This window comes from Streptomyces sp. NPDC021562, from assembly GCF_040640875.1.
In the GTDB taxonomy this organism is placed as follows: Bacteria; Actinomycetota; Actinomycetes; order Streptomycetales; family Streptomycetaceae; genus Streptomyces.
The window spans coordinates 1-43354 of the sequence record NZ_JBFACN010000040.1; the positions used below are offsets into that span (position 1 = coordinate 1).

Sequence of the window (43354 nt, forward strand, 5' to 3'; positions counted from 1 at the left end):
TCCTTGATGAGTGCGGCGGGCCCGTGCTGTCCGTCGGTGTCCCCGCGCCCCTTAAAAGCAGGCGTCGGCGTGGGCGCCCCTTCAGGGGCGCGGGGAACTGCGCGACCAGCCTCCACGCACCCGCAGTCGGCGCACTACCCGCAGCCGCAGGAGCCGCGCACCACCAGTCGGGACGGGAACGTCTTCAGGCGCTCGCGCCGCGACCCCGCCACCCGCAACCCGTCGTCCAGCACCAGGTCCACCGCGGCACGCGCCATCGCCGGCCGGTCCGAGGCGATCGTGGTCAGCGGCGGGTCCGCCAGCCCCGCCTCCTTGATGTCGTCGAAGCCGGCCACCGCCAGCTCCCCGGGCACGTCGATCCGCAGCTCCCGCGCCGCCCGCAGCACGCCGAGCGCCTGGTCGTCGGTGGAGCAGAAGATCGCCGGCGGCCGCTCGGGCCCGGCGAGGACGTCCAGCGCCACCCGGTACGCGTCGTACCGGTTGTACGGCGCCTCGAACAACCGCCCCTCCGTGGCCAGCCCCGCCTCCGCCATCGCCCGCTTCCAGCCCTCGACGTGGTCGGAGACCGGGTCGCCGACGGCCGGGGTCTCGGCCGTACCGCCCATGCAGGCCACGTACTCGTACCCGTGCTCCAGCAGGTGCCGCACCGCGAGCTGGGCGCCTCCGAGGTCGTCCGTCACCACGGCCACGTCGTCGATCGCCTCCGGCCGCTCGTGCAGCAGCACCACCCGGGCGTCCCAGGCGTCGATCTCGGCGGCGGCCAGGTCGTTGAGGGCGTGGGAGACGAGGATGAGGCCGGAGACCCGCATCCCGAGGAACGCGCGCAGATAGTGGACCTCGCGCTCGGCGACGTAGTCGGTGTTGCCGACCAGCACCATCTTTCCGCGCTCGGACGCGGCCTGCTCGACCGCGTGCGCCATCTCGCCGAAGAACGGCTGGCGGGCGTCCGGGATGATCAGGCCTATGAGGTCGGTGCGCCGCGAGGCCATCGCCTGGGCGACCCGGTCGGGCCGGTACCCCAGTTCCTTGATCGCGGCGAGGACACGCTCGCGCGTGGCCGGTGCGACCGGCCGGGGTCCGTTGTTGATGACATAGCTGACCACGGCGGTGGAGGTCCCCGCCAGCCGCGCCACATCATCCCGAGTCACCTTGGCCACGCGCGGAGTCTACGCGGATGGACCCCCGCTGGGCAGGGCGTATCGGAGCTTCGCTTGCGGAAGCAATGCCCGTCCGGGCGACGGCACGCCGCGCCCGGACGGCGACTACGCCTCCGCGGGCACCTCGACCGCGCCCAGGTCCGCCGATGCGTCCGCATCCGCCGCCTTTGCGCGCTCGGCCCGCGCCTCCCGCGCCTTGGCCTCGTCACCGCTCCGCTCGCCCTTCTCAGGCGTAACGAATCGATAACCGACGTTCCGTACGGTGCCGATCAGGGACTCGTGCTCGACGCCGAGTTTGGCGCGCAGCCGTCGTACGTGCACGTCGACGGTCCGGGTGCCGCCGAAGTAGTCGTACCCCCAGACCTCCTGGAGCAGCTGTGCACGAGTGAACACCCGGCCGGGGTGCTGGGCCAGGTACTTGAGCAGCTCGAACTCCTTGAAGGTGAGGTCGAGGACCCGGCCCTTGAGCTTCGCGCTGTAGGTCGCCTCGTCGACCGAGAGGTCGCCGTTGCGGATCTCCATGGGGGAGTCGTCGGCGACGATCTGCTGACGGCCCATGGCGAGCCGCAGCCGCGCCTCGACCTCGGCGGGGCCCGCGGTGTCGAGGAGCACGTCGTCGATGCCCCAGTCGGCGGTGACGGCGGCGAGGCCGCCCTCGGTGACGACCAGGACCAGCGGACAGCCGGGGCCGGTGGACCGCAGGAGCTGGCAGAGGCTGCGCACCTGCGGCAGGTCGCGGCGGCCGTCGATCAGGATGACGTCAGCGCCCGGGGTGTCGACGAGGGCGGGGCCTTCGGCCGGGGCGACCCGCACGTTGTGCAGGAGCAGGCCGAGGGCCGGCAGCACCTCCGTCGACGGCTGGAGGGCGTTGGTCAGGAGCAGCAGAGAACTCATTTGTCTGGTTCCTCCTCGGTCCCTGCGAGGACTGTGTGCAATGACACTGCGCTGCGCTCCCGAACCTCCGTACGTCCGCGGTCACCTGGAGTTTCCCGCTTCGTATACAGCGCTTCCGAAAGCACAAAAGGACCCGGTGGCGGCGTCGCCCGAGTCCTCTGCCAGCAGAATAGCCCACATGAGCAACGGTCCGGCAGGTCATGTGGACAGTTCCACCGTTCGTCCGAACTGCGAGACAAGCAGAAGCACCCCTATCCGGACGTTTCTGCACACCGAAGACGGGATTGCGATCGATTCCGTATACGATCCCGCCTCCTTCGTATACGACAGCTCGCGGCCACCCTCCCGTGACCTGGTGTTCGTCATGGCCCACGGTTTCACGGGAGACGTGGACCGGCCACACGTACGACGGGTGGTGGCCGCGCTCGCCGCTCACGGGTCCGTGGTCAGCTTCTCCTTCCGGGGGCACGGCCGCTCCGGCGGCCGCACCACCGTCGGCGACCGCGAGGTCCTCGACCTGGCCGCGGCGGTGGCCTGGGCGCGCGGCTTCGGGCACGCGCGCGTGGTGACCGTCGGCTTCTCCATGGGCGGTTCGGTGGTGCTGCGGCACGCGGCGCTGTACGGCGGAGTGGACGCGGTGGTCTCGGTGTCGTCCCCGGCCCGCTGGTACTACCGGGGCACCGCCCCCATGCGCCGCCTGCACTGGCTGGTCACCCGCCCCGAGGGCCGCCTGGTCGGCCGCTACGGCTTCCGCACCCGCATCCACCACCGGGACTGGGACCCGGTGCCGCTGTCCCCGGTGGAGGCGGTGCCGAAGATCGCCCCCACCCCCCTGCTGATCGTGCACGGCGACAGCGACGGCTACTTCCCCGTCGACCACCCGCAGATGCTGGCCGCGGCCGCGGACGGCGCCGCCGACCTGTGGCTGGAGCCCGGCATGGGCCACGCCGAACACGCCGCCGACGACCGCCTGCTGGCCAGGATCGGCGACTGGGCGGTCGCGCGGGCGGGCTAGCCTGACCCTGTACACAGCCGAATCCGAAGGAATCCGATGCCCAAGGTCACGGTGCGCTACTGGGCCGCCGCGAAGGCCGCCGCAGGTGTCGCCGAGGAGCCGTACGACGCGGACACCCTCGCCGCGGCCCTGGACGCGGTGCGCACGCGACACCCGGGGGAACTCGCGCGCGTCCTGCGACGGTGCTCCTTCCTCATCGACGGTGACCCCGTGGGCATGCGCGAGCATGAGACGGTACGGCTGGCCGAGGGCGGCACGGTCGAGGTGCTCCCGCCGTTCGCAGGAGGGTGAGCGAGACCGATGAGCAACCAGCCGTACGAGGGCTACGACCCGTACCAGCAGCCCCAGCAGCAGCCGACGCCCCAGCAGTGGGGGTATGACGAGCAGCAGTACGCCACGCAGCAGTGGCAGGGGCAGACCTGGGAGACCCAGACGCACGCCCCGGTGCCGCCGGTGTCCCCCGCGCCGCCGGCCGCGGAGACGGCGTACCTGCAGCCGCAGTCGTACGAACGGCCGTACCCCGCGGAACAGCCGCAGCCTCAGCAACAGCCTCAGCAGGCGTACGCCGCTGCCCCGGCCCCCGCGCCCGCTGGGTCCGACCAGGGGTACGGTCCCGCCACCCTCGCCGGCAACGCGCGGATCACCGACGCGCAGCGGGCCCGGCTGGAGGGGCGCTCGCCGATCATCGAGCCGGGGATGCAGCCGGCGCTGCTCACGGCCCTGCTCGGCCTGCTGCTCTCGGTGACGGCGCAGGCCTCCACGTACGCGCTGGTGCTCCCCCTGGTGGCCCTCCAGGCGGTGACGGCCGCGGGCTGGTTCCGGCTGAACGGCATGTGGCCCGCCCGGCAGGGCATCGCGCTGGCCTTCCTCGGCGGGGTGACGGCGGACGTGGCGGTGCTCGTCGCGGGCCGCGACCAGGCGCCGGCGGCGATCCTGGGCCCCCTGGGCGTGTGGGTCCTGCTCACCCTGGTCCTCCAGCTCCGCTCGCACGCCGACCCCGACACCCGTATGTACGGCCTGATGGCCACCGTCGCCTCGTCCGCGCTGGCGATCATCGCGACCGGGTACCTCGGTGCGGACACCGACGCGGTGACGGTGGGCGCGGCGGCGGTGGCCGTGGCGGTCCTCGCGAGAGCGCTGCCGCTGCCCACCCCGGCGTCGTTGGTGGTCGCGCTGCTGGCGGCGACCGGGGCGGGGATCGCGGCGGGCGGGATGACGGGCGTGGGGACGCGCGGGGCGCTGATCGGGGTGGCGGCCGGGGTGTGCGCGCTCGTGGGCCACCGGGTGGCGAGCTACGACTACCCGTCGAGGTTCGTCCACTTCACCGCGGGCGTGGCCCTGCCCCTGGCAGCGGCGGCCCCGGTGATCTGGATCCTGCACTGACATCGGCGGCGGTTCGTCGGCTGCGGCCCGGCGGGGGCTGGTCGCGCAGTTCCCCGCGCCCCTGAAGGGGCGCTCACAGCGACGCCCTGCTTTCAGGGGCGCGGGGAACTGCGCGAGCAACCCCCACACACCCGCAGCCGAAACACGACGCGTCCGTGTTCGATAATTCCCCGTCCCCCCGTTCCCGCACGGCTAGCGTGGGCAGCCGGAAGGAAACCGTCGGATCCGTCGACCCTGGGGACCCCACCACATGCGCGCCCTGCGAATACTCCTGATCGTCGTCGTGGTCATCGGCATCCTCTTCGTGGTCGTCGACCGCGTCGCCGTGCACTTCGCCGAAAACGAGGCCGCCGGCAAGCTGAGGACGACGGAGAACCTGACCACCGACCCCGACGTCTCCATCAAGGGCTTCCCCTTCCTCACCCAGGTGGCCGACGGCACCCTGGACGACGTGGTGGTCGGTATCAAGGACTACGACGCCACCACCGGCACCGCCGGCAAGACCATCCGCATCGAGGACCTGAACGCCGACATGAAGGACGTCACCTTCACCGGCGACTACAGCTCTGCCACCGCCCGCACCGCCACCGGCAGCGCCCTCGTCCCGTACAGCGAGCTGCTGAAGAACGTGGACACCCAGCCCACCGACCTGGGCCTCGGTTTCACCGGCCGGGTCGTCGGTCTCGGCGACGGCGGCAACGGCAAGATCAAGGTCACCCTCGACATCACCGTCCCCGGCATCAAGGCCCACCAGAAGGTCCCCGTCCTCAGCACGGTCACCGTCAAGGACAACTCCGTACAGGTGCACGCCGACGGTCTGCCGAAGCTCGCCGGGGTCACCCTCGTGGAGAACCGCTTCCGGCAGGCCTCCGACTTCCAGCAGGCGATCGACCAGCTCCCCGGCGGCGTCCGGCTGGACAAGGTGGAGGCCGTGGCGGACGGTGTGAAGATCGCGGTGCGGGGTTCGAACGTCCGGCTGGCCGGGTAGGAAGCGCCACGGCGGTTGCCCACGGCCGAGGGACCACCGTGTCCATCAGGCGAGACGGTCACGTCCGCACCGCAGATGCGGTGCCGGACGCGGACGTCCCGCCGGCCGCCACGGCCACCCGAACGGCCCCGGTGTTCCGCAATTCGGACGATCGTGTCTCACCATGCGACATGCCGGTGACATGCCCGGTTATCCGTCCCTACGATCGAGCCTTATGAAGCGACAGGCGGACCTCACGAAGCGGCGGGCAGTCGACCTGTGCCGCGTCGCCGCCATGCTCTGTCGCACTTTCTGAGCGGAAGCACCGGCTTCCGCATCCCCGCCCTGCCCACGCTCAGGGCATCCGTGCGCCCCGCCGCGCACCCCCCGCACGCGCACCGCCCCGCCGCACCTGCCCCGGAGGAGAGAAGAGCATGAGCCGCAGCGACGTCCTGGTCGACGCCGACTGGGTCGAGGCCAACCTCGACGACCCGAACATCGCGATCGTGGAGGTGGACGAGGACACCTCCGCCTACGAGAAGAACCACATCAGGAACGCGATCCGCATCGACTGGACCAAGGACCTGCAGGACCCGGTCCGCCGCGACTTCATCGACCAGGAGGGCTTCGAGAAGCTCCTGTCGGCGAAGGGCATCGCCAACGACACGCTGGTGATCCTGTACGGCGGCAACAACAACTGGTTCGCGTCCTACGCCTACTGGTACTTCAAGCTGTACGGCCACGAGAACGTCAAGCTCCTCGACGGCGGCCGCAAGAAGTGGGAGCTGGACGCCCGCGAGCTGGTCGAGGAGGTCCCGGAGCGCACCGAGACCACCTACAAGGCCAAGCCGCAGAACACCGCGATCCGCGCCTTCCGCGACGACGTCGTGGCGGCCATCGGCTCGCAGAACCTCGTCGACGTGCGGTCCCCCGACGAGTTCTCCGGCAAGCTGCTCGCCCCGGCCCACCTGCCGCAGGAGCAGTCGCAGCGTCCGGGCCACGTCCCGACCGCCCGCAACATCCCGTGGTCGAAGAACGCCAACGACGACGGCACCTTCAAGTCGGACGACGAGCTCAAGGAGCTCTACGCCGCGGAGCAGGTGGACCTCGCCAAGGACACCATCGCCTACTGCCGTATCGGTGAGCGCTCGGCCCTGACCTGGTTCGTCCTGCACGAGCTGCTCGGTGTCGAGAACGTCAAGAACTACGACGGCTCCTGGACCGAGTACGGCAGCCTCGTCGGCGTCCCGATCGAGCTCGGCGCCAACAAGTAAGGCCGCGCGGCCCCCGTAAGCCCCCTCAGACCGACCTTTCAAGACCTCGACAGGAGTAACGCATGTGTGGAGCGAAGGCCGGCGGCCCGGACCCCTCGACGATCAAGCCCGGTGAGACCACGATCCAGGGTCAGGTGACCCGCGACGGCGAGCCGGTGGTGGGCTACGTCCGCCTCCTGGACTCGACCGGCGAGTTCACCGCGGAGGTCCCGACCTCCGCCACCGGACAGTTCCGCTTCTACGCGGCGGAGGGCACCTGGACCGTCCGCGCCCTCGTCCCCGGCGGTACCGCCGACCGCACGGTCGTCGCCCAGCAGGGCGGCCTCGCCGAGGTCGCGATCGCGGTCTGAGAGCAGCACCACGGCCAGGGGCCGTGTCTCCGGGGCGTTCCGGCCCGGGGACACGGCCCCTGCGCCGTGTCGGGGCACCGGACCTACTCTGGAGTCATGCTCGCTCGTCGGCGTCGTACCTACTTCGTCATGATGGGGATCTGCATCGGGCTCTTCGTCCTGGCGTGGGGAGTCGTGCGCATCTGGTCCGTCCCGGCCGCGGTGGGGATGTGCCTGGTGGCCATGGTCATCCCGCCGGTCGCCGCGATGGTCGCGAACCGTCGCGGCCCCGACGACCGCTGGTGGGACGACCCCTCCGGGGATCCCCAGTCCGACGAGTGGTGGGACGAACTGGACGGCAAGAAACGCCCTCGCCCCTGAGGCGTCCCGACCCCTAACGGAACGCCGCCGCGTTGCGCCGGGCCCACTCCGCGAAGGTCCTGGGCGGGCGGCCCAGCACCGCCGCCACGTCCGGGCTGAGCCGGAGCTCGGCCTCGGTGGGCTCGCCGAGCACCGCCAGCGTCGTCTCCACCACCGGCTCCGGCATGAACGCGGCCATCCGCGCCCGCGCCTCCGCCCGGCTCAGCTCCACGAACCGCACCGGCTCCCCGAGGACCGCCCCGATCGCCGCCGCCTGCTGCCGGGGCGTGATGACCGCGGGACCGTTCAGTTCGTAGACCCTGCCCGTGTGCTCGTCCTTGCGCAGGGCCACGGCGGCCACCTCCCCGACGTCCGCCGGATCGACGACGGGGAGCCCGACGTCCCCGAACGGCGCGGCCACGGTCCGCTCGGCGCGCACCGACTCCGCCCAGGCGTAGGCGTTGGAGGCGAAGCCGCCGGGGCGCAGGATCGTCCAGTCCAGCTCCGAGGCGCGCACCGCCTCCTCGACCGCCCGCATCACCCCGCCGTGCGAGGGCGAGTCCGGCCTCGTCACCACGCCCTGCGAGGAGAGCAGCACCACCCGCCGCACCCCGGCCCGCCGCGCCCGGTCCAGCACGGCCCGCGCGTCGAGCCCGTGCCCGCCCGTCCCGCCGTCGTGCAGGAACAGCGCCTCGGCGCCCTCGAAGGCGGCCCGCAGGGAGTCGGGCTCGCCCAGATCGCCGCGCAGGTGCCCGACCCCGTCCGGCAGCTCCACCGGGGCCGCGCCCCGCGACACCGCCGTCACCCGCTCCCCGGCCTCCGCCAGGGCCCGCACCAGCGACCGCCCGACGTTCCCGGTCGCACCCGTCACCACGATCATGCTCAACTCCCGTTCCGTTCCGGTGTCTTCAGCGATGACGGGGACGCTAACAGCGTCGATATAGTAGGTACCTAGAAGAAAGTGACTACCTCAGAGGGGTGCACCGGCCGATGGAGACCGATCCGGAGCTGGCCTGCCCGATCTCCCCGGTCGTGGACATCGTGTTCAGCCGCTGGACCACACCGATCCTCTGGTCGCTGCACGCCTTCGGCCGCCAGCGGTTCGTGGAGCTGGAACGGCGCATCAAGGGCATCACCCCGAAGGTGCTCACCCAGCGCCTGCGCCAGCTGGAGCGGGACGGCATGGTCGTGCGCACCTACCACCCCGAGGTGCCGCCCCGCGTCGAGTACGAGATCAGCGAACTCGGCGCCAGCCTCGCCCCGCTCTTCGCCCACCTCGCCGACTGGGCCGGCACCCACCTCGCCCACGTCGATGAGGCCCGGCAGCGCTACGACGACGCGGGCGGCCCCCGTTCCTAGCCCCCCGGCGCGCCCCCTAGTAGACGAGCGCCTGCGTGCCCTCGGCCATCGCCTCCTGCACGAACACCTGCGCGCCCGCGATCCGCACGCCCCCGATCACGTCCTTCTCCGTGATGTCCCGGCGGGCCGCGCACTGCGTGCACAGCGTGAGCGTGCCGCCCGCCAGGATCGAGTCGAGCAGGTCCGGCAGCGGCGCGGCGTGCGGCAGCTCGAACTCGGCCGCCCGCCCCGGCAGCGCGAACCACGCGGACTCCCCGGTCAGCCACATCGACACCTCGACGCCGCTGGCCACGGCCACCGCCGCCACCGTGAACGCCTGCGAACACCGCTCCGGGGCGTCCACCCCGGCCGTCACCTTGATCAGGAGCTTCTTGGCCATGCGAGCAGCTTAATCGGGGGCCGGGATCGGGGGGTTTTCCCCATCGTGGGCGGCGACGCGGCTGCGTAGAGTCCCCTCCATGCGTCTCTTACCGAACCGCGTCCTGGCCTCGGCGGCTCTGACCGCTCTCACCCTCGGCGGGCTCTCCGCCTGCTCCTTCGTCGACCAGAAGACCTTCGAGGACGACGCCAAGGTGCCCCAGAAGATCACCTCGATCCGTCTCGACAGCGGCAACGGCGGGATACGGGTGGAGGCCTCGGCGGACGTCTCGACGGCCTCCGTGCACCGCAAGGTCGACTACCGCGGGGACAAGCCGACCGGCACCTCGTTCAGCGTCGACCACGGCGTCCTGACGCTCTCCGGCTGCGGCCGGCACTGCGGCGTCGACTACGTCGTCAAGGTGCCCGTGCGTCTCCCGGTCGCCGGAGGCACCTCCGACGGCGACGTCACACTGACCGGCGTCGGCCCGGTCGACGTGCACACCGACAACGGCGAGATCGCCGTGGACGGGGCGAAGGGGCCGGTGAAGCTGCGCACCTCCAACGGCGATGTGCAGGTCAGGGGCGCCACAGGCGGTGACGTCGACGCCGAGACGACGAACGGCGAGGTGACGATCCGGACGGCCACCCCGCAGAACATCACGGCCCGCACGACCAGCGGCAGCCTCACGGTCACCGCGCCGCCCGCCGACTACCGGATCTCGGCGGCCGACTCCCACGGCGACCAGAAGGTGGGGCTCAGGAACGACCCGTCGGGCCGGTACCGCCTGGACCTGTCGACGACCAACGGTGACCTGACGGTGGAGCCGACGCACTGACGTCCTCCGCACGCCTCACGGCCGGTGCTCCGCGCGCTGGTGCTGGCGCAGCAGCACGTTCGCGTCGACGGCCGCGCTGTGGTCGTACCCGGCCAGCGCGGCCTCCCGCCGGTCACCCAGCTCCGCGCACGCGGCGCAGCCGGGTACCGGCCGGGGCGGCCGGCTGAGGTCCACCGGGTCCGGTGGTACGGACCGGGTACGGTCGTTCGCCGCGCGTACGCCGGCGCTGATCCGCTCTCTGTCGGTGGCGGGCCGCAGCGTCGCGGGATCCGCCTCCCACTCCCTGCCACCGCCGACGGGCCGCAGCATCGCGTACGGCCCCGAGCGGTCCCGATACTCGCCGACCTGGTCGGTGGCGGTGTCGTAGAACAGGGTTCCGGGCTCCATGGCATTTGCTCCTTTCGTCCAACATCTATACGAAATGCGAGAGTTGGACTACTCTGCGTGTCGAGGCTGCTACGAGCATGGCCCGGGAGCGGGGTAGGCACGCCGACGAGGTGCGGTTGTTCCCCGTCTGGCGGCGCTCATTCCACAAATTCCATTGGGCGCGGGAGGGACTGCGATGCCGCAGAGGCGGGTGGTGACGGGCCGAAGCCAGGAGCCCCGGCAACGGTTCGCGGAGGAACTGCGGCTGTTGCGGGCGGAACGGGGGGTGAGCCTGCGGGAGCTTGCCGGGGAGTTGGGCTGGGACGCGTCCAACTTCGGGAAGATGGAGAGCGGGCGGAGCCTGGGGAGCCCGGAGGTGGTGGAGGCGCTGGACCAGTACTACGGGACGCCGGGGTTGCTGCTGGCCTTGTGGGAGCTGGCGGTCGCCGACCCGTCGCAGTTCAAGGAGCGGTACCGGCGCTACATGACGCTGGAGGCCGAGGCGACGAGCTTGTGGCATTACTCGGTGACCATGCCGCCGGGGCTGCTCCAGGCGCCCGGGTATGTGCGGGAAGCGCTCGCGGCCGGTGGCCTCAAGGGCGACGAGCTGGAACAACAGGTCGAGGCACGTATCGGGCGCCAGAAGATGCTGGACGAGGAGGACGCGCCGCCGTTCCGCGTCATCCTTTTCGAAGCGGTACTGCGCAATTCGCTGCGTGATACCCGGGAATGGCGCATCCAGTTAGAGCACCTCGTGAAAGCCTCGGAGCGCCCGAACATCACGCTTCATGTGCTGCCGTTCGGCAGCGGACTTCACGGCCTGGTGAACACCAACGTGATGTTCCTCCGGCTGTCGGACGCCCGCACCGTGGCCTACGCTGAAAACGACGTATGGGGTGAACTGGTCGAAGAAACAAGCCGGGTTGAGCGCCTGCACCGCACTTATGATGCCGTACGTGACCTGGCGCTTAACCCTGCCACGTCACGCACGTTCATCTTGCGGATGTTGGAGGAAGTGCCGTGCGAGTCATCGACCTGAGCAACATCTCGTGGCGCAAGAGCAGTTACAGCAACACCGACGGCGGCGAATGCCTCGAAGTCGCCGTAGGCATCCCCGCCCACATCCCCGTCCGGGACAGCAAAGCCCCCTCCTACGGGACCCTTCTCTTCGCGGCGCCCGCCTGGGCCGCCTTCGTGGACGGGGTCAAGCAGGGGCGGTAGGCGGCTGCCGCCACCTGCGTGAACGACCGCAGCAGCGGATTCCCGTCGCCCGCGCGCCACGCGAGCACCACCCGGCTGGGCGCCATGTCGCGCACCGGCACCACCACGAGCCCGTCGCCGGGGTCGTGGTCGGCCAGGGTCATGCCGACCGTGCCGTTCCACAGCACCGCCTGCCTGCACTCCTGCACGGCCCGTACCACCGGCCCCTCCCGGACCGTCCCGCCGTTCCAGTACGACTGCCAGCGCCGGTCCGTGCCGTCCGGGAACCGGAACCACCGCCGGCCGGCCAGGTCGGCGAGCCGCAGGCTCTCCCGGTGGGCCGCCGGATCGTCGGCGCGCAGCAGCGCACCCACCGGGTCGGCCCGCAACTCCCGTACTGTCAGCCCGGTTTCGTCGAAGGGCGCCCGGGTCAGGGCGATGTCCACGGCGCCCGCGTGCAGCCCGCAGGTGGGATCCGTGAGGTCGGTCTCGCGGATGCGGATCTCGACGCCCGGGTGGCGGTCGCGGAAGGCGCGGGCCAGCCGGGCCACGCCCGGGTCCGTGCTGTCGCCGAGCAGCCCGACCGTGAGGACGGCGGTCCCGGCCGCCGCGGCGACGCGGACCCGCAGTGTCTCGGCCCGGTCGAGCAGGGCCCGCGCCTCGGTGAGGAGGACCGCCCCGACGGGGGTGAGGGCGACACCGGCCGACGAGCGTTCGAGGAGCACGGCCCCGGTCTCTGCCTCCAGTGCCCTGATCGCACGGCTCAGCGGGGGCTGGCTCATGTGGAGCCGCGCGGCGGCCCGGCCGAAGTGGAGTTCCTCGGCGACGGCCACGAAATAGCGCAGCGTCCGTAGCTCCATGCGGCCACGATACCGATCGGGTATCGAGGAGGCGGAACAGGTCCTGGACAGCCGCACCACCCCGGCCGTCGAATCGAGGCATGACGACTCACGACAACGTCCCCCCTGCCACCCCCGCGGTATCCGTAGTAGGCCCCGCCGACGGCGAGGTGCTGGCCCTCGGCGCCATCCGTATGCGGATCCTGGAGGACGGCCGCACCACCGGCCACCGCCTCGGTCTCGCCGAGTCCGTGCTCCCACCGCACACCCCGGGACCGCCGCAGCACCGCCACGCGCAGCACGACGAGGGCTTCTACGTCGTCTCCGGCTCGGTGCGCTTCACGGTCGGGGAAGACGAGTACGACGCCCCGGCCGGCACGCTCGTCATGGTCCCGCCCGGCGCCCCGCACACCTTCGCCAACGTCACCGACGCACCCGCCGTCATGCTCACCACGTTCACGCCCGACCTGTACGTGCAGTACTTCCGGGACCTGCGGGACATGTTCGCGGCCGGTACGCCGCCGACCGGGCAGGCGCACGCCGAGGTGATGAGCCGCTACGCCACCGAGCCCGTGACCTCATGAAGGCCGCGTACGGGATCCTGGCCGGTCCCCTCGCCCTCTTCTACCTCTACGGGGGCGGCCTGAAGACGGTGCGGAGCCGGGAGGCGCTGCGGCCGATGATGGCGTGGGTGGACGACCTGCCGATGGCGGCCGTGCGGGCGATCGGCGCGGTCGAGGTGCTCGGCGCGCTCGGCCTGGTCCTGCCGCCCCTGACCGGGATCGCCCCCTGGCTGGCCGCGGTCGCCGCGACCGGGTTCGTCCTCCTCCAACTGGGCGCGATCAGAGTTCACTTGCGGATGGGGGACCGACAACTCGGCCTGAACGTAGGCCTGCTGGTGGTAGCTGTGGCGATCATCCCGCTCGCGCCGGTGTCCTGATCGTGACCGATCGCTGTACAACTCAGTGATCCGGCCATGAGTCTCCTGTGCAGCGCGGATCAAGGAATCCGCGCCTCCGTTCGCACAGGGGGACCCCTTGGAGACACCAGAAGCACCACCTGAGGCACCGCCCGCGACCCGAAGACGGCGCCGCACCCCCGCCCTGATCGCCGGTGCCGCCGTGCTGGGCGTCGTCGCGGGCGGCTGCGTCGGCTACCTCGTCCAGGCCGACCGCGCGCCCACCGCCCTGCCGTCGCTCTCCCAGCCGTCCCTCGCGCAGGCCGAGGGCGCCGGTCCGGAGCCGTTGTCGGCCGCCCAGGACCGGAAGGTGAAGACCGACGGAGATCTGCGCAAGCTCCTGCTGCGCAAGCCCGCCGGGGCCCGCAAGCCGCTGATCGAGGTGGCCAACGACGGGTGGATGGACCTGGCCGCGTACGCGGAGGAGTTCCAGAGCCCGGACAACGCGTTCCGCAGGCTGGCCAGGGAGGACGAGCTCCGTCGGGTGGCCGTCGTCGACTGGCGTGAGGGCAGCACGTACACCGCGGAGATCCGGCTGGTCCAGTACCGGGAGACGGAGCGCGGCACGCAGGCCGCCGACGACGCGGGCGCCGGGAACGACAACGCCCAGCCGCCGGACGACCACACCACCGACGCCTGGCCGATACCCGGCACCGGCGACGGCATGGCGTACGTCCACCACAAGCCCGACACGACCTACGGCGTGGGCGTGTACTCGGCGGAGGCGCACGCGTGGCGCGGGGACATCGCCATGGAGATCTGGATCTACGACACGAAGCCGATCCCGAAGGCGAAGGTCATGGATCTGGCGAAGCGGCAGATGGAGCAGCTGTGAGCGAGAGCCCGGAATTCCCCGAGGCCGTCGGCACACCCCGTGACCGGCGCCGTGTCGCCGCTTTCGCCGGGGTAGGCGTGCTGGCGGCGGCCGTTCTCGCGGGGGCCGCGTACACCGTCGTCACCGTCCGCGACGCGGACCGCGACCCCGGCGCCCCCGCCTGGAGCCTGCCGAAGGACCCCAAGCAGACCAAGCCGGCCGCGGGCGGCGGGCTGCACGGGATGCTGCTGCCGTACGGCGACTCGTACGCGATCGGCCCGGACATGACCCGGTTCGGGTCGGACGCCGCGCTGTCCGGCCGGGACGCGGACCTGCTGCGCGCGGAGTCGATCAAGGACCTGCCGCGCACCCAGCAGCGGGCCATGCAGCGGCAGTTCGACCGGAACCCGGTCAAGGGCATGGCGATGCGCAGCTACGTGAACGCGGAGGTGCCGTACGCCAACACGTACACCATGCGGATCGTGCTGGCGGAGCTGGGCAGCCGCGGCACGGCCCGCTCCCTGGCGCAGCAGCAGAACGGGTACCTCGGCGCGCTGAAGGTGCTGCGCAAGGGCCCCGTGATCAAGGGGTACGAAAAGTCGACCGCGTGCTACCTGGTGGCGTCCGGCTCGACGGAGTCGCTCGACCTGATGTTCTGCTCCGGCTACGTGGGCGACGTCCTGGTCAGCGCCACGGCCACCGCGGCCAAGCCGCTGAACAAGGGGAGCGCCGCGGACATGCTCCGTGCCCAGCTCGACCGCATCAAGGACCCGGGAGCGTCGGTATGACCGTCAACGAGCCGGCGCAGGCCGCGCAGGCCGCACCGGCGGCCGAGGAGACCCCGGTGCCCCTGGTGCCCCAGGTGCCGCCGATGCCCACGGTGGCGCCCGAGCCCCCGAAGAAGGACCGGCGGCGGCTGCGGGCCGCGCTGCGCTGGGCCGCCGCGGTCGCCGTCTTCGCGGTCGCCGGGTCCGGGACGGCGTACGGCGTGACCCTGCTGGACCGGACCGACGTACCCGGTCTCGCCACCCACTCCGACGGCCGCTGGGACTACCCCACGCTGGTGAAGCCGCCGCTGCCGGCCGGCAGCCCCGGGCCGAACGACGACGCCCGCAACAAGGCCGGCGCCCACTACGCCGACCTGCGGAAACTCGTGCTGCCCGCGCCGCGGGGCGCCACCGTGGACCAGGCGCTCAAGGGGACCGACGGCTGGCTGCCGACGAAGACGTTCCTCCAGGAGTTCGCGCACGCGGCGGACCGCACGGAGGTCGGCCAGAAGCTCGTCGACAACGGCCTGCGGCACATCGCGGCCCGCGGCTGGACCACCCCCGACGGCACCCACACCCGCGTCTACCTGCTCCAGTTCGACACCGCGTCGATCGCCGAGCACATGCTCAGCAACGACTTCACGGGGTACGAGACACCGAAGTACCCGGTGCGGGGCGGCGACGCGTACGAGCGGGACCTGGGCTTCCCGGTGGCCGCCCACCTCGACCGCGTGCACACCGCTCCGATCCGCGAGAGCAAGCCGTACGGCGCCGAGGAGGTGCGGGAGGCGTACCTCGCCGCGGGCGACACCGTCGCCCTGGTCGTCCAGTCCCGCAGGCACAGCGCGCTCGCCGTTCCCTTCGAGCAGACCGTCACCCTCCAGGGCGAGCTGCTGAGCTGACCTCGCCAAGAGCCCCGGGGCCCGGCCGCGTAAGCTGGGCCCCGGCTCTGTGTACGCCCACCCTCGCTCAAGGAGCACCCGTGGAGATCTTCTTCGAAACCCTGCTGGTCCTGGTCTGCGTCGGCGTCATCGCCTTCGCCGGACTGACCGTGAAGAAGCTGTACCAGGGCCAGCGCTGAACCACCCCGTCCAGGAACCCGTCTAGGAAACCGCCGCCATGATCGAGATTCCGTCCGACCTGCACAAGGACCTGGTCCCGCTCGCCTTCCTGCTGGGCAGCTGGGCCGGCGCGGGCGTCCACGACTTCCCGGGCTCGGAGAAGTGCAACTTCGGCCAGGAGGTCACCTTCGGCCACGACGGCCGGGACTTCCTGGAGTACCACTCCCAGACCTGGGTGCTGGACAACGACGGGAACAAGGTCCGCCCGCTGGAGACGGAGCACGGCTTCTGGCGCATCGACGCGGACCGCCGGGTCGAGGTCACGATGACCCGCGACGACGGCGTGATCGAGATCTGGTACGGCGAGATGGCCGACAAGAAGCCGCAGATCGACCTCGTGACGGACGCCGTGGCCCGCACCGCGGCCTCCGCGCCCTACTCCGGCGGCAAGCGCCTGTACGGCTACGTCAAGAGCGACCTGATGTGGGTCGGCGAGAAGCAGACCCCCGAGGTCGAACTCCGCCCCTACATGTCGGCCCACCTGAAGAAGGTCGTCACCCCGGAGGACGTCGAGCGCTGGGCCAAGGCCCTCCCCGACGACATGCCGGACGACGGCATCGCGTTCTTCAAGTAGTCCTGGAATTCGGAAGTAGTTCTAGACTTTCGGTGTGGTGAGCACCGACTGGAAGAGCGACCTCAGGCAGCGCGGCTACCGGCTGACGCCGCAGCGGCAACTCGTGCTCGAAGCCGTGGACACCCTTGAGCACGCGACCCCCGACGACATCCTCGGCGAGGTGCGGAAGACCGCGTCGGGGGTCAACATCTCCACGGTCTACCGGACCCTGGAGCTCCTGGAGGAGCTGGGTCTGGTCAGCCATGCCCACCTCGGGCACGGGGCGCCGACGTACCACCTCGCCGACCGGCACCACCACATCCACCTGGTCTGCCGCGACTGCGAGAACGTGATCGAGGCGGACGTGGCCGTGGCCGCCGAGTTCACCGCCAAGCTGCGGCGGGAATTCGGCTTCGAGACGGACATGAAGCACTTCGCGATCTTCGGGCGCTGCCAGGACTGCGTGCAGCGGACGGCCGGGACCGCGACCGTCCGCACTTCAATTACCGAGTCGTAGGCTTAGTCGTATGAAGAGCCCCCTGCTGTCCCTGCCCGGAGCGGTGCCCGCCGAGGGCGTGGACGAAGGCGTCGCCGCCCACTACGGCGACCTGTTCCGCGAGCAGCGCGCCCTCGCCGACGGCGCCGGCTTCGTCGACCTGTCCCACCGGGGCGTCGTCGCGGTCACCGGCGAGGACCGGCTGAGCTGGCTGCACCTGCTGCTCACCCAGCACGTCAGCGAGCTGCCCACCGGCGAGGCCACCGAGGCCCTGATCCTCTCCGCGCACGGCCACATCGAGCACGCGCTCTACCTGGTCGACGACGGCACCACGGTCTGGGCCCACGTCGAGCCCGGCACCCAGGAGGCGCTGATCGCCTACCTGGAGTCGATGAAGTTCTTCTACCGGGTCGAGGTCGCCGACCGCACCGCCGACTTCGCGGTCGTCCACCTCCCGGCCGGTTCCATCACGGAGGTCCCCGACGGGGTCGTCGTCCGCGAGACGGCGTACGGCCGCGACCTCTTCCTGCCCCGGGCGGAGCTGGAGTCCTTCGCCGCGAAGGCGGGCCCGCCCGCCGGGCTCCTCGCCCACGAGGCGCTGCGCGTCGAGCACCACCGGCCCCGGCTCGGCTTCGAGACCGACCACCGCACCATCCCGCACGAGCTGGGCTGGATCGGCACCGCCGTGCACCTGCAGAAGGGCTGCTACCGGGGCCAGGAGACCGTCGCCCGGGTGCAGAACCTGGGCAAGCCGCCGCGCCGCCTGGTCTTCCTGCACCTCGACGGCAGCGAGGTGCACCTGCCGCCGCCCGGCACCGAGATCCGCGTCGCCGACGAGGGCGAGGACGGCCGGAAGATCGGCTTCGTGACGACGTCCGTACGCCACTTCGAACTCGGCCCGGTGGCCCTGGCGTTGGTCAAGCGCAACGTCCCCGCCGACGCCCGGCTGGTCGCGGGGGGGACGGCGGCGGCACAGGAAGTGATCGTCGAGCCGTAGGACCGCAGGGGAGGGGCCGGCTCACATCTCCAGCAGGACGGTGAACGGTCCGTCGTTGGTCAGCGAAACCCGCATCTGCGCTCCGAACCGGCCGGTCGCCACGGTCGCCCCGAGCGAGCGCAGCTGCGCGACGACCTCCTCCACGAGCGGCTCGGCGACCTCGCCGGGCGCCGCCGCGTTCCAGGTCGGCCGCCGCCCCTTGCGCGCGTCCCCGTACAGCGTGAACTGGCTGACGACGAGCAGCGGCGCGTCCACGTCACTGCACGACTTCTCGTCCGCCAGCATGCGAACGGACCAGAGTTTCCGGGCGAGTTGGGCCGCCTTCTCCTTCGTGTCCTCGTGGGTCACCCCCACCAGCACGCACAGTCCCTCGCCCTCGATCGCGCCCACCGTCTCGCCGTCCACGACGACACTGGCACCGTCCACCCGCTGAACCACCGCTCGCATGCCCACCATCATGCCCGGCGTCCACCCGGCCCCCGCAGCGGGTCCATTATTGATCCTTAAGGCCCCATCTACGGCCGTTCGGGGGCACTCATTCACATAGCAGCCACTTGGGGTGGCACCATGCTTCCACACACCGGTCGAGGGGACGGTAGAGGCGTATGAGCACACCGAGTACCGGGCGACTGAAGGTGCAGGGCGCGCAGAGCGCGCCGAGCCTGCCCAGGCCGCCCGCACAGCGCGGCCAGGGCATCCCGCTGCCCCCGGAGCCGCCGGAGCACGACCTGACCCGTCTGAGCCTGCCCGAGCTGCGCGTCCTGCGCCGGGACGCCCAGCGCGACGAGGCGGACCTGAGTTACGTACGGCGGCTGCTCCAGGGCCGTATCGACATCCTGCGCGCGGAACTGGCCCGCCGCTCCCCGGCCGGGGCGGCCTCCGTGGTGGACCGCCTCCCGGAGATCCTCACGGACGCCCCGGCCCGCCACCGCCAGTCGGCCCGCCACGTCACCCTGGGCACTCCGCACAACGAGGAGTACGGCCGCCTCGCCGCCGAGATGCTGGCCGAGGTCGAACTCTCCGACCTCCAGGCCCGCACGGACCCGGAACTGACCGCGGCGATGGGCCGCCTGGTCCGCTACGAACAGGAGGTGTCGCGGCGGCGGCAGCACCTGCAGCGCACGGCGGACGGTTCGAGCGCCGAGATCACCCGCAGATACCGCGAGGGCGAGGCCCAGGTCGACGACCTTCTGACGTGAGGCGAGGGCGCCCCTCCAGGGGCGCGTAAGCGCCTTTCAGGGGCGCGGGGAACTGCGCGACAAGCCCCCACGCGGCCGCACCCGAAAATCACTCGGCACCCCCCCTGTCGCACACCTACCGTGACCGCATGACCGACCCCGTCGAAGTCCGCCCCATAACCGAACCCGAGCTCGCCGACTGGCACCGGGCGATGAAGACCGGCTTCCTGCACCCGCCCACCCTCACGGAAGCCCAACTCGAAGCCCGCCGGAGACAGTTCGTACCCGGCAGACTCCTCGGCGCCTTCGACGGCCCTCGCTGCGTGGCCACGTTCCGCTCCTTCGCGCAGGAGCTCACGGCGGTCGGCGGAGCCCCGGTCCCCGCCGACGCCGTCTCGAACGTCACGGTCAGCCCCACCCACCGCCGCCGTGGCCTGCTCACCCGCATGATGAGCCAGGACCTCGCCGCGGCGAAGGACCGCGGTGACGTCGTCGCCACGCTGATCGCCGCGGAGTACCCGATCTACGGCCGCTACGGCTTCGGCCCGGCGACCACCCTGACCGAGTGGAAGATCGACGTCCCGCGCAGCGGCCTGGACCCGCGCTGGTCGCGCCCCGAGGACGGCGGCCGGATCGACCTCGTCGACGGCGAGGACGTCCGCAAGCTCGGCCCGGAACTGCACGAACGGGTCCGCCGAGCCACCCCGGGCGCGGTCAGCCGCAGCGACCTGTGGTGGCAGGTGCAGACCGGGGCCGTCCGCTGGGGCGATGCCTGGACCGAGCCGTTCCACGCGGTGTACCGGTCCGCTGCCGGCGAGGTCGAGGGCATGGTGTCGTACCGGTCGGACGACCACTGGCAGCACAAGCAGCCGTACAACACCGCGGAGGTCGACTGGCTGCTCGGTGCGACCCCGGCGGCGGAGCGCGCGCTGTGGCACTACCTGTGCTCGATCGACTGGATCACCTCGGTGAAGAGCGGCCGGCGCTCACCGGACGACCTCCTGCCGCACCACCTTCCCGATCCGCGCGCCGCGCGGATCACCGGGCAGGCGGACTGGCTGTGGGTGCGGATCCTGGACGTCGTACGGGCCCTGGAGGCACGGACGTACGACACGGCGGGGTCGCTGGTCCTGGCGGTGGCGGACCGGCAGGGGCTGGCCGGCGGCCGGTACCGGCTGGACGCCTCCCCCGAAGGCGCGTCCTGCGCCCCGACCACCGGCACCCCGGACCTCGCCCTCGACGTCGCCGACCTGGCGAGCGTCTGGCTCGGTGACCAGACCGTGGCGCGGCTGCACGCCCTCGGGCGGGTCCAGGAACAGCGAGTGGGCGCCGCCCGGGAGGCCGACGCCCTGCTGCGCACGTCCGGGCGGCCGTGGTGCCCGGACATCTTCTGACCGTCCCCTTCCTGCCGACGACGGGTGCCTGAATCACCTTGTTCGGTTGTGACTGTGCGGCTCATCCGTAGCGAGCTGTGAAGTTGTGGCTGAGCGGGTCCTGCGGTGTTCGGTTGTCGGTGTTCAGTTGTGGCTGTGCTGGTCGTGCGCCTCGTCGGCCGCCCTGAGTGACCGGGCTCCCGGCTCCCCTCCGGAAGGGAACCCGTTCGGCCAACCGCCGAAGAAGTAAGACCATGTTGTACGAGTTGGTGACCAACTCAACTGTACTTATCTCCGCTTGGAAGCGACTCATAACCACCTTTCCGCGAACTGCCTAAAGATGGCGGGAAGTTGTAACGTTTGTCTGTGGACCCCGAACACGCCTCCGCCAATGGGCGGAAGAGGCCGCAGCGGCCTCTTGCGTCACACCGCGAGGTGGCCGACGCGCTGCGCACCCGGATCAGGTCCGGGGTGCTGCGGCCGGGTGAGCGCATGCCCACGCAGGCCAAGCTGGCCGACGAGTTCGGGGTCGAGCGGGGGGCCGTCCGGCAGGCCCTGCGCATCCTGCAGTCGGAGCACCTGCTCACGAACGTGACGAAGGGCAGCCCGGCGACCGTGGCCAGGGGCACCGGCACAGTGGAGCTTCCCCTGGGGCCGGAGGCGCCGCCGTTGCCCACCATGGTCGGCCTCACGCCCCGGATAGAGGCGGCCTTCGCGGCCCGGCACGTGCGGATCGACGCGCTCTGCCTGACCTCGGTCTCCCTCAACCTCGCCCTCGGCGAGCCGTTGCGCTTCATCCACGCGGGGCTACTGGAACCGGCCAAGATCGACGTCCGGGTGCTGCTGCCGAGCCGGAGCATCGACCTCGCGTTCCCGACGGCGGTGGACGCCTCGGCGGAGGACGCGGTGCACAAGCGCTGGCTGGCCCAGCGCAACGCGCAGGGCCAGGTGCTGCGGCACAACCTGCTGGCCCTGCGCGCCACCCACGGCATCGACGTGCACGTCACCTTCCGGGCGCTGCCGTTCACCCCGCCGGTCAAGCTGTACCTGCTCAACGGGGACGAGGCGCTGTTCGCCTACTACACGCTGGGGCGCCACGAACGGGAGATCGGCCACGAGCACCTGGAGACGTACGACGCCGTGGGCACCCGTTCGATGCTGTTCGCCTTCGAGCGGGGCGCGGGCCTGCGGGACACCACGTTCGTCGACCAGTCCGTGCTCTGGTTCAACGCCCTGTGGCAGACGATCAGTTCGGACCTGGAGCTGTCGGGCTGACGCCTACAGGGCGGGGCCCGTGAGCACCAGGGCGAGCAGGACCGCGCCGGCGGAGCTGAACGCCGGGCTCTTGGCCCTGATCCCCACGGTGAGCAGCAGCAGACCGATAATGCCAGTGGCACCGTACGTCGACTGGACGAACTGTTCGAAACCGAGAACGAAGACGGCTGAGAGAAGAGCGAGGGCGGCGGGCATGTCGGTTCCCCCATCGTCGGGAAGCAAGCTTCCACCAACTCGGCCAAGTTGGTAACCAACTCTGACTATGTTGTCCCCAGTTGGCTGTAACTTATAACCAATCTTCAAACAACTCCCCGTAGATGGATCAAAGTTGTAGCGTTTGGTCGTGACCCAGGAGAACGTGGCAGTGAGCACCGGCAGCACACCTCAGGAGATCGCCCGGACCCTGCGGGAACGCATCCGCACGGGCGACCTCAAGGTGGGTGACCGCCTGCCCACCCAGGCGGAGCTGGCCGAGGAGTTCGGCGTGGAGCGCGGTGCCGTGCGCCAGGCCGTGCGGGTGCTCCAGGACGACGGCCTGCTGACCAACGTCAGCAAGGGCAGCCCGCCGCGCATCGCCGAGCCGCCGTCCCCGGCGCTCGACGAGCCCCAGCCGACGATGGTGGGCCTCGGGCCCCGCGTCACCGAGGCGTTCGCCGCCCCGCACGTCCGCATCGACGCGGCCTGCCTCACCGCCCAGAGCCTGCTGCCCGCGCTGGCCGAGCCGCTGCGGATGATCCACGAGGGCCGGATCCGCCCCGAGCGCATCGACGTCCGCGTGCTGCTGCCCAGCCGGGACATCCAGCTGGCCTTCCCGACCGCGGCGGTCGAGGGCGACGGGGACACCGTCCACAACCGCTGGCTCGGCATGCGCAACGCCCAGGGGCAGGTCCTCCAGTACAACCTCCAGGGCCTGCGCTCCACCCACAAGATCGACGTGAACGTCACCTTCCGGGCCCTGCCGTTCACCCCTCCGGTCAAGCTCTACCTGCTCAACGGGACCGAGGCCCTCTTCGCCTATTACATGGTCACGCGTCGCGAGGAGCAGACGGAGGCGGGCATGCTCGACATGTACGACGCCGTGGGCTCCGAGTCCCTCCTCTTCTCCTTCGAGAGACGGTCCGGCCATCGCGACGCCGCGTTCGTGGACCAATCGCAGATGTGGTTCGACGCCCTCTGGGAAACCATCACCACGGACCTGACACTCTCCTAGTGACTTCTGATACGACGCAGACTGAACCGGTGACGGCCGACAACGAGAACGCGACCGAAGAACTCACGGAACTGATCAGAAGCGCTCGCGTCGTCCTGTGGGACTTCGACGGGCCGATCTGCCGCCTGTTCGCGGGCCACTCGGCGGAACTGGTCGCCGACGGCCTGGTGGCGTGGCTGGCGAGCCGAGGACTGCGCGGCCTGGTCACGGAGACCGAGCGCGACTCCCTCGACCCGCACCTCGTGCTGCGCGCCGTGGACCGCCGGCATCCCGGCAGTGACCTGGTGGCCGAGCTGGAGGAGCGCCTCACGAAGGAGGAACTGCGGGCCACCTCGACGGCGATGCCCACGAAGTACGCGGACGTCCTGATACAGACGTGGCGAGCGCTGGGCGCGCGGATGGCGGTGACCACCAACAACTCACCCCGGGTGGTCCGGGCCTACCTCGACGGCCGCGCCCTCACCGCCTGCTTCGCCCCGCACATCTACGGCCGCACCCAGGACCTGCACCGCCTCAAACCCGACCCGCACTGCCTCAACCGCGCGCTCAACGCGATGGGCGCCGCCCCCGACGCGGCCCTGATGATCGGCGACTCGCCCACGGACCTGGAGGCGGCACGCGCCGCCGGGGTCCCGTTCCTCGGCTACGCGCGTAACGAACGCAAGGCCAAGCTCCTGACCGAGGCGGGCGCAACCCATGTCGTCGGCTCCCTGAAACCCCTGCTGGCGATGGTGCGACCGTAGACACCGGCGCAACCCGGTCCCAGGCACGCCATCACCCGGCTGGAACCTGCTCGCCTTCCAGCCGTAGCGGCAGCGTGATCCGGAAGGGGCTCCGCTGCGCTAGAGTGCGGAACCGCCTGAGCAACCGCTCGGTTGCGTGCGTATGAGGGGATGGCCCAAAGAGCCAGTCTCGGACGACCGCGCCAACGGGTGACCGTACATACGAGCGACCCTTCACTCGACAGGGTCACTCCGTCGCCCCTCCAGTCGTGTCGTGCGTCACCTGGCAATACCGTTTCCCTGCCCGATCCCCGCGACCAACGCGCGCGTACCACCCCCGGAGCGACCAGTGGGTGCACCGTCTGTCCCCGCCGGCGTCGCCGGGGGAGCACTCGGCAGGCCTCTGCCCGACGAGGAGTACGAGGCGTTCCTGGGCCATGCCGCGCAGTGGGGCCTGGCGAGCGGCGGCCACCACCACCAGAACTACGTGCTGCCGCTCACCGAGCCGATGGCCCGGCTGTTGGGCCGGCCACCCGGTACCGCCGTGACCGTCCGGGTGCGCAGGACCGACGCCCTCCCCGTGGTGATCCGGACGTGGGACGACGAGGCGCGGATCCTGCGGGCGATCACAGGCGTGCTGCCCCACGTGCCCGAGTGCCTCTTCGAGGGGAATCGCTTCACCATCCACAGCTATGTGGAAGGAGTCCCGCTCTCCAGCGTCTGCGAGAACGGCAAACCGGTCGACGCCCTCCTGCTGAGGGAGACGGCGCAGCTCTTCGCCAGGATGACCCAGGTGCGCGGTACGGCACTGCCGCCGCTTCCGCCGACGTGGCCGCGGAACCACACGGACAGCCAGAGCTTCCTGCGGACGCTGGCCAGGACGGCGGACCTGCAGATCCGCCAGGCCAACGCTTCCGCGTACGGCTGGCTGTTCGCCGCCCTCGGCATCCCCGAGGACGCCCTGCTCCGCTTCGCCGAGCGCGTGCCGTGGATGGCCCGGCGCCCGTACAGCCTCCTCCACGGGGACCTGCACCGCGACAACCTCGTCGTCTCGCCGGACGGCGGCCCGCCGCTCACCTGCGTGGACTGGGAGCTGGCCACTTTCGGTGATCCGCTGCACGACCTGGCGGTCCATCTGGTCAGGATGGACTACCCGGCACAGCAGTGGGACGAGGTCGTCGACGCCTGGGCGGCGGCCGTGCGCGCGGTACGGCCGGCCGCCACGCACGGGGTGACCAAGGACCTCGGCCACTACGTGGACTTCGAGCGGGCCCAGTCCGTCTACCCGGACGTGATGCGGGCCGCGAAATCCCTGGAGGGGTCCTTCGACGAACAGAACCTCCGGTCGGCGACGGCGTCCGTCGGCCGCGCCCTGCAGGCCGCCGCCGAACCGCTGCGGCTGCGCACGGTGCCCGGCGAACGGGAGATCGAGCACGTCCTGTTCCGCTGGGCGGTCTCCGCGACGGCCAAGGGAGCCGCGCAGCGCGGCCGGACCGGCGAGGTCATGGAATGGCGGCAGGACCGGCGGGTGCCCGAACACCCGGACTTCCCGCACTCGGCGGTGAGCGCGGCACTGTCGCTGGAGGCGACCGCACCGGCCCGCCATGTGTTCAAGGGCACCGCACACCTCAACTCGGTGATCCGGGTGCCGGGCATCGACTTTCCCGTGGTGATCCGCCGTAAGGTGCCGCACGCGTGTCGTCGTGAGCGCAGCTACCTCAGTGAGCATGCGGTGCTGCGGGCGATCGAGCGCTCCGGAGCCGCTGTGGCCGCCCCCCGGGTCCTGGCGCTGGGGGAGAGCCACTCCCGTCACCACCCCGCCTACTCGCGGGACCGCTTCGCCATTCACACCTACGAGGCCCCGGGTGGCGACACCGGGCGCAAACCCGACCACCCGGTGCACGGGCTCCGGCCGCAGGAGGCCGACGGGCTCGTCGACCAGCTGGCGGCGCTCACCGGGGTCGACCACACCCAGCTCGACCCCGCCTCCGGCGAACCCGACTTCTACCACTGGCTGAGCGAACAACTCGTCGCCCTGGTCGCCGGGCTCCCCAAGGAGTCCCAGCAACTCGCCCGCATCGTGGGCCTCCCCGACGCCGGACGGCTGCGGCAGATCCTCACCCGGCACCGCGTCAGCCGTCGGGCCCCGGCCCTGCTGCACGGCGACCTCAACCCCTGGAACCTGGTCCGCCGCGACGACGGGCTCGCCCTGACCATCATCGACTGGGAGATGGCGCTGGTCGGCGACCCGCTGTACGACCTGGTGCGGCACATGCACCTGACCCCGACCCGGCCGGAGATCCGCGACCGGATGTTCCGCCGCTGGGTGCGCAGGCTGGAGCCCGAGTTCACCCACGCCTGGCAACAGGACTGGCGGGTGTACCGATGGATCGAGATCGTCCGCTCGGCCTACGTCGATCTCGACCGGCTGGTCACCGGAGCGAGCGTGGACGCTCCCAACGTCCGGCGGGCCCTGGACTCGTACGCCATGACGCTGGCGGCGGCCAAGGGATCCCTGGGCCTGCCCGGCCGGGCGACGGCGCACCACATCTTGCCCGCACTCTGACCGAGGGGGACATGCCGCTCGCCGAGCGGCCGCCCTGGCGTCGGGGGACCGCTCTCTGACGCGCTCCCTGCGTAGGCTCGCCCCATGGGTGAGATGGGCCTGCGGGAACTGAAGAAGCGGCGGATGTACGAGGACGTGTCGGACGTCGCCGTACGGCTGTTCCTGGCGAAGGGGTTCGATGCCGTGTCGGTCGCCGAGGTGGCCGCCGCCGCCGGAATCTCCAAACCGACCCTGTTCCGGTACTTCCCCGCCAAGGAGGACCTGGTCCTGCACCGGATCGCCGACCACGAGACGGAGTCCGCCCGGCTGGTCGCGGAGGCCTCCCGGGGCGGCGCCCGGTCACCGGTCGGCGTCCTGCGCGACCGCTTCCTCTCCGGTCTCGCCCACAACGACCCGGTCACCGGCCTCAACGACCACCCCCAGGTGCTCGCCTTCCACACCCTCCTCAACAGCACCGCCACCCTCGTCGCCCGCCAGCACGCCTACCTGGAGCGTTCCGAGGCGGCGCTGGCCGAGGCACTCGGCGGCACCCTGGACGCCCGGCTGGCCGCCGGTCAGATCATCGCCGTCCAGCGGATCCTCGCGCAGGACAACTGGCGGCGGATCGTGGCGGGGGAGCGGGTGGAGGACGTCCGGGAGGACGCGGTACGGGCGGCGGAGCGGGCGTTCGCGCGGCTGGAACAGGCGCTCGCGGACCACGACTGAGTCCTGCTGAGCCCCGGTAAAAAATGTTACCCGGTCACGTTTCCTCGTCTACGCTGTCCCCATGCAGGAGGAACTCGACCGCGAACGCGCCTACCACGACACCTGCCGAGCCGCCCTCGCCCGGATGGTCGAGGGCGCCGCCGAGCACGTCGTCACCGGCGAGGACGTCTCGGCCTCCGGTGCCGACGCCGAGGTGCTCGGGTACCGGCTGCGCAGCCGGGCCAAGCAGATGCGCGAGCTGCCCGAGGGCCCCCTGTTCTTCGGCAAGCTCGACTTCGAGGCGGGCGAGCACGCCGGGCAGAGCTACCGCATCGGCCGGCTGCGGATCAGCGAGGAACCGACCGCCCCGCCCCTCGTCGTCGACTGGCGCGCCCCCGTCTCCCGCGCCTTCTACCAGGCCGGCCCCGACGACCCCCAGGGCGTCGCGGTACGGCGCCGGTTCGGCTGGGCCCCCGGCAGCCGCGGCGACTCCGCCGACCTCACCGGGATGGAGGACGAACGCCTCGGCAAGGGCGAGTCGGGCACCGGCACCCTCCTCACCCGGGAGATCGAACGCCCCCGCGTCGGCCCCATGCGCGACATCGCCGCCACCATCCAGCCCGACCAGGACGACCTGGTACGCGCCGACCTCACCGACTCCGTCTGCGTGCAGGGCGCCCCGGGCACCGGCAAGACCGCCGTCGGCCTGCACCGGGCCGCCTACCTGCTCTACACCCACCCCCAGCGCGTCCGCCGCTCCGGCCTGCTCATCCTCGGCCCCAACCGGACCTTCCTCTCCTACATCTCCGAGGTGCTGCCCGCCCTCGGCGAGACCGGCGTACGCCAGACCACCCTCGGCGAGGAGATCGCCCGCCACCCGGCCACCGCCACCGACCCCGACCGCACCGCCGCGCTCAAGCACGACCCCCGGATGGCCGAGGTCCTGCGCCGCGCCGTGTACGCGCACGTCTCCACCGCGGGCATCACCCCGCTGTCACTCTCGGACGGCACCTACACCTGGCGGGTGGCCGCCGAGGCGCTGGTCCGGATCGTCGAGGCGGTACGGGACGAGGAACCGCCGTACGCCGTCGGCCGCGAGCGGGTCAGGGGGCGCGCGATGCGGGAAGTGCAGCTGCTGGCCGAACGCCGGGCGGGACCGCAGCCGGCCACCTGGACCCGGCGTCTGGAACGCTCCCGGGCCATGAGCGCCTACCTCGACACGGTCTGGCCGAAGGTCCGGCCGGAGGAGGTGCTGGCCGGGCTCCTCTCGGACCCGGCTGTGCTGGCCCGCGCCGCCGACGGCGTGTTCACCCCCGCCGAACAGCGGCACCTCCACTGGTCCCGGCCGCCGCGCTCGTACCGGTCCGCCCGCTGGTCGGCCGCCGATCTGGTCCTCCTCGACGAGGTCGCCGGACTCGTGGCACACCCCGAGGGGTACGGCCACATCGTCGTCGACGAGGCCCAGGACCTGTCTCCCATGGAGTGCCGGGCGATCGCCCGCCGGGCCGCCTTCGGCTCCCTCACCGTCCTCGGCGACCTGGCCCAGGCCACGACCCCCTGGGCGGCGCGGAGCTGGGACACCGTGCTGCACCACCTGGGAAAGCCGGACGCGAGGGTGGTCCCGCTCACCACGGGTTTCCGCGTCCCGGCGGCGGTCGTGGAGCTCACGAACCGGCTGCTGCGGCGGCTCGGCACCGACGTCCCGGAGGCCAGGTCGTTCCGCACGGACGGGGAGCTGACCCTGCGCCCCACGGACGACGTGCTCGCGACGACGGTGACCGCGGTACGGGACGCCCTGACCCGGGAGGGTTCGGTCGGGGTGATCACGGCGGACCCGGAGGCGGCCGCCGTGCGCGAGGCCCTGACGTCGGCGGGCATCGCCCCGGCGGACCCGGCCGACCCCGGCGCCAGGGTGACCGTCGTCCCGGCGAGTCTGGCCAAGGGCCTGGAGTACGACCACGTGGTGGCCGTGGAGCCGGCGGCGGTGGCGGAGGGGGAGGAGCGGGGGCCGCACCGGCTCTACGTGGTCCTGACCCGCGCGGTCTCCCGCCTGGACGTCGTCCACGCGCGACCGCTGCCCTTCTGACGCGGCGGTACGTTCGGCTGTGGGAGGCCGGCTGCGGGGCCGCGGGTGGTGGCTACGCCGGGGGTCGGTCGAGTTTGCCGCTCACGGCGTCGAGGACCCACTCCAGGCCGGTCGTGAAGGTCGTCTCGGGATCCACGTCGGTGCCGTCGTGCACGGCCCTGGCCAGTGCCGGGAAGCGGCCCGTGGCCAGCATCCGCGTCACGTGCGGGCCGTGGGCGCGCTGCCACTCCTGCTCGGACAGGCCGGTGGCGCGCTCGGCCCGCAGGGCCGCGATCTCGCGTCTGACCGCCCCGTTGACGTAGGCGCTGACGGTCTCCACGGCGCGCATGACGGTGTCCACGTCGGCGAGGCCGTCCAGGGCGGCCAGCGTCGCCTCGGTCACGGCCAGGCCGTTGGGGCCGAGGCTCGGACGGCCGCCGAGCAGGTCGGCCAGCCACTCGTGCCGCAGCGCGGTCCGCCTGGTGCGGTGGGCGAGGGTGGACAGCGCCTCCCGCCAGTCGGCGGGCCGCTCCTCGGGGAGGATCTCGGCCTGGACCTCGTCGACCATGAGGTCGAACAGCTCCTCCTTGGTCGAGATGTAGCCGTACAGCCGCATGGGTCCGGCGTTCAGCCGGGCGGCCACCTTGCGCAAGGACACCGCGTCGAGACCGCCCTCGTCGGCCAGTGCGACGGCGGCGGCGACGATCCGCTCCCGGTCGAGGGGTACGGGTCGAGTCGGCGGCTCGGGCCGGTCCCACACAGTCATGAACACACCGTACCGTTGTGATACGCCGTACTCTGTCGATACAGTGTATCGCCATGAGACATCGCATCGCAGTGATCGGAGCCGGGCCCGGCGGACTCGCCCTCGCCCGCGTCCTGTACCGCCACGGCCACCCCGTCACCGTCCTCGAACGCGATCCCGCCCCCGACGCCCGTCCCCCGGGCGGCACCCTGGACCTGCACGAGGGGCTGGGGCAGCGGGCGCTGGACATGGCGGGCCTGCTGGCGGAGTTCCGGGCGCTGTCCCGGCCCGAGGCGCAGGCCATGCGCATCCTGGACACGGACGGGACCGTCCTGCGCGACTGGCAGCCCCGCCCGGACGACCTGGCCAACCCCGAGATCGACCGCGGGCAACTTCGTGACCTGCTGCTGGGGCCGATGGAGGTCCGGTGGGGGCGGGAGGTGACGCGGGTGGTGCCGGGGGCCGGGGGCGGCGCGGTGGTCCATGGCGCGGACGGGCGGCAGGAGACGTTCGACCTCGTGGTCGGCGCGGACGGCGCCTGGTCGCGGACCCGTCCGGCGGTCTCGCCGGTGACGCCGCAGTACACCGGCGTCACCACGGTCGAGACCTCCCTGGACGAGGTGGACACCCGCCACCCCGACCTCGCCCGGCTGGTAGGCGACGGCTCCCTGGCGGTGTACGGGGTGCACCGGAAGCTGGTCGCCCAGCGCAACAGCGGTGGCCACGTGAAGGTGTACGCCCAGTTCCGCGCGGAACCGGACTGGCACGCGCACCTGGACCTGGCCGACGCCGAGGCCGTACGGGCGAGCCTGCTGGCCCTGTTCGACGGCTGGGCTCCTCCCGTCCTCGACCTCCTCCGCCACGGCCCCGAGTTCGTCCACCGCCCGCTTTACGTCCTGCCCGTGGGCCACACGTGGACCCATGTCCCCGGGGTGACGCTGCTGGGCGACGCCGCCCACCTGATGCCCCCACTGGGGGCGGGCGCGAACCTGGCCCTGCTGGAAGGCGCCGAACTCGCCGAGTCCCTCGCCACCGGCTCCGAGGATCTGGACACCACCGTCCGCGCTTTCGAGGAACGGATGTGGGCACGGGCCGGCAAGTGGGCCCAGATCACGACGGCAGGCCTGGAACGCCTCCTGAGCCCGAACCCCGCCACAGCCGTCGCCCTCTTCGACGGGGTCCAGCCCACGAGTGGCACCTCGCCGATCACGACGACATGAACGCCCCGAATCGTCCGGGGACCTCGCGTCTACTCCACGCAGGGCAGTCGGCCGCCATCCGGGTATGACACGGCGCACTATTGCAAGCAGGTGCTTGCAATTGTTAGCGAGGGTGGGGCACGGTGGAGGCATGGCATCGCTCAACGTCGGCAATCTCGGTGAGTACCTGCGCGAGCAGCGGCGCAACGCGCAGCTGTCGCTCAGGCAGCTCGCCGATGCCGCCGGGGTGTCCAATCCGTATCTCAGCCAGATCGAGCGCGGGCTGCGCAAGCCGAGCGCGGAGGTGCTCCAGCAGGTCGCCAAGGCGCTGCGGATCTCCGCCGAGACGCTGTACGTCCGCGCCGGGATCCTCGACGCCGAGCGGGATCTGAACGAGGTGGAGACCCGTGCGGTCATCCTCGCCGACCCCACGCTCGACGAGCGGCAGAAGCAGGTGCTCCTGCAGATCTACGAGTCGTTCCGCAAGGAGAACGGCTTCGGGGTGGACGACGCCGTCGACGGCGGTGCCAGGACTGAGAACGACAGAGAGAACGACAGTGCAACCGGTCCCCGGCGGACGGCCGGATGAGCCGGCCAAGCGCGCCGGCCGCCGCGCCGCGGACCACAAAACCCTCAGCCGAACTTTAATACGGGAGGACCATCACCATGGCCATCACCGACGACCTGCGCAAGACCCTCAGCGACCCGACCCCGCTCTACTTCGCCGCCGGCACCGCCGACCTGGCCCTCCAGCAGGCCAAGAAGGTCCCCGGCCTGGTCGAGCAGCTGCGCAGCGAGGCCCCGGCCCGTATCGAGGCCGTGCGCAACACCGACCCGAAGGCCGTGCAGGAGAAGGCCGCCGCCCGTGCGAAGGAGGCCGGTGCCAAGGCCAAGGAGGCGCAGGCCACCCTCCAGACCCGGGTCAACGACTTCATCGTCTCCCTCGACGGTGACCTCAAGAAGCTCGGTGAGTCCGCCCAGGACCTCGCCCTGCGCGGGGTCGGCGTGGCCGCCGAGTACGCCGTCAAGGCCCGCGAGACCTACGAGAAGGTCGCCGAGCACGGCGAGCAGGCCGTGAAGACCTGGCGCGGCGAGGCCGCCGAGGAGATCGAGGACCTCGCCATCGTCGTCGAGGGCAAGCCCGAGCCGGTCGAGACCCGGCAGGAGCCGAAGAAGGCCGACGAGCCCAAGGCCGCCGAGGCCAAGCCGGTCGCCGTGAAGAAGACCCCGGCCGCGCCCAAGAAGGTCCAGGCCCCGGCGCCCCGCAAGGTCACCCCCACGGCCAAGAAGACCACCCCGCCGGCCAAGTAAGGGCCGTATCGGCGCCGTGAGCGGGCCGGGCACCTTGAGGGTGCCCGGCCCGTTCTACGGGTACGGTGGCGCGTAGGGACCGGGGACCGGGGATCGGGAGAGGAACGGTGGTGGCGGCATGCTGATGCTGGGCTTCGCGGGGCTGCTGGGGATTTTGAAGATCGTCCTGATGGCGCTGGCGGCGTTCGGGCTGTTCGACGCCGCGTTCCGGCGGGAGGACGCCTTCCGCGCGGCCGACAAGCAGAACAAGATCTTCTGGTTGATCATCCTGGCCATCGCGCTGGTCGTCAGCTACCTCTTCTCGATCCTCTCCATCCTCCCGATCGCGGGCGTGGTGGCGAGCATCGTCTACATCGTCGACGTCCGGCCGGCGCTCAAGCAGGTCTCGGGCGGAGGCGGCGGCTGGCGGGGCCGCCGCGGCGGCAGCAGCAGCGACGGCCCGTACGGCCCGTACAACGGCGGCCGCTGACCCCTTTCCGGGAGCGTCCGCGGCGCGGAGAGCCGCTCAGACCTCCCGGTCCAGCAGCACGACGGCCACGTCGTCCGTCAGCTCGCCCCCATTGAGCTGCCGCACCTCGTTCACCGCCGCCCGCAGCAACGCCTCCCCGGTCAGCCCGGAGTCCAGCTGCCGCCGCACCATCTCGACCATCCCCTCCTGCCCGAGCCGCTCCCCGCCGACCCCCACCCGGCCCTCGATCAGCCCGTCGGTGTAGAGCATCAGGCTCCACTCGGCCCCCAGCTCCACCTGCGTCCGGGGCCACCGGGCACCCTTCAGCAGGCCGAGCGCCGGGCCGTTGTTGTCGTACGGCAGCAGCTCCGCCGGCCGGCCCGGCCGGGCGAGGAGCGGCGCCGGATGCCCGGCCAGGCACAGGCCCGCCCGGCGCCCGTCCGGCGCTATGTCGACGGTGCAGAGCGTCGCGAAGATCTCCTCGTCCGAGCGCTCGTGCTCCAGCACCTCCTGGAGCGTGCCGAGCAGCTGGTCGCCGCAGAGCCCCGCCAGGGTCAGCGCCCGCCAGGCGATCCGCAGCTCCACCCCGAGCGCGGCCTCGTCCGGGCCGTGCCCGCAGACGTCGCCGATCATCGCGTGCACGGTGCCGTCGGGGGTGCGCACGGTGTCGTAGAAGTCGCCGCCGAGCAGGGCCCGGGAGCGGCCGGGGCGGTAGCGCGCGGCGAACCGCAGCGAGGAGCCCTCCAGCAGGGGCGTGGGCAGCAGGCCGCGCTCCAGGCGCCGGTTCTCCTGCGCCCGCATCCGCCCCTCCGCGAGCTTGCGCTCGGTGGTGAGGGAGCGTTTGCGTTCGACGGCGTACCGGATGGCGCGGCTGAGCAGCCGTCCGTCCAGTTCGTCGCGGAAGAGGTAGTCCTGCGCGCCGACGCGCACGGCCTCGGTGCCGCGCTCGGCGTCACCGGATGCGGTGAGCGCGAGGACGGCGTGACGGGGCGCGAGCTCCAGCACGTGCTTGAGCACGGCCAGCTCGCCCTCCGTGTCCTTGCCGCCCGGCGCGGGCAGCGCCAGGTCCAGCAGGATGCAGTGGACGTCGTCGGTCAGCAGCCGCTCGGCCTCGGTGAGGTTGCGGGCGGTGCGGATCCGGATCGAGGTGCCGGACGCGTCGCGCAGCTCGGGCAGGATCGGCGAGCCGGCCGGATCGTCCTCGATCAGGAGCAGGGTGAGAGTGGTGCCGCCCGCGTTCGGCGCGACGGCTTCCGTGCGGTTGGCCTCTTCCTTGAGGGGGCCGCCGTCCTGTGCGGGCACGGCGGCCGGCGCCTGACCACTCTCCACGGCCGGGATCGCTCTCTGCCGCGGTACGGGTACGGGCATCGTGTCGGGTTCCTTCCCTCCCCCCGAGGGCGTGGTGGGACGAGGGACTCGACCCCACCGACGGGGACCATAGCGGTACCGGCCACCGCAACGGAATGGTGTGAGCCGCGTCGCTCGGTCTCAGGTCACTGTCATATGCCGTGTGCCGTACCGCAGTTGGGCAAGTGGGCGGCGGAACGGGGATGACGAAGGTCACGTGCCGCCCGGGTTTGAGCGGCTGTTGCCGTGGGCCGGGTCACATGACACAGCTCACGAAAGGGGCAATACGCCTCATGCGTCCGGGCGTACCACTCCGAGGATCGGCATCGTCCCGGCGCCCCCGACCGACACCGTCCGTCCGGGCCGCGGTGCCTGGATGATCGCGCCGTCTCCGATGTACAGGGCGACATGGCTGGCGTCGTCGAAGTAGATGATCAGGTCGCCGGGGCGCATGTCCTTGACGTCGACGTGCTTGAGCTGTTTCCACTGCTCCTGCGAGGTCCGCGGGATCGGCTTGCCGGCGCTCGCCCAGGCCTGCGAGGTCAGTCCGGAGCAGTCGTACGAGTCCGGGCCCTCGGCGCCCCACACGTACGGCTTGCCGATCTGGGCGGTGGCGAACGCGATCGCCTTCTCGCCGGCCGCGGAGGCCTTGCCGTGGATCTCGCCGAGTATCCCGGTGTCCAGCCAGGCGGTCTGCGCCTTGTAGGCGGCCTGCCGCTCCAGCTCGGCCAGTCGCTCCTTCTGCTTCTTCTGGAGCTTCGACTGGAGTTCCTCGGCGGCCGCGATCCGCTCCGTGATCTTCTTCTTGGCGGCGGCCTTCGCCTTGCGTCCGGCCTCCAGCTTGTTCCACTGGTCGGCCGCGTCCGCCGCGTACTGCTTCAAGTCCTGCTGGGTCTGGGTCAGTTCCCTGATCAGGGCCTTGGTGGCGCGCTCGCCCTGGAGCACCCGTCCGGCCCCGTCCAGGAACTCCGAGGGGTCGTCGCTGAGCATCAGCTGGGCGGTGTCCGGGAGTCCGCCGGTGCGGTACTGGGCCGCGGCCGCCCGGCCCGCCCGCTGCTTCAGCAGGTCGAGTCTCCGCTGCCCCGCGACGATCTTCTTGGCCAGGTCGACGATCTGGGCCGACTGCTTCTGGGCGGCCTCCTCGGCGGCGTTGTAGGCGTCGGTGGCGACGGCCGCGTCGTGGTAGAGGTCGTCCAGTTTCCGCTGTACCGCTTCGAGGTCCTTGTCGGGCGGGAGCGTCACCGAGGGGCTCGGGGACGCGCTCTGCGACGCGCTCGGGGAGGGTGTGGGGCCGGGCGCCGCGAACGCCGTGCCGGGTGCCGTCAGTACGGTCACCGCGCAGACCACCGTCACCGCCGTCGCCAGGATTCCGCGCCCACCCGGCCGGACGGAGTGCTTGTCCGGTCCCATCTCCCGCCCCCAGAACTGATTAATCGTCAGTAACATGTGATACGGGGAGGATCGTGCCACGCGGCGCCGCAAAGCGACAGGGGTGACGGCAGGTGGGTTCCTCCCCGGTATCCCCCCGGACATGACGATCTCCCCGCCTGTGTGACGTACGACTCACCGAGATCGTTCCCGGCCCTCCCGTCGAGCCGCCCCGTCAGGCCGCCGGCGCCAACGCCTCCCAGGCCACCGTCACTTCCCCCTGCCGCCAGCGCACCGCCGAGTCCGTCACCGGCCAGTCGGCCGTCAGGTCCCGTACCGCCCGGATCCACCGCTGCCGGGCGCCGTACGCCGCGTAGGGCGCGGCCGCCGCCCAGGCGCGGTCGAAGTCGCGCAGGAACGCGTGCACCGGCTCGCCCGGCACATTGCGGTGGATCAGCGCCTTCGGCAGCCGTTCGGCGAGGTCCGACGGCCGTTCGAGCGAGCCCAGCCGGGTCGCGAAGGTCACCGTGCGCGGCCCTTCGGGCCCGAGCGCCACCCACACGTGCCGCCGCCCGATCTCGTCGCAGGTCCCCTCGACCAGCAGCCCGCCGGGCGCGAGCCGCGCGCGCAGCCGCTCCCAGACGCCGCCGACCTCACCCTCGTCGTACTGCCGCAGCACGTTGGCCGCGCGGATGAGCAACGGCCGCGTGGGGACGGGGATCTCGAACCCGCCGTGCCGGAAGGCGAGCCCCTCGCGCTCGTACGGCCGCGCGGCGGCCACCCGCGCGGGCTCGATCTCGACCCCGACCACCCGCGCGCGCGGCGCGACGGTCCGCAGCCGCCCGAGGAGCTCGACGGCGGTCCAGGGTGCGGCCCCGTACCCGAGGTCGACGGCCAGGGGGTCGCCGGCGCGCCGCAGTTCGGCCCCGTGGGACGCGGCGATCCACCGGTCCATGCGGCGCAACCGATTGGGGTTGGTGGTCCCGCGCGTCACCGTCCCCACGGGGCGGGAGGCGCGGGTAGTCATGCATACGAGGGTAAGTGTCAGTGCCGCTTCGGGTACCCCACCCCCTACGCTCCCCGCCCTCGAACGGTTGAGCGATGTCAGGCAATCCCTGGGTAAAATTGACCTCCACCGGAATGGGAACCCGTCCCCCGCTGTTGCAGAGCGAGAGGACCCCCACGTCCTCCCGAAGGCATGCCCGCACAAGGAGGACCGCCACGTGAGCCAGTACGTCAGCAGGCTCCTGCGCTCCCGCCGCCCCCGCCGCGTCGCCATGCTCTCCGTGCACACCTCACCGCTCCACCAGCCCGGCACCGGCGACGCGGGCGGCATGAACGTCTACATCGTGGAGCTCGCGCAGCGCCTCGCCGCGATCGACATCGAGGTGGAGATCTTCACCAGGGCCACCGCCGGCGGCCTCCCGCACACCGTGGAACTCGCCCCGGGCGTCCTCGTACGCCACGTCGACGCCGGTCCCTACGAGGGGCTCGCCAAGGAGGACCTCCCGGCGCAGCTGTGCGCCTTCACGCACGGCGTGATGCAGGCCTGGGCCGGCCACCGCCCCGGCTACTACGACCTCGTCCACTCGCACTACTGGCTCTCCGGCCACGTCGGCTGGCTCGCCGCCCAGCGCTGGGGCGTCCCCCTCGTGCACGCCATGCACACCATGGCCAAGGTCAAGAACGCCAGCCTGGCCGACGGCGACACGCCCGAACCCGCCGCCCGCGTCATCGGCGAGACCCAGATCGTGTCCGCCGCCGACCGGCTGATCGCGAACACCTCCGAAGAGGCCGACGAACTCGTCCACCACTACAGCGCCGACCCCGCGAAGGTCGCCGTCGTCCACCCGGGCGTGAACCTCGACCGGTTCTGTCCCGGCGACGGCCGCGCCGCCGCCCGCGCCCGCCTGGGCCTCCCGCAGGACGCCCTGGTCCCGCTCTTCGCGGGCCGCATCCAGCCGCTGAAGGCCCCCGACGTACTGCTGCGTGCCGTGGCCGTCCTCCTCGACGAGCGCCCCGAACTCCGCTCCCGGATCGTCGTGCCGATCGTCGGCGGCCCCAGCGGCAGCGGCCTCGCGAAGCCGGAGGGCCTGCAGAAGCTGGCCGCGCGGCTCGGCATAGCGGACGTGGTGCGGTTCCGGCCGCCGGTCGGGCAGGAGCAGCTCGCGGACTGGTTCCGGGCCGCCTCGGTCCTCGTGATGCCCTCCTACAGCGAGTCCTTCGGCCTGGTGGCGATAGAGGCGCAGGCGGCGGGCACCCCGGTCGTCGCCGCGGCGGTCGGCGGGCTGCCGGTGGCCGTCCGGGACGGCGAGACCGGCTTCCTGGTGCACGGCCACGATCCCGCCGCGTACGCGCGCGTGCTGGGCCGTTTCGCCGACGACCCGTCCCTGGCGGACCGCTTCGGCAGCGCCGCCGCCCGGCACGCCGGGTGCTTCGGCTGGGACACGGCGGCCGCCGCCACCGCCGACGTCTACCTGGCCGCGACCCAGTCCCACCGCCGTCGCGTACGCTCGGCCCATGGGTGATGCTTCACAGGAACAGCGGGCGGCACAGGTCATCGAGGGTGTCCTGAAGGACGCCGAACTGGAGTGGGAGAGCCCCGAGTCCGGCACCTACGTCGTGCAGCTCCCCGGCACCCGCAAGCTGAAGACCACCGTCTCGCTCCTGGTCGGCCGCCACTCGCTCTCCCTGAACGCCTTCGTCATCCGCCACCCCGACGAGAACGAACCTGCCGTGCACCGCTGGCTCCTGGAGCGCAACCTGCGGCTGTACGGCGTGAGTTACGCCGTCGACCGGCTCGGCGACGTGTACCTCACCGGCAGGCTGCCGCTCGGCTCCGTCACCGCCGACGAGATCGACCGCCTGCTCGGCCAGGTCCTGGAGGCCGCGGACGGCGCCTTCAACACCCTCCTGGAGCTGGGCTTCGCCTCCTCGATCCGCAAGGAGTACGCGTGGCGGGTGTCGCGGGGCGAGTCGACCCGGAACCTGGAAGCGTTCACGCATCTGATCGAACGCCCCGCTGACTGACCTCTGCACGGCCCTTTCGTGGGGCAAGGCACCCGTGGCATGCTCACGCTCGACGCAGATCTGAACGTCGTTCACATCCATGACTGACTCGCATGGAAGGACGTGCGGAATGAGCACCGCGCACCACGGCATGACCAGACGGACCCTGCTCGCCGGCGCCACGGCAGTGGCCGCGACCGCAGTCGCCGGTGTCGGCACCGCCCGCGCCTCCGACGCCCAAGTCCCCGCCCTCTGGCACGAGTTCACCCGCACCCCCTTCACCCACCCGCAGATCCCGTACGTCGGACGGGCCGGCGCCGCACGCATCCGCCGGCTCCCCGTGGTGACCGACGTACGCGCCCACGGCGCCGTGGCCGACGGCGTCACCGACTGCGCCCCCGCGATCAACCGTGCCATCGCCGCGGCCGCCAGGGCCGGCGGTGGCACGGTCACCATCCCGCCGGGCACCTTCCGCATCGACGGCCTGATCCAGCTCGGGTACGACAACGTGGTGCTGCGCGGCGCGGGCAGCGGCCGCACCACCCTGTACGCGACGAAGAGCCTCACCGAGCTGATCGGCCCCTACGGCTCCCGCTACGGCGGCACCAAGTCGGCGTGGTCCTGGGCGGGCGGCCTGATCTGGCTGGCGCCGAAAGCCCGTTGGGACTCCCTGGTGGCCGCCGTCCGGGCACAGGCTTGGCCGTTCGAGGGCTGGACCGGCAACAAGCGCGACGAATGGGAGCAGTTGACGCCCGTCGCGCCCGCCCGCCGGGGCGACTGGACGGTCACCGTCGCCGACCCCTCCCGGCTCCGCCCCGGCCGCCTGGTCCTGCTCCGCGTCTCCGACGACACCGCCCACACCCTCCTCCAGCACATGTCGGGTGGCGGTCCGGGCCCCGCGGCCTACTACTGGGAGGACAAGACCAAGCTGCTGTCCTACGTCCCCTACGAATGGCCCGTCCGCGTCACCGCCGTCCGCGGCCGCCGGGTGACCCTGGAACGTCCGCTCCCGGTGGACCTGCGCCCCGAGTGGAACCCCCAGTTCACCACCCACGTGCCGGAGCTGACCGGCTCCGGGGTCGAGGGCCTCACCCTGGACGTGATGGAGACCCCGCAGTCCCCGCACCTCCTCGACAAGGGCTACAACGGGGTCGTCCTGCAGTGCGCGTACGACTGCTGGGTGGACGACGTCACGGTCCGCAACGTCGACAACGGCTTCGGGCTGGTCGCCGCCTCCGCCTGCACCCTGCGCCGCACCCGGGTCGGCGGCCGGGGCGAACACCACCCCTACTTCTGCCGCGAGGGCTCCCACGACAACCTCGTCGAGGACTTCACGATCGAACAGCGCACGGTCCCGGCCCCGTCCGACACCCAGCTGCACGGCATCAACGTCGAGGGCCTGTCCTCCCACAACGTCTGGTCACGCGGCGAGATGCAGATGGGCACCTTCGACTCCCACCGCGGCCTGCCCTTCGCGAACGTCCGCACCGACATCACGGTGGACAACAACGGCCGGCACGGCGGCGACGCCAACGCCGGCCCGCTGTTCGGAGCGCGGTTCACCCACTGGAACGTACGCGTGACCAACGGCAGGGCGGGCCTGATGCGCCTCGACGGCCTCGCCCCGTACTCCGCCACCGTCGGCCTCAACACGGTCACCGACTTCGACCAGATCGACGTACCGGACTTCACCGGCGACCTGCACTCCCGCCTCGACCTGTACGGCACCTGGGACGCGGTACGGCCACGGAACCTGTACGAGGCTCAGCGCGCGCTGTCCCGGTAGCGCCCCGGGGTCACCCCCACCAGCCTCTTGAAGTGCCGGGTCAGGTGGGCCTGGTCGTAGAAGCCGGTGGCGGTGGCCGTCTCGCCGGGCGGGACCCCGTCGAGCAGCAGCCGACGGGCCCGGCCGACCCGGCGGGACATCAGGTACTGGTGCGGGGCGATGCCGTACGCGCCGCTGAACGCCCGTACCAGATGGGCCGGATGGGCGTACAGCAGCCGTGCGGCCTCCTCCAGGGCGAGCCCCTCGGTGACCCGCTCGTCGAGGAGTTCGCGCAGGGTGCGGGCGAGCGCCGGGTCGGGGCGCCGCCGGGTCTCCGGGCGGCTCCCCGGGCGGGTGTCCGGCCGGGGGCGGAGCAGGTCGCGCAGCCGTTCGCCGATGAGGGTGAGGCGGCTCTCGGCCTCCAGCTCGTCGCCGGGCCGGGCGAGCGCCGTGTGGAGCCGGCCGACGCGCTGCCGCAGCAGGGGGTCGCGCAGGTCGGGGCCGTCGACGGCGGCCCCGATGAGGTCGTCGCCGAGCAGCGCCCCGTCCAGGTAGACCACCCGCTTGCGGAAGCCGTCCGCGGTGGCCGGGGAGCCGTTGTGCGGCACGTGCGGGGGCAGCAGCGAGACCGTGTCGCCCGGGGTGCCGTGCTCGTGCCGGTCGAGGTCGTACCGTACGGCGCCGTCGTCCACGATGAGCAGCGTCCAGGCGTCGTGGACGTGCATCGGGTAGGCGTACCCGGTGAAGCGCGCGTGGAAGACCTCGGCGACGCCCGGGACCCGGGGACGCCATGCGGTGACCTCCTGGGTGGCGGGCTGCCGGGCGGTGGCGGGCTGCCGGTCGGCCATGCAAACAACATACAAGACGGGGTGGCACGCCGATCGGCAGTCTCATGCCATGAGTTCCTTGAGTTCCCCGAGTTCCCTGACTTCCACGGGCACCGAGCCCGTCCGTTTCGACACGAAGATCGCCGTACTGCTGCGCGAGGACCTTGAGCCCTGGCAGCGCCTGAACGTCACCGCGTTCCTGGTCAGCGGAGTGGGCCTGAGCGTCCCCGAGGTGGTCGGGGAGCCCTACGAGGACGCCGACGGGGTGGCGTACCTGCCGATGTTCCGGCAGCCGGTGCTGGTCTTCGAGGGGACGAAGGAGACGCTGCGGGCGGCGCACGAGCGGGCCCTGAGCCGGGCGCTGATCCGAGCCGTCTTCACCGCGGACCTGTTCACGACCGGCAACGACCGCGACAACCGCGCGGCGGTCCGTGCCGTACCCACCGCCGAGCTGGACCTGGTCGGGCTCGCCGTGTACGGCCCGCGGAACGGGGTGGACAAGGTGCTGAAGGGGGCGCGGATGCATCCGTGACTGCGCCGACCGGAGGAATCGCATGGCGTGACCGGGTGAGCTGATGATCGTATCCGACCGTCATCCTCGTGAATGTCGCATCTCAGAAACATGCGATACCTCCGATTCCCCAGCTCGGCCGTGGTCGCGGCGGCGATCGTCGCCTGTGCGGCGGGCGGACCGGCAGCGGCCGGCGACGACTCCTCCGCCACGCCGGTCGCCTGCAACTCGACGGCGCTGACGACCGCCGTCGCCACCGCGTCACCGGACGAGGTCCTCTCCCTCGCCGCCGGCTGCACCTACCGGCTGACGGCTCCCTTCAGCACCGGGGACGGTCTGCCGGTCGTCGACCAGAAGCTCACGATCCGGGGCAACGGCGCGACCATCGTCCGTTCCGGGAACCCGCCCGCCACCTTCCGGATCTTCCACGTCGCCGCGGGTGGCAACCTGCGGCTGGAGGACCTCACCGTCCGCGGCGGCAGCACCGACGGGGACGGCGGGGGAGTGCTCGTCGACAGCCGCGGCAGGCTCACGCTGTCCGGCGTCGACGTGATCGACAACACCGCCGTCGGCAACGGGGGCGGGGTCGCGGTGGCCCCGAACGCCACGGCGGTCGTCCGCAACGGCTGGGTGGCGTTCGACAACGCGGCCTACGGGGGCGGGGTGTACAGCGCGGGCACGCTGAGCGTGCAGGGCACCGAGTTCAGCCGCGACCACGCCCGGAGCGTCGGCGGCGCGCTCTACCTGGCCGCCGGCAACACCTTCGTCGACGCGAGCCTCGTCAGGCGCAACACGTCGGCCTGGCGGGGCGGTGGGATCGCCGACAGCGGCAGCGCGTCCCTGGAGGTCAGCGGGAGCAAGGTCGCGAACAACACGGCGGCCGGTGACCAGGGCGGCGGGATCTGGAACCTGTCGCGGCTGAGGCTGACGCAGACCGAGGTCGTCGGCAACGTCGTCGCAGGCACGGCGGGCGTCGGCGGCGGCATCTACAACGCCACGGGCAACGCCGTGCTCGTCCTGGAGGACAGCAAGGTCCTCACCAACAGCGCGAACGGCGACGGCACCTCCCGGGCCGGCGGCATCTACAACAACGCCGGACACGTCACCCTCGATCACACCTACGTCCGCGACAACGCCTCCAGGGTGGCGCCGGGCGGCGTCTACACCACCGACCAGTTCACGGTCCGCGACGCGACGATCACCCGGAACACGCCGACGAACTGCGCGGGCAGCCCCGTCATCGTCACGGGCTGCACGGACTGACACCGCCGCGCTGCTCCCCGACCCACACCGCACCGCCAGGCACCACGTCGGCCGCCGGCACCAGGACGACGGCCGTTGCACTCCCACGCCCCGGCTCCCGTCCGACGCGACGGCCGCGCGAGCGGGGGCGGCGACCGTCAGGCACACCTCGGCGGCCGCCTCCGCCTCGCCGGCAGCCGCATCCGTCGCCTTGCCCGTCACCGCATCCGTCGCCGGTCGGCAGCCGCATCTGCCGCGTTGCCCGTCATGGCATCCGTCGCCGGTCGGCAGCCGCATCTGCCGCGTTGCCCGTCACGGCATCCGTCGCCGGTCGGCAGCCGCATCTGCCGCCTTGCCCGTCACCGCATCCGTCGCCGGTCGGCAGCCGCATCTGCCGCCTTGCCCGTCACCGCATCCGTCGCCGGTCGGCAGCCGCATCTGCCGCGTTGCCCGTCACCGCATAC

The 43354-nt window shown here is 71.8% G+C and carries 49 protein-coding genes; 36 read left to right on the top strand and 13 right to left on the bottom strand.

From position 1 onward, the window contains the following. Positions 1 to 134 precede the first annotated feature (134 nt). Together AB0G52_RS37680 and AB0G52_RS37685 are read right to left on the bottom strand one after the other, a co-directional pair. The gene (locus AB0G52_RS37680; protein ID WP_132892098.1) at positions 135 to 1157 is read right to left on the bottom strand and encodes a LacI family DNA-binding transcriptional regulator; all 1023 of its coding nucleotides are present in this window, start codon (positions 1155 to 1157) and stop codon (positions 135 to 137) included. Between the two features lie 105 nt (positions 1158 to 1262). Next, on the bottom strand, positions 1263 to 2051 hold the full coding sequence (locus AB0G52_RS37685; protein WP_132892097.1) for a response regulator transcription factor: 789 nt from the start codon (positions 2049 to 2051) through the stop codon (positions 1263 to 1265). Positions 2052 to 2229: 178 nt separating this feature from the next. Here AB0G52_RS37685 and AB0G52_RS37690 point away from each other — a divergent pair, with 178 nt between their 5' ends. From AB0G52_RS37690 to AB0G52_RS37720, 7 genes are all read left to right on the top strand, one after another. After that, complete coding sequence (locus AB0G52_RS37690; RefSeq protein WP_132892096.1) at positions 2230 to 3066, top strand: alpha/beta fold hydrolase; 837 nt, start codon at positions 2230 to 2232, stop codon at positions 3064 to 3066. A gap of 36 nt (positions 3067 to 3102) precedes the next feature. Continuing rightward, a complete protein-coding gene (locus AB0G52_RS37695; RefSeq protein ID WP_132892095.1) occupies positions 3103 to 3357 on the top strand; it encodes a MoaD/ThiS family protein in 255 nt (84 codons plus the stop codon). A 9-nt stretch (positions 3358 to 3366) separates the two neighbouring features. Beyond that, positions 3367 to 4449: a hypothetical protein gene (locus AB0G52_RS37700; protein WP_361343320.1), complete on the top strand. Its 1083-nt coding sequence runs from the start codon at positions 3367 to 3369 to the stop codon at positions 4447 to 4449. Positions 4450 to 4699: 250 nt separating this feature from the next. After that, positions 4700 to 5437: a DUF2993 domain-containing protein gene (locus tag AB0G52_RS37705; protein ID WP_361343323.1), complete on the top strand. Its 738-nt coding sequence runs from the start codon at positions 4700 to 4702 to the stop codon at positions 5435 to 5437. Between the two features lie 413 nt (positions 5438 to 5850). Further along, the gene (locus tag AB0G52_RS37710) at positions 5851 to 6690 is read left to right on the top strand and encodes a sulfurtransferase (RefSeq protein ID WP_132892092.1); all 840 of its coding nucleotides are present in this window, start codon (positions 5851 to 5853) and stop codon (positions 6688 to 6690) included. A 62-nt stretch (positions 6691 to 6752) separates the two neighbouring features. Next, complete coding sequence (locus tag AB0G52_RS37715; RefSeq protein ID WP_046732511.1) at positions 6753 to 7040, top strand: DUF1416 domain-containing protein; 288 nt, start codon at positions 6753 to 6755, stop codon at positions 7038 to 7040. Between the two features lie 96 nt (positions 7041 to 7136). Beyond that, complete coding sequence (locus AB0G52_RS37720; protein WP_132892091.1) at positions 7137 to 7400, top strand: DUF3099 domain-containing protein; 264 nt, start codon at positions 7137 to 7139, stop codon at positions 7398 to 7400. Positions 7401 to 7413: 13 nt separating this feature from the next. On the opposite strand, the gene AB0G52_RS37725 is transcribed toward AB0G52_RS37720, so the two are convergent. Further along, positions 7414 to 8259: an NAD(P)H-binding protein gene (locus AB0G52_RS37725; protein ID WP_361343328.1), complete on the bottom strand. Its 846-nt coding sequence runs from the start codon at positions 8257 to 8259 to the stop codon at positions 7414 to 7416. Between the two features lie 110 nt (positions 8260 to 8369). On the opposite strand from AB0G52_RS37725, the gene AB0G52_RS37730 reads away from it, so the two are divergent. Further along, positions 8370 to 8738, top strand: a complete 369-nt coding sequence (locus tag AB0G52_RS37730; RefSeq protein ID WP_361343331.1) for a helix-turn-helix domain-containing protein — start codon at positions 8370 to 8372, stop codon at positions 8736 to 8738. Between the two features lie 16 nt (positions 8739 to 8754). Here AB0G52_RS37730 and AB0G52_RS37735 read toward each other — a convergent pair whose 3' ends face one another. After that, a complete protein-coding gene (locus AB0G52_RS37735; protein WP_361343333.1) occupies positions 8755 to 9117 on the bottom strand; it encodes a DsrE family protein in 363 nt (120 codons plus the stop codon). 79 nt (positions 9118 to 9196) lie between these two features. On the opposite strand from AB0G52_RS37735, the gene AB0G52_RS37740 reads away from it, so the two are divergent. Beyond that, positions 9197 to 9934, top strand: coding sequence for a DUF4097 family beta strand repeat-containing protein (locus AB0G52_RS37740; RefSeq protein WP_361343336.1), 738 nt, complete (start codon positions 9197 to 9199; stop codon positions 9932 to 9934). Positions 9935 to 9949: 15 nt separating this feature from the next. On the opposite strand, the gene AB0G52_RS37745 is transcribed toward AB0G52_RS37740, so the two are convergent. Beyond that, entirely contained in the window at positions 9950 to 10321 is a 372-nt protein-coding gene (locus AB0G52_RS37745) for a hypothetical protein (protein WP_132892086.1), read from the bottom strand. 175 nt (positions 10322 to 10496) lie between these two features. On the opposite strand from AB0G52_RS37745, the gene AB0G52_RS37750 reads away from it, so the two are divergent. After that, complete coding sequence (locus AB0G52_RS37750) at positions 10497 to 11339, top strand: helix-turn-helix transcriptional regulator (protein WP_361343339.1); 843 nt, start codon at positions 10497 to 10499, stop codon at positions 11337 to 11339. Further along, positions 11321 to 11521, top strand: coding sequence for a DUF397 domain-containing protein (locus AB0G52_RS37755; protein ID WP_361343342.1), 201 nt, complete (start codon positions 11321 to 11323; stop codon positions 11519 to 11521). Before AB0G52_RS37750 ends, AB0G52_RS37755 begins: the two co-directional genes overlap by 19 nt. On the opposite strand, the gene AB0G52_RS37760 is transcribed toward AB0G52_RS37755, so the two are convergent. Next, on the bottom strand, positions 11452 to 12360 hold the full coding sequence (locus AB0G52_RS37760) for a LysR substrate-binding domain-containing protein (RefSeq protein ID WP_361343345.1): 909 nt from the start codon (positions 12358 to 12360) through the stop codon (positions 11452 to 11454). The two genes, AB0G52_RS37755 and AB0G52_RS37760, sit on opposite strands and share 70 nt — an antisense overlap. 80 nt (positions 12361 to 12440) lie before the next feature. Between AB0G52_RS37760 and AB0G52_RS37765 the strand changes: the two genes are divergently transcribed. From AB0G52_RS37765 to AB0G52_RS37800, 8 genes are all read left to right on the top strand, one after another. Further along, positions 12441 to 12923 carry a cupin domain-containing protein gene (locus tag AB0G52_RS37765; RefSeq protein ID WP_361343348.1) on the top strand — a complete coding sequence of 161 codons (483 nt, stop codon included), beginning with the start codon at positions 12441 to 12443 and terminating at the stop codon, positions 12921 to 12923. Continuing rightward, positions 12920 to 13279 carry a DoxX family protein gene (locus tag AB0G52_RS37770; RefSeq protein WP_361343351.1) on the top strand — a complete coding sequence of 120 codons (360 nt, stop codon included), beginning with the start codon at positions 12920 to 12922 and terminating at the stop codon, positions 13277 to 13279. The genes AB0G52_RS37765 and AB0G52_RS37770 overlap by 4 nt, the downstream gene beginning before the upstream one ends. Positions 13280 to 13376: 97 nt before the next feature. Then, positions 13377 to 14132 carry a hypothetical protein gene (locus AB0G52_RS37775; RefSeq protein ID WP_132892080.1) on the top strand — a complete coding sequence of 252 codons (756 nt, stop codon included), beginning with the start codon at positions 13377 to 13379 and terminating at the stop codon, positions 14130 to 14132. After that, the gene (locus AB0G52_RS37780) at positions 14129 to 14899 is read left to right on the top strand and encodes a hypothetical protein (protein WP_361343354.1); all 771 of its coding nucleotides are present in this window, start codon (positions 14129 to 14131) and stop codon (positions 14897 to 14899) included. The genes AB0G52_RS37775 and AB0G52_RS37780 overlap by 4 nt, the downstream gene beginning before the upstream one ends. Next, complete coding sequence (locus tag AB0G52_RS37785) at positions 14896 to 15780, top strand: hypothetical protein (RefSeq protein ID WP_361343357.1); 885 nt, start codon at positions 14896 to 14898, stop codon at positions 15778 to 15780. The genes AB0G52_RS37780 and AB0G52_RS37785 overlap by 4 nt, the downstream gene beginning before the upstream one ends. Before the next feature lie 217 nt (positions 15781 to 15997). After that, a complete protein-coding gene (locus AB0G52_RS37790; RefSeq protein WP_361343360.1) occupies positions 15998 to 16573 on the top strand; it encodes an FABP family protein in 576 nt (191 codons plus the stop codon). Between the two features lie 34 nt (positions 16574 to 16607). After that, positions 16608 to 17069, top strand: a complete 462-nt coding sequence (locus AB0G52_RS37795) for a Fur family transcriptional regulator (protein WP_132892077.1) — start codon at positions 16608 to 16610, stop codon at positions 17067 to 17069. A 10-nt stretch (positions 17070 to 17079) separates the two neighbouring features. Beyond that, positions 17080 to 18045, top strand: a complete 966-nt coding sequence (locus AB0G52_RS37800) for a folate-binding protein (RefSeq protein WP_361343363.1) — start codon at positions 17080 to 17082, stop codon at positions 18043 to 18045. A gap of 21 nt (positions 18046 to 18066) precedes the next feature. Here AB0G52_RS37800 and dtd read toward each other — a convergent pair whose 3' ends face one another. Beyond that, the gene (dtd, locus tag AB0G52_RS37805; protein WP_132892075.1) at positions 18067 to 18492 is read right to left on the bottom strand and encodes a D-aminoacyl-tRNA deacylase; all 426 of its coding nucleotides are present in this window, start codon (positions 18490 to 18492) and stop codon (positions 18067 to 18069) included. Positions 18493 to 18650: 158 nt separating this feature from the next. Between dtd and AB0G52_RS37810 the strand changes: the two genes are divergently transcribed. The 3 genes from AB0G52_RS37810 to AB0G52_RS37820 all read left to right on the top strand — a co-directional run bounded on the left by AB0G52_RS37810 (position 18651) and on the right by AB0G52_RS37820 (position 21871). After that, positions 18651 to 19244 (top strand): aerial mycelium formation protein, encoded by a 594-nt coding sequence (locus AB0G52_RS37810; RefSeq protein WP_132892074.1) that lies wholly within the window; start codon positions 18651 to 18653, stop codon positions 19242 to 19244. Between the two features lie 128 nt (positions 19245 to 19372). After that, the gene (locus AB0G52_RS37815) at positions 19373 to 20617 is read left to right on the top strand and encodes a GNAT family N-acetyltransferase (protein WP_132892073.1); all 1245 of its coding nucleotides are present in this window, start codon (positions 19373 to 19375) and stop codon (positions 20615 to 20617) included. Between the two features lie 339 nt (positions 20618 to 20956). Further along, the gene (locus AB0G52_RS37820) at positions 20957 to 21871 is read left to right on the top strand and encodes a winged helix-turn-helix domain-containing protein (RefSeq protein ID WP_132892072.1); all 915 of its coding nucleotides are present in this window, start codon (positions 20957 to 20959) and stop codon (positions 21869 to 21871) included. A 3-nt stretch (positions 21872 to 21874) separates the two neighbouring features. Here AB0G52_RS37820 and AB0G52_RS37825 read toward each other — a convergent pair whose 3' ends face one another. After that, positions 21875 to 22066 carry a hypothetical protein gene (locus tag AB0G52_RS37825; protein WP_132892071.1) on the bottom strand — a complete coding sequence of 64 codons (192 nt, stop codon included), beginning with the start codon at positions 22064 to 22066 and terminating at the stop codon, positions 21875 to 21877. 142 nt (positions 22067 to 22208) lie between these two features. Between AB0G52_RS37825 and AB0G52_RS37830 the strand changes: the two genes are divergently transcribed. The 5 genes from AB0G52_RS37830 (at position 22209) to AB0G52_RS37850 (ending at position 29139) form a co-directional block, all read left to right on the top strand. Further along, complete coding sequence (locus tag AB0G52_RS37830) at positions 22209 to 23081, top strand: GntR family transcriptional regulator (protein ID WP_132892070.1); 873 nt, start codon at positions 22209 to 22211, stop codon at positions 23079 to 23081. A gap of 29 nt (positions 23082 to 23110) precedes the next feature. After that, positions 23111 to 23824 carry an HAD-IA family hydrolase gene (locus AB0G52_RS37835; protein ID WP_361343370.1) on the top strand — a complete coding sequence of 238 codons (714 nt, stop codon included), beginning with the start codon at positions 23111 to 23113 and terminating at the stop codon, positions 23822 to 23824. A gap of 487 nt (positions 23825 to 24311) precedes the next feature. Further along, positions 24312 to 26369: an aminoglycoside phosphotransferase family protein gene (locus tag AB0G52_RS37840; RefSeq protein WP_132892148.1), complete on the top strand. Its 2058-nt coding sequence runs from the start codon at positions 24312 to 24314 to the stop codon at positions 26367 to 26369. Positions 26370 to 26453: 84 nt separating this feature from the next. Further along, positions 26454 to 27074 carry a TetR/AcrR family transcriptional regulator gene (locus AB0G52_RS37845; protein ID WP_132892068.1) on the top strand — a complete coding sequence of 207 codons (621 nt, stop codon included), beginning with the start codon at positions 26454 to 26456 and terminating at the stop codon, positions 27072 to 27074. A gap of 61 nt (positions 27075 to 27135) precedes the next feature. Further along, entirely contained in the window at positions 27136 to 29139 is a 2004-nt protein-coding gene (locus AB0G52_RS37850; RefSeq protein WP_361343374.1) for an AAA family ATPase, read from the top strand. Between the two features lie 52 nt (positions 29140 to 29191). Here AB0G52_RS37850 and AB0G52_RS37855 read toward each other — a convergent pair whose 3' ends face one another. Continuing rightward, on the bottom strand, positions 29192 to 29884 hold the full coding sequence (locus tag AB0G52_RS37855; protein WP_132892066.1) for a TetR/AcrR family transcriptional regulator C-terminal domain-containing protein: 693 nt from the start codon (positions 29882 to 29884) through the stop codon (positions 29192 to 29194). Positions 29885 to 29937: 53 nt separating this feature from the next. On the opposite strand from AB0G52_RS37855, the gene AB0G52_RS37860 reads away from it, so the two are divergent. The 4 genes from AB0G52_RS37860 (at position 29938) to AB0G52_RS37875 (ending at position 32842) form a co-directional block, all read left to right on the top strand. Further along, positions 29938 to 31083 carry an NAD(P)/FAD-dependent oxidoreductase gene (locus AB0G52_RS37860; protein ID WP_361343378.1) on the top strand — a complete coding sequence of 382 codons (1146 nt, stop codon included), beginning with the start codon at positions 29938 to 29940 and terminating at the stop codon, positions 31081 to 31083. Positions 31084 to 31213: 130 nt separating this feature from the next. Next, positions 31214 to 31651 carry a helix-turn-helix transcriptional regulator gene (locus tag AB0G52_RS37865; RefSeq protein WP_132892060.1) on the top strand — a complete coding sequence of 146 codons (438 nt, stop codon included), beginning with the start codon at positions 31214 to 31216 and terminating at the stop codon, positions 31649 to 31651. Positions 31652 to 31728: 77 nt separating this feature from the next. Next, the gene (locus AB0G52_RS37870) at positions 31729 to 32373 is read left to right on the top strand and encodes a hypothetical protein (RefSeq protein WP_132892059.1); all 645 of its coding nucleotides are present in this window, start codon (positions 31729 to 31731) and stop codon (positions 32371 to 32373) included. 118 nt (positions 32374 to 32491) lie between these two features. After that, positions 32492 to 32842 (top strand): DUF2516 family protein, encoded by a 351-nt coding sequence (locus AB0G52_RS37875; RefSeq protein ID WP_132892058.1) that lies wholly within the window; start codon positions 32492 to 32494, stop codon positions 32840 to 32842. 36 nt (positions 32843 to 32878) lie between these two features. Here AB0G52_RS37875 and AB0G52_RS37880 read toward each other — a convergent pair whose 3' ends face one another. The 3 genes from AB0G52_RS37880 to AB0G52_RS37890 all read right to left on the bottom strand — a co-directional run bounded on the left by AB0G52_RS37880 (position 32879) and on the right by AB0G52_RS37890 (position 36563). Further along, positions 32879 to 34189 (bottom strand): fused response regulator/phosphatase, encoded by a 1311-nt coding sequence (locus tag AB0G52_RS37880; RefSeq protein ID WP_361343383.1) that lies wholly within the window; start codon positions 34187 to 34189, stop codon positions 32879 to 32881. 270 nt (positions 34190 to 34459) lie between these two features. After that, a complete protein-coding gene (locus AB0G52_RS37885) occupies positions 34460 to 35578 on the bottom strand; it encodes an NlpC/P60 family protein (RefSeq protein ID WP_361343386.1) in 1119 nt (372 codons plus the stop codon). A gap of 193 nt (positions 35579 to 35771) precedes the next feature. After that, a complete protein-coding gene (locus AB0G52_RS37890; protein WP_132892055.1) occupies positions 35772 to 36563 on the bottom strand; it encodes a class I SAM-dependent methyltransferase in 792 nt (263 codons plus the stop codon). 250 nt (positions 36564 to 36813) lie between these two features. Here AB0G52_RS37890 and mshA point away from each other — a divergent pair, with 250 nt between their 5' ends. The 3 genes from mshA (at position 36814) to AB0G52_RS37905 (ending at position 40331) form a co-directional block, all read left to right on the top strand. Continuing rightward, the gene (gene mshA, locus AB0G52_RS37895; RefSeq protein WP_361343433.1) at positions 36814 to 38064 is read left to right on the top strand and encodes a D-inositol-3-phosphate glycosyltransferase; all 1251 of its coding nucleotides are present in this window, start codon (positions 36814 to 36816) and stop codon (positions 38062 to 38064) included. Then, entirely contained in the window at positions 38057 to 38566 is a 510-nt protein-coding gene (locus AB0G52_RS37900; protein WP_132892053.1) for a YbjN domain-containing protein, read from the top strand. Before mshA ends, AB0G52_RS37900 begins: the two co-directional genes overlap by 8 nt. A 109-nt stretch (positions 38567 to 38675) precedes the next feature. Further along, entirely contained in the window at positions 38676 to 40331 is a 1656-nt protein-coding gene (locus AB0G52_RS37905; RefSeq protein ID WP_132892052.1) for a glycosyl hydrolase family 28-related protein, read from the top strand. On the opposite strand, the gene AB0G52_RS37910 is transcribed toward AB0G52_RS37905, so the two are convergent. Beyond that, positions 40310 to 41158, bottom strand: a complete 849-nt coding sequence (locus tag AB0G52_RS37910) for an AraC family transcriptional regulator (RefSeq protein WP_132892051.1) — start codon at positions 41156 to 41158, stop codon at positions 40310 to 40312. The two genes, AB0G52_RS37905 and AB0G52_RS37910, sit on opposite strands and share 22 nt — an antisense overlap. Positions 41159 to 41207: 49 nt before the next feature. On the opposite strand from AB0G52_RS37910, the gene AB0G52_RS37915 reads away from it, so the two are divergent. Both AB0G52_RS37915 and AB0G52_RS37920 read left to right on the top strand, forming a co-directional pair. Continuing rightward, positions 41208 to 41669: a DUF2000 domain-containing protein gene (locus tag AB0G52_RS37915; protein WP_361343392.1), complete on the top strand. Its 462-nt coding sequence runs from the start codon at positions 41208 to 41210 to the stop codon at positions 41667 to 41669. A gap of 90 nt (positions 41670 to 41759) precedes the next feature. Continuing rightward, positions 41760 to 42911 carry a hypothetical protein gene (locus tag AB0G52_RS37920; RefSeq protein WP_361343395.1) on the top strand — a complete coding sequence of 384 codons (1152 nt, stop codon included), beginning with the start codon at positions 41760 to 41762 and terminating at the stop codon, positions 42909 to 42911. Positions 42912 to 43354: the final 443 nt, after the last annotated feature.

Excerpts from the sequence above, each read along its gene's own strand:
- AB0G52_RS37885 (WP_361343386.1), bottom strand. The coding sequence starts at position 35,578 with ATGGGACCGGACAAGCACTCCGTCCGGCCGGGTGGGCGCGGAATCCTG.
- AB0G52_RS37875 (WP_132892058.1), top strand. The coding sequence starts at position 32,492 with ATGCTGATGCTGGGCTTCGCGGGGCTGCTGGGGATTTTGAAGATCGTC.
- AB0G52_RS37800 (WP_361343363.1), top strand. The coding sequence starts at position 17,080 with ATGAAGAGCCCCCTGCTGTCCCTGCCCGGAGCGGTGCCCGCCGAGGGC.
- AB0G52_RS37700 (WP_361343320.1), top strand. The coding sequence starts at position 3,367 with ATGAGCAACCAGCCGTACGAGGGCTACGACCCGTACCAGCAGCCCCAG.
- AB0G52_RS37735 (WP_361343333.1), bottom strand. The coding sequence starts at position 9,117 with ATGGCCAAGAAGCTCCTGATCAAGGTGACGGCCGGGGTGGACGCCCCG.
- AB0G52_RS37765 (WP_361343348.1), top strand. The coding sequence starts at position 12,441 with ATGACGACTCACGACAACGTCCCCCCTGCCACCCCCGCGGTATCCGTA.
- AB0G52_RS37740 (WP_361343336.1), top strand. The coding sequence starts at position 9,197 with ATGCGTCTCTTACCGAACCGCGTCCTGGCCTCGGCGGCTCTGACCGCT.
- AB0G52_RS37710 (WP_132892092.1), top strand. The coding sequence starts at position 5,851 with ATGAGCCGCAGCGACGTCCTGGTCGACGCCGACTGGGTCGAGGCCAAC.
- AB0G52_RS37855 (WP_132892066.1), bottom strand. The coding sequence starts at position 29,884 with ATGACTGTGTGGGACCGGCCCGAGCCGCCGACTCGACCCGTACCCCTC.
- AB0G52_RS37870 (WP_132892059.1), top strand. The coding sequence starts at position 31,729 with ATGGCCATCACCGACGACCTGCGCAAGACCCTCAGCGACCCGACCCCG.
- AB0G52_RS37845 (WP_132892068.1), top strand. The coding sequence starts at position 26,454 with ATGGGTGAGATGGGCCTGCGGGAACTGAAGAAGCGGCGGATGTACGAG.
- AB0G52_RS37720 (WP_132892091.1), top strand. The coding sequence starts at position 7,137 with ATGCTCGCTCGTCGGCGTCGTACCTACTTCGTCATGATGGGGATCTGC.
- AB0G52_RS37815 (WP_132892073.1), top strand. The coding sequence starts at position 19,373 with ATGACCGACCCCGTCGAAGTCCGCCCCATAACCGAACCCGAGCTCGCC.
- AB0G52_RS37860 (WP_361343378.1), top strand. The coding sequence starts at position 29,938 with ATGAGACATCGCATCGCAGTGATCGGAGCCGGGCCCGGCGGACTCGCC.
- AB0G52_RS37705 (WP_361343323.1), top strand. The coding sequence starts at position 4,700 with ATGCGCGCCCTGCGAATACTCCTGATCGTCGTCGTGGTCATCGGCATC.
- AB0G52_RS37695 (WP_132892095.1), top strand. The coding sequence starts at position 3,103 with ATGCCCAAGGTCACGGTGCGCTACTGGGCCGCCGCGAAGGCCGCCGCA.
- AB0G52_RS37840 (WP_132892148.1), top strand. The coding sequence starts at position 24,312 with ATGGCCCGGCTGTTGGGCCGGCCACCCGGTACCGCCGTGACCGTCCGG.
- mshA (WP_361343433.1), top strand. The coding sequence starts at position 36,814 with ATGCTCTCCGTGCACACCTCACCGCTCCACCAGCCCGGCACCGGCGAC.
- AB0G52_RS37750 (WP_361343339.1), top strand. The coding sequence starts at position 10,497 with ATGCCGCAGAGGCGGGTGGTGACGGGCCGAAGCCAGGAGCCCCGGCAA.
- AB0G52_RS37920 (WP_361343395.1), top strand. The coding sequence starts at position 41,760 with ATGCGATACCTCCGATTCCCCAGCTCGGCCGTGGTCGCGGCGGCGATC.
- AB0G52_RS37690 (WP_132892096.1), top strand. The coding sequence starts at position 2,230 with ATGAGCAACGGTCCGGCAGGTCATGTGGACAGTTCCACCGTTCGTCCG.
- AB0G52_RS37900 (WP_132892053.1), top strand. The coding sequence starts at position 38,057 with ATGGGTGATGCTTCACAGGAACAGCGGGCGGCACAGGTCATCGAGGGT.
- AB0G52_RS37825 (WP_132892071.1), bottom strand. The coding sequence starts at position 22,066 with ATGCCCGCCGCCCTCGCTCTTCTCTCAGCCGTCTTCGTTCTCGGTTTC.
- dtd (WP_132892075.1), bottom strand. The coding sequence starts at position 18,492 with ATGCGAGCGGTGGTTCAGCGGGTGGACGGTGCCAGTGTCGTCGTGGAC.
- AB0G52_RS37910 (WP_132892051.1), bottom strand. The coding sequence starts at position 41,158 with ATGGCCGACCGGCAGCCCGCCACCGCCCGGCAGCCCGCCACCCAGGAG.
- AB0G52_RS37745 (WP_132892086.1), bottom strand. The coding sequence starts at position 10,321 with ATGGAGCCCGGAACCCTGTTCTACGACACCGCCACCGACCAGGTCGGC.
- AB0G52_RS37715 (WP_046732511.1), top strand. The coding sequence starts at position 6,753 with ATGTGTGGAGCGAAGGCCGGCGGCCCGGACCCCTCGACGATCAAGCCC.
- AB0G52_RS37760 (WP_361343345.1), bottom strand. The coding sequence starts at position 12,360 with ATGGAGCTACGGACGCTGCGCTATTTCGTGGCCGTCGCCGAGGAACTC.
- AB0G52_RS37725 (WP_361343328.1), bottom strand. The coding sequence starts at position 8,259 with ATGATCGTGGTGACGGGTGCGACCGGGAACGTCGGGCGGTCGCTGGTG.
- AB0G52_RS37770 (WP_361343351.1), top strand. The coding sequence starts at position 12,920 with ATGAAGGCCGCGTACGGGATCCTGGCCGGTCCCCTCGCCCTCTTCTAC.
- AB0G52_RS37890 (WP_132892055.1), bottom strand. The coding sequence starts at position 36,563 with ATGACTACCCGCGCCTCCCGCCCCGTGGGGACGGTGACGCGCGGGACC.
- AB0G52_RS37880 (WP_361343383.1), bottom strand. The coding sequence starts at position 34,189 with ATGCCCGTACCCGTACCGCGGCAGAGAGCGATCCCGGCCGTGGAGAGT.
- AB0G52_RS37810 (WP_132892074.1), top strand. The coding sequence starts at position 18,651 with ATGAGCACACCGAGTACCGGGCGACTGAAGGTGCAGGGCGCGCAGAGC.
- AB0G52_RS37850 (WP_361343374.1), top strand. The coding sequence starts at position 27,136 with ATGCAGGAGGAACTCGACCGCGAACGCGCCTACCACGACACCTGCCGA.
- AB0G52_RS37790 (WP_361343360.1), top strand. The coding sequence starts at position 15,998 with ATGATCGAGATTCCGTCCGACCTGCACAAGGACCTGGTCCCGCTCGCC.
- AB0G52_RS37905 (WP_132892052.1), top strand. The coding sequence starts at position 38,676 with ATGAGCACCGCGCACCACGGCATGACCAGACGGACCCTGCTCGCCGGC.
- AB0G52_RS37915 (WP_361343392.1), top strand. The coding sequence starts at position 41,208 with ATGAGTTCCTTGAGTTCCCCGAGTTCCCTGACTTCCACGGGCACCGAG.
- AB0G52_RS37730 (WP_361343331.1), top strand. The coding sequence starts at position 8,370 with ATGGAGACCGATCCGGAGCTGGCCTGCCCGATCTCCCCGGTCGTGGAC.
- AB0G52_RS37865 (WP_132892060.1), top strand. The coding sequence starts at position 31,214 with ATGGCATCGCTCAACGTCGGCAATCTCGGTGAGTACCTGCGCGAGCAG.
- AB0G52_RS37785 (WP_361343357.1), top strand. The coding sequence starts at position 14,896 with ATGACCGTCAACGAGCCGGCGCAGGCCGCGCAGGCCGCACCGGCGGCC.
- AB0G52_RS37685 (WP_132892097.1), bottom strand. The coding sequence starts at position 2,051 with ATGAGTTCTCTGCTGCTCCTGACCAACGCCCTCCAGCCGTCGACGGAG.